Origin of the sequence: Exiguobacterium sp. E4787 (assembly GCF_018618375.1) — a bacterium.
Classification (GTDB): Bacteria; Bacillota; Bacilli; order Exiguobacteriales; family Exiguobacteriaceae; genus Exiguobacterium; species Exiguobacterium chiriqhucha.
Genome location: NZ_JACSLY010000005.1, coordinates 1 through 57671, shown reverse-complemented (window position 1 = coordinate 57671; position 57671 = coordinate 1). Strand labels below are relative to the sequence as shown.

At 54.6% G+C, this 57671-nt stretch carries 57 protein-coding genes, 1 tRNA gene and 1 other RNA gene (1 of these 59 running past the window's edge); 47 read left to right on the top strand and 12 right to left on the bottom strand.

The window, feature by feature from the left end:
* The 5 genes from KNP80_RS07390 to KNP80_RS07370 form a co-directional block, all read right to left on the bottom strand.
* Nucleotides 1-619, bottom strand: the 5' portion of a protein-coding gene (locus KNP80_RS07390; protein ID WP_214832037.1) for a flagellin N-terminal helical domain-containing protein. The gene continues 206 nt to the left of window position 1, outside the view; only the first 619 of its 825 coding nucleotides appear in the window; it begins with the start codon at nucleotides 617-619; its stop codon lies beyond the left edge, outside the window.
* The gene (locus tag KNP80_RS07385) at nucleotides 603-983 is read right to left on the bottom strand and encodes a flagellar export chaperone FliS (RefSeq protein ID WP_214832035.1); all 381 of its coding nucleotides are present in this window, start codon (nucleotides 981-983) and stop codon (nucleotides 603-605) included. Before KNP80_RS07385 ends, KNP80_RS07390 begins: the two co-directional genes overlap by 17 nt.
* The gene (locus KNP80_RS07380; RefSeq protein WP_131472867.1) at nucleotides 980-1270 is read right to left on the bottom strand and encodes an EscU/YscU/HrcU family type III secretion system export apparatus switch protein; all 291 of its coding nucleotides are present in this window, start codon (nucleotides 1268-1270) and stop codon (nucleotides 980-982) included. The genes KNP80_RS07385 and KNP80_RS07380 overlap by 4 nt, the downstream gene beginning before the upstream one ends.
* Before the next feature lie 9 nt (nucleotides 1271-1279).
* Nucleotides 1280-2944, bottom strand: coding sequence for a hypothetical protein (locus KNP80_RS07375; RefSeq protein ID WP_251128819.1), 1665 nt, complete (start codon nucleotides 2942-2944; stop codon nucleotides 1280-1282).
* 90 nt (nucleotides 2945-3034) lie between these two features.
* Nucleotides 3035-3529, bottom strand: coding sequence for a competence protein ComK (locus KNP80_RS07370; RefSeq protein ID WP_214832032.1), 495 nt, complete (start codon nucleotides 3527-3529; stop codon nucleotides 3035-3037).
* 273 nt (nucleotides 3530-3802) lie between these two features.
* On the opposite strand from KNP80_RS07370, the gene cspD reads away from it, so the two are divergent.
* The 11 genes from cspD (at nucleotide 3803) to KNP80_RS07315 (ending at nucleotide 16122) form a co-directional block, all read left to right on the top strand.
* Nucleotides 3803-4000 carry a cold-shock protein CspD gene (gene cspD / locus KNP80_RS07365; RefSeq protein ID WP_021065411.1) on the top strand — a complete coding sequence of 66 codons (198 nt, stop codon included), beginning with the start codon at nucleotides 3803-3805 and terminating at the stop codon, nucleotides 3998-4000.
* A gap of 313 nt (nucleotides 4001-4313) precedes the next feature.
* Complete coding sequence (gene hpf / locus KNP80_RS07360; RefSeq protein WP_021065412.1) at nucleotides 4314-4874, top strand: ribosome hibernation-promoting factor, HPF/YfiA family; 561 nt, start codon at nucleotides 4314-4316, stop codon at nucleotides 4872-4874.
* A gap of 141 nt (nucleotides 4875-5015) precedes the next feature.
* Complete coding sequence (gene secA, locus KNP80_RS07355) at nucleotides 5016-7538, top strand: preprotein translocase subunit SecA (protein WP_214832030.1); 2523 nt, start codon at nucleotides 5016-5018, stop codon at nucleotides 7536-7538.
* A 54-nt stretch (nucleotides 7539-7592) separates the two neighbouring features.
* On the top strand, nucleotides 7593-8693 hold the full coding sequence (prfB, locus tag KNP80_RS07350) for a peptide chain release factor 2 (RefSeq protein ID WP_021065414.1): 1101 nt from the start codon (nucleotides 7593-7595) through the stop codon (nucleotides 8691-8693).
* Nucleotides 8694-8754: 61 nt separating this feature from the next.
* The gene (locus KNP80_RS07345; protein WP_214832028.1) at nucleotides 8755-9612 is read left to right on the top strand and encodes a YitT family protein; all 858 of its coding nucleotides are present in this window, start codon (nucleotides 8755-8757) and stop codon (nucleotides 9610-9612) included.
* Between the two features lie 107 nt (nucleotides 9613-9719).
* A complete protein-coding gene (gene cccB, locus KNP80_RS07340) occupies nucleotides 9720-10052 on the top strand; it encodes a cytochrome c551 (RefSeq protein ID WP_214832025.1) in 333 nt (110 codons plus the stop codon).
* 408 nt (nucleotides 10053-10460) lie between these two features.
* On the top strand, nucleotides 10461-11147 hold the full coding sequence (gene ftsE, locus KNP80_RS07335) for a cell division ATP-binding protein FtsE (protein ID WP_214717772.1): 687 nt from the start codon (nucleotides 10461-10463) through the stop codon (nucleotides 11145-11147).
* Nucleotides 11137-12039, top strand: coding sequence for a permease-like cell division protein FtsX (gene ftsX / locus KNP80_RS07330; RefSeq protein ID WP_058764154.1), 903 nt, complete (start codon nucleotides 11137-11139; stop codon nucleotides 12037-12039). The genes ftsE and ftsX overlap by 11 nt, the downstream gene beginning before the upstream one ends.
* 30 nt (nucleotides 12040-12069) lie before the next feature.
* Nucleotides 12070-13443 (top strand): murein hydrolase activator EnvC family protein, encoded by a 1374-nt coding sequence (locus KNP80_RS07325; protein ID WP_214832023.1) that lies wholly within the window; start codon nucleotides 12070-12072, stop codon nucleotides 13441-13443.
* Nucleotides 13444-13541: 98 nt separating this feature from the next.
* On the top strand, nucleotides 13542-14945 hold the full coding sequence (locus KNP80_RS07320) for a S41 family peptidase (protein ID WP_214832021.1): 1404 nt from the start codon (nucleotides 13542-13544) through the stop codon (nucleotides 14943-14945).
* Between the two features lie 40 nt (nucleotides 14946-14985).
* Complete coding sequence (locus tag KNP80_RS07315) at nucleotides 14986-16122, top strand: PDZ domain-containing protein (RefSeq protein WP_214832020.1); 1137 nt, start codon at nucleotides 14986-14988, stop codon at nucleotides 16120-16122.
* Between the two features lie 41 nt (nucleotides 16123-16163).
* Here KNP80_RS07315 and glpK read toward each other — a convergent pair whose 3' ends face one another.
* The 4 genes from glpK to KNP80_RS15965 form a co-directional block, all read right to left on the bottom strand.
* Nucleotides 16164-17681, bottom strand: a complete 1518-nt coding sequence (gene glpK, locus KNP80_RS07310; RefSeq protein WP_214832018.1) for a glycerol kinase GlpK — start codon at nucleotides 17679-17681, stop codon at nucleotides 16164-16166.
* Between the two features lie 30 nt (nucleotides 17682-17711).
* Nucleotides 17712-18419 carry an MIP/aquaporin family protein gene (locus KNP80_RS07305; protein WP_029334585.1) on the bottom strand — a complete coding sequence of 236 codons (708 nt, stop codon included), beginning with the start codon at nucleotides 18417-18419 and terminating at the stop codon, nucleotides 17712-17714.
* Nucleotides 18420-18520: 101 nt separating this feature from the next.
* Nucleotides 18521-19078, bottom strand: a complete 558-nt coding sequence (locus KNP80_RS07300; protein WP_214832013.1) for a sulfite exporter TauE/SafE family protein — start codon at nucleotides 19076-19078, stop codon at nucleotides 18521-18523.
* A complete protein-coding gene (locus tag KNP80_RS15965) occupies nucleotides 19079-19405 on the bottom strand; it encodes a TSUP family transporter (protein ID WP_214832012.1) in 327 nt (108 codons plus the stop codon).
* Nucleotides 19406-19519: 114 nt separating this feature from the next.
* On the opposite strand from KNP80_RS15965, the gene uvrB reads away from it, so the two are divergent.
* The 4 genes from uvrB to KNP80_RS07275 all read left to right on the top strand — a co-directional run bounded on the left by uvrB (nucleotide 19520) and on the right by KNP80_RS07275 (nucleotide 26038).
* A complete protein-coding gene (uvrB, locus tag KNP80_RS07290) occupies nucleotides 19520-21496 on the top strand; it encodes an excinuclease ABC subunit UvrB (protein WP_251128818.1) in 1977 nt (658 codons plus the stop codon).
* On the top strand, nucleotides 21497-24370 hold the full coding sequence (gene uvrA / locus KNP80_RS07285; protein WP_214832011.1) for an excinuclease ABC subunit UvrA: 2874 nt from the start codon (nucleotides 21497-21499) through the stop codon (nucleotides 24368-24370).
* Between the two features lie 66 nt (nucleotides 24371-24436).
* Nucleotides 24437-25615, top strand: coding sequence for a DUF4097 family beta strand repeat-containing protein (locus KNP80_RS07280; protein WP_214834434.1), 1179 nt, complete (start codon nucleotides 24437-24439; stop codon nucleotides 25613-25615).
* A 63-nt stretch (nucleotides 25616-25678) separates the two neighbouring features.
* The gene (locus KNP80_RS07275) at nucleotides 25679-26038 is read left to right on the top strand and encodes a hypothetical protein (RefSeq protein ID WP_214717748.1); all 360 of its coding nucleotides are present in this window, start codon (nucleotides 25679-25681) and stop codon (nucleotides 26036-26038) included.
* 49 nt (nucleotides 26039-26087) lie between these two features.
* On the opposite strand, the gene KNP80_RS07270 is transcribed toward KNP80_RS07275, so the two are convergent.
* Nucleotides 26088-26444 (bottom strand): hypothetical protein, encoded by a 357-nt coding sequence (locus tag KNP80_RS07270; RefSeq protein ID WP_214717747.1) that lies wholly within the window; start codon nucleotides 26442-26444, stop codon nucleotides 26088-26090.
* Nucleotides 26445-26597: 153 nt separating this feature from the next.
* Between KNP80_RS07270 and hprK the strand changes: the two genes are divergently transcribed.
* The 13 genes from hprK to KNP80_RS07205 all read left to right on the top strand — a co-directional run bounded on the left by hprK (nucleotide 26598) and on the right by KNP80_RS07205 (nucleotide 37442).
* A complete protein-coding gene (hprK, locus tag KNP80_RS07265; RefSeq protein WP_214717746.1) occupies nucleotides 26598-27536 on the top strand; it encodes an HPr(Ser) kinase/phosphatase in 939 nt (312 codons plus the stop codon).
* The gene (gene lgt / locus KNP80_RS07260) at nucleotides 27536-28354 is read left to right on the top strand and encodes a prolipoprotein diacylglyceryl transferase (protein ID WP_214832007.1); all 819 of its coding nucleotides are present in this window, start codon (nucleotides 27536-27538) and stop codon (nucleotides 28352-28354) included. Before hprK ends, lgt begins: the two co-directional genes overlap by 1 nt.
* Entirely contained in the window at nucleotides 28354-29004 is a 651-nt protein-coding gene (gene ppaX, locus KNP80_RS07255) for a pyrophosphatase PpaX (protein WP_214832006.1), read from the top strand. The genes lgt and ppaX overlap by 1 nt, the downstream gene beginning before the upstream one ends.
* Nucleotides 28997-29479, top strand: coding sequence for an acyltransferase (locus KNP80_RS07250; protein WP_214832005.1), 483 nt, complete (start codon nucleotides 28997-28999; stop codon nucleotides 29477-29479). The genes ppaX and KNP80_RS07250 overlap by 8 nt, the downstream gene beginning before the upstream one ends.
* 295 nt (nucleotides 29480-29774) lie before the next feature.
* Nucleotides 29775-31247, top strand: a complete 1473-nt coding sequence (locus KNP80_RS07245; RefSeq protein ID WP_251128817.1) for a tetratricopeptide repeat protein — start codon at nucleotides 29775-29777, stop codon at nucleotides 31245-31247.
* Nucleotides 31248-31315: 68 nt separating this feature from the next.
* Nucleotides 31316-32269 carry a thioredoxin-disulfide reductase gene (trxB, locus tag KNP80_RS07240; protein ID WP_214834432.1) on the top strand — a complete coding sequence of 318 codons (954 nt, stop codon included), beginning with the start codon at nucleotides 31316-31318 and terminating at the stop codon, nucleotides 32267-32269.
* A 125-nt stretch (nucleotides 32270-32394) separates the two neighbouring features.
* Nucleotides 32395-33267 carry an RNase adapter RapZ gene (rapZ, locus tag KNP80_RS07235; RefSeq protein WP_021065436.1) on the top strand — a complete coding sequence of 291 codons (873 nt, stop codon included), beginning with the start codon at nucleotides 32395-32397 and terminating at the stop codon, nucleotides 33265-33267.
* A 1-nt stretch (nucleotide 33268) separates the two neighbouring features.
* The gene (locus KNP80_RS07230) at nucleotides 33269-34264 is read left to right on the top strand and encodes a gluconeogenesis factor YvcK family protein (RefSeq protein ID WP_214717742.1); all 996 of its coding nucleotides are present in this window, start codon (nucleotides 33269-33271) and stop codon (nucleotides 34262-34264) included.
* A 31-nt stretch (nucleotides 34265-34295) separates the two neighbouring features.
* The gene (gene whiA / locus KNP80_RS07225; RefSeq protein WP_021065438.1) at nucleotides 34296-35249 is read left to right on the top strand and encodes a DNA-binding protein WhiA; all 954 of its coding nucleotides are present in this window, start codon (nucleotides 34296-34298) and stop codon (nucleotides 35247-35249) included.
* 87 nt (nucleotides 35250-35336) lie between these two features.
* Nucleotides 35337-35573 (top strand): hypothetical protein, encoded by a 237-nt coding sequence (locus KNP80_RS07220; protein ID WP_021065439.1) that lies wholly within the window; start codon nucleotides 35337-35339, stop codon nucleotides 35571-35573.
* Nucleotides 35574-35668: 95 nt separating this feature from the next.
* Nucleotides 35669-36184 carry a DUF2179 domain-containing protein gene (locus KNP80_RS07215; RefSeq protein ID WP_021065440.1) on the top strand — a complete coding sequence of 172 codons (516 nt, stop codon included), beginning with the start codon at nucleotides 35669-35671 and terminating at the stop codon, nucleotides 36182-36184.
* Nucleotides 36185-36247: 63 nt separating this feature from the next.
* Complete coding sequence (locus KNP80_RS07210) at nucleotides 36248-36688, top strand: hypothetical protein (protein ID WP_214832004.1); 441 nt, start codon at nucleotides 36248-36250, stop codon at nucleotides 36686-36688.
* Between the two features lie 58 nt (nucleotides 36689-36746).
* On the top strand, nucleotides 36747-37442 hold the full coding sequence (locus KNP80_RS07205; protein ID WP_214832003.1) for a MerR family transcriptional regulator: 696 nt from the start codon (nucleotides 36747-36749) through the stop codon (nucleotides 37440-37442).
* Nucleotides 37443-37484: 42 nt separating this feature from the next.
* Here KNP80_RS07205 and clpP read toward each other — a convergent pair whose 3' ends face one another.
* Nucleotides 37485-38060, bottom strand: coding sequence for an ATP-dependent Clp endopeptidase proteolytic subunit ClpP (gene clpP / locus KNP80_RS07200; protein WP_021065442.1), 576 nt, complete (start codon nucleotides 38058-38060; stop codon nucleotides 37485-37487).
* 151 nt (nucleotides 38061-38211) lie between these two features.
* Nucleotides 38212-38284: transfer RNA gene (locus KNP80_RS07195), tRNA-Arg, on the bottom strand.
* A gap of 123 nt (nucleotides 38285-38407) precedes the next feature.
* On the opposite strand from KNP80_RS07195, the gene KNP80_RS07190 reads away from it, so the two are divergent.
* The 19 genes from KNP80_RS07190 to KNP80_RS07100 all read left to right on the top strand — a co-directional run bounded on the left by KNP80_RS07190 (nucleotide 38408) and on the right by KNP80_RS07100 (nucleotide 57538).
* The gene (locus KNP80_RS07190; protein WP_214832002.1) at nucleotides 38408-39550 is read left to right on the top strand and encodes an RNA polymerase factor sigma-54; all 1143 of its coding nucleotides are present in this window, start codon (nucleotides 38408-38410) and stop codon (nucleotides 39548-39550) included.
* A gap of 1 nt (nucleotide 39551) precedes the next feature.
* A complete protein-coding gene (locus KNP80_RS07185; RefSeq protein ID WP_021065444.1) occupies nucleotides 39552-39809 on the top strand; it encodes a glutaredoxin family protein in 258 nt (85 codons plus the stop codon).
* A gap of 109 nt (nucleotides 39810-39918) precedes the next feature.
* The gene (locus KNP80_RS07180) at nucleotides 39919-40947 is read left to right on the top strand and encodes a sugar-binding transcriptional regulator (protein ID WP_021065445.1); all 1029 of its coding nucleotides are present in this window, start codon (nucleotides 39919-39921) and stop codon (nucleotides 40945-40947) included.
* Between the two features lie 59 nt (nucleotides 40948-41006).
* Nucleotides 41007-42014: a type I glyceraldehyde-3-phosphate dehydrogenase gene (gene gap, locus KNP80_RS07175; RefSeq protein ID WP_021065446.1), complete on the top strand. Its 1008-nt coding sequence runs from the start codon at nucleotides 41007-41009 to the stop codon at nucleotides 42012-42014.
* A 98-nt stretch (nucleotides 42015-42112) separates the two neighbouring features.
* Entirely contained in the window at nucleotides 42113-43297 is a 1185-nt protein-coding gene (locus tag KNP80_RS07170) for a phosphoglycerate kinase (protein WP_214832001.1), read from the top strand.
* An 18-nt stretch (nucleotides 43298-43315) separates the two neighbouring features.
* Nucleotides 43316-44068, top strand: coding sequence for a triose-phosphate isomerase (gene tpiA, locus KNP80_RS07165; protein ID WP_131437841.1), 753 nt, complete (start codon nucleotides 43316-43318; stop codon nucleotides 44066-44068).
* Nucleotides 44069-45607 (top strand): 2,3-bisphosphoglycerate-independent phosphoglycerate mutase, encoded by a 1539-nt coding sequence (gene gpmI / locus KNP80_RS07160; RefSeq protein WP_214832000.1) that lies wholly within the window; start codon nucleotides 44069-44071, stop codon nucleotides 45605-45607.
* Nucleotides 45608-45646: 39 nt separating this feature from the next.
* Nucleotides 45647-46939, top strand: a complete 1293-nt coding sequence (gene eno, locus KNP80_RS07155; RefSeq protein WP_021065450.1) for a phosphopyruvate hydratase — start codon at nucleotides 45647-45649, stop codon at nucleotides 46937-46939.
* A gap of 383 nt (nucleotides 46940-47322) precedes the next feature.
* A complete protein-coding gene (locus KNP80_RS07150; RefSeq protein ID WP_214831999.1) occupies nucleotides 47323-48120 on the top strand; it encodes a phosphotransferase in 798 nt (265 codons plus the stop codon).
* A gap of 256 nt (nucleotides 48121-48376) precedes the next feature.
* Entirely contained in the window at nucleotides 48377-49258 is an 882-nt protein-coding gene (gene galU / locus KNP80_RS07145; RefSeq protein WP_214831998.1) for a UTP--glucose-1-phosphate uridylyltransferase GalU, read from the top strand.
* Between the two features lie 21 nt (nucleotides 49259-49279).
* Nucleotides 49280-50488: a glycosyltransferase family 4 protein gene (locus KNP80_RS07140; RefSeq protein WP_251128859.1), complete on the top strand. Its 1209-nt coding sequence runs from the start codon at nucleotides 49280-49282 to the stop codon at nucleotides 50486-50488.
* The gene (locus KNP80_RS07135; protein WP_214717719.1) at nucleotides 50485-51825 is read left to right on the top strand and encodes a glycosyltransferase; all 1341 of its coding nucleotides are present in this window, start codon (nucleotides 50485-50487) and stop codon (nucleotides 51823-51825) included. Before KNP80_RS07140 ends, KNP80_RS07135 begins: the two co-directional genes overlap by 4 nt.
* 55 nt (nucleotides 51826-51880) lie before the next feature.
* Nucleotides 51881-52768, top strand: a complete 888-nt coding sequence (locus KNP80_RS07130) for a YitT family protein (RefSeq protein WP_251128816.1) — start codon at nucleotides 51881-51883, stop codon at nucleotides 52766-52768.
* 73 nt (nucleotides 52769-52841) lie between these two features.
* Entirely contained in the window at nucleotides 52842-53066 is a 225-nt protein-coding gene (gene secG, locus KNP80_RS07125; RefSeq protein ID WP_012726902.1) for a preprotein translocase subunit SecG, read from the top strand.
* Nucleotides 53067-53168: 102 nt separating this feature from the next.
* A complete protein-coding gene (locus KNP80_RS07120; protein WP_214831995.1) occupies nucleotides 53169-53909 on the top strand; it encodes an alpha/beta hydrolase in 741 nt (246 codons plus the stop codon).
* A gap of 15 nt (nucleotides 53910-53924) precedes the next feature.
* On the top strand, nucleotides 53925-56330 hold the full coding sequence (gene rnr / locus KNP80_RS07115) for a ribonuclease R (protein WP_214831993.1): 2406 nt from the start codon (nucleotides 53925-53927) through the stop codon (nucleotides 56328-56330).
* 49 nt (nucleotides 56331-56379) lie between these two features.
* A complete protein-coding gene (smpB, locus tag KNP80_RS07110; protein ID WP_029595066.1) occupies nucleotides 56380-56850 on the top strand; it encodes an SsrA-binding protein SmpB in 471 nt (156 codons plus the stop codon).
* Nucleotides 56851-56899: 49 nt separating this feature from the next.
* Nucleotides 56900-57255, top strand: a transfer-messenger RNA (tmRNA) gene (ssrA, locus tag KNP80_RS07105).
* A gap of 127 nt (nucleotides 57256-57382) precedes the next feature.
* On the top strand, nucleotides 57383-57538 hold the full coding sequence (locus KNP80_RS07100) for an alcohol dehydrogenase (RefSeq protein ID WP_214831991.1): 156 nt from the start codon (nucleotides 57383-57385) through the stop codon (nucleotides 57536-57538).
* The last annotated feature ends 133 nt before the right edge of the window (nucleotides 57539-57671 follow it).

Below are 57671 nucleotides of genomic sequence, written 5' to 3'. Positions count from 1 at the left end.
CACCGAGCTTCGAGCGTTCGAGCGAGACCTTTTGAATCGCGGCGTCGAACTTGGCGATGGCGTCATTGGCGCCACCTTGCGTCGTCACATCCAGTCCGTCGATTCCGAGTGCGCCGGCGCGCATGTCGTCGACGTTCAAGACGACACCTTCGCCGCTGCCGGCCCCGAGTTGGAAGAAGAGGGTCTCATTGCCGGCGATAAAGTCACCGTTCATGATTTTCTTCGAGTTGAACTCGGTCGTCTCGGCGATCCGGGTCACTTCAGCCGTGAGGGCCGTGATCTCGTCTTGGATCGCTTTGGCGTCATCACCGCTCAGCGTCCCGTTCGACGCTTGGACCGACAGCTCGCGCATCCGTTGCAGGAGGGCGTGCGTCTCGCTCATCCCGCCTTCGAGCGTCTGTGTGAGCGAGATGCCGTCGAGCGTGTTGCGTTCGGCCATCGACAGCGAGTCGAGGCGGATACGCATCTTCTCTGATATGGCGAGCCCGGCCGCGTCGTCGGACGCCTTGTTGATGCGGACACCGCTCGAGAGGCGGTCCATCGTCTTCTTCATCGTCGCCTGGTTGACCGTGAGCGACGAGTACGCTTTGAGTGCTTGCACGTTATTGGTAATTTTCATAACGGTTTCCTCCTGAAGGTACGGGTTGAAGTCGGGCATTCTCAATCGCCTCGCCCCATGTCTGGTCGAGCTCGGTCGCGAGACCATGAAGCTCCTCGATTTTGTCCATGTCTTGTTCAATCAACGCCTCAAGGCTCGATTTCGCCATATAGAGGTAAAGCTCATCGAGTTGGGCCGAGATGATGCCGCCACCGTCATGGAGTCCTTGATGGAGCTTCGCGAGCAGTTCACGCGCTTGGCGCAAGTGGCGGTTGCGTTCGGCGATCGTCGCCGTCCTGGCTTGTTCATAGTGGTAGACGAGCGCGTGGAGCATCGCTTGGGTCAGCTCTTCCGGGCTCATTTCGTATAGTCGGTTCGAATTCATGATGGGTCTCCTTTGATGGTGTCGAGTTCTTCAATCAGTAATAGCACTTCGGCCATGACGTCATACAGTTGGGGCGGAATCGCGTCCCCGAGGTCGAGGTCGAGCAGGTGGCCAAGGAGCGAATGGTCATGCTCGATGGCGACGCCGCGTGATCTCGCCTCATCTAAGATTTTATCGGCGACGGCGCCCGTTCCGCGGGCGACAACGACCGGAGCGCGGTCAATCGTCTCATCATAGCGGACGACGGCGGCCGTCTTGCGTTTCGTCAAATCCATGCGTTGATACATAACAGCCTCCTAGATGCGGAAATCATAGCCGGTCGTCTCGAGCGTAGGACGCTCGGTCTCCGGTCGGTCCGCCTTCGTCAATGGGCGGAACTGGGTTGTGACACTGCGATAACCGATCGCCTCGAGCGTTGTCTCGATCTTGCCGAGTAGGGGACGCGCGAGTGCTTCGACGGTCGGGTCATCGTGTTCAAGCGTGAGCCGGAGATTCCGGTCGATCGCTTCGAGCTTGACGCCAATCTCTCCGAGTCGCGGTGTCTCGAGTCGGATATAGAGCACGCTGTTCTCCCAGTCGACGACATCCCCGGTCTCACGGTTTTGGATATGGACGTGAATGCCGGTGTCGATCTCTTGGACTTTCGCCGGCAAGGCGAGGATGAGCTGCTGGAGCTGCCCGCCGTCGAGCCGGTTCAATGTCTGCTGGACTTGGAAGAACGAGGCGAGCCGTTGCGCCTCGGGTGTCGCCGCGTCGGCTTTCAATGACAACGTCGATGCCTGGACGCGCTGCGCCGTCTCTTGGATGACGCGGCCCGATAGGTTCGGGTCGACTTTGAACGGCGTGACGCGTGGCAATTCACCTGCGCGGGTCGCCTGTTGCGGAATATATTCGAGACGAACGTGATTCGGCACGTAACGGAACTCGTTCAGGCTGGCGCGTACTTCTTTGATGAGCGCGGCGCTCTCGGCCGGTTTCGTCGAAAGCAGGCCGAGGGCGACGTCGAGCTTCGCCGTCATTGCGACGAGCGCCTTCTCATGGGTCGCACTCGTATGTAACAAGGCGTCCGTCTTTTGAATGAGCTGCGTCAAGCGGGTCGATACCGTCTCGAGTGCGGGACGTGCCTGATGCGGGTTCGTCTCGACGAGGGCGGCGACTTGGCCGAGCTGTTTCGTCACTGTCACTTGTTCGCTTCGGAACGTGTTCGTTACGGTCGCGAGATGCGTCGTCACTTCCTTGACGAGCACCGGACGTCCGAGGACGGGCGGTAACGCCTCACGTGGTTCGATTCGTGTCGGGTGCGGCTCCGGCAACTCGTTGATGAGCCGATCGACCGTCTCCGGTGTCGGCGTCATGCGCTCGCTGACGGGGCGTGACAGATTGACGTGCTCGATGAACCGTTCTTTCTGCGGGTACGGCGCGTCAGGTGGCGGTGGTTTCATTTGTTGTCTCGCTTCATCTAATGACGCGACGGCGAGGTCGCGCGCGACATCACGCGGTAGCGTCGGCGCCTCGACCGTCTTCAGCCAGAGGACGGCATCGCGCAAGTCGCCTTTGAAGACGGTCTCGAGCAGACGCACCGTGTCCTCGTTCATCGGCAACCGTCCCGATTGGAGCAAACGGCTGACGGCGCTCCGGACCTCGGGCGGGAGCGATGCGAGCAACGCCTGAATCTTCGTATCGAGTTTCACCGGTTGGCCGCTCGGTATATCCGGCGTCTCCGGTTCGGGCTTGACGACGATTGTCGCGATGAGCTGGCCATCTTGTTCGGCGAGCGTCAGTTGGAACGGGTTCGTCTTCGGGAGCCCGCCCTCGAACGTGACCTCGACGTGCTCGCCGTTGATTTTGACGATCCCGGAGTCGGGTCCGGTCTGTTTGACGAGCTCGGCTTTATAGATGCGATTCGTCTGGATGCCGGCTGTGACCGCGACGGCCGCGGTCATGGGAGCTTGGATTTGCATAGTTGTCACCTCGATCAATATATCGACCTCTTTTTCAAAAAGTGAAGCGAAACCGACAGAAAAAAACCTCCCGTCGAATCGACGGAAGGATCAAGAGTGGAGCGTTGTGCTTTGGTTTAATTGTTGGAACCGGGCGACGAGTTCGCCCGTCGCTTTCAATTGATTGCGGAGGACGTATGAGGTCGCATTCGTGGCGATTCGGTGACCGTTCTGGGTGACGACCAAGCCTTTCGACTCGATCGGGTCACTCGTGATGTCACGGACGTGCGACCAGGCGTACCATTCACATTCAGGACGCTTCGGGGACATCGTCGGGAAGAAGACGAGCCCGGACGTCGGTTCGATGACGACAGGCACTTTGCCTTTGATTCCGGCGACGCGCTTGGCGACGAAGATGCGCTCCTCAATCGAACTGCTGTATTGGCGGCAGGAGAGCTGCAAGAGCTGGTAGGGCCGGAGCGGGGTCTTGATCTCGGAGCCGTCCTCGAGAATGACTCGTGATTCCCAGGCTGTCTCGTAGCAAGGCATAATGGCGACCGTTCGCTTCGTAATACGGTACTTTTCTTCGGAGTGGTAGGGGCGCATATGGCTGCACCGTCCTTTTCGTATTGGATTTTCAGGCTCGGGTCGCCCACATGGCGTACAAACCTAAATCATCCACACTATGATATATCACAAAATATGTAAATTCAATATGTCGATATGAAAAGTAGGGAAATATAATTCCAATGTAAGCCAAAAGACGATTCATTTACAAAAAAACGAGAAAGTGTTTGTCACGCTTCCAAGAAGGTGGTAAGATTACCGATAGAGGGAAAGCCTCTGTATTCTTCAATGGTGAAAGGAATGGATTTACACATGGTAGGTAAAGTAAAATGGTTTAACTCAGAAAAAGGTTTTGGATTCATCGAAGTAGAAGGCGGCAAAGACGTATTCGTACACTTCTCTGCAATCCAAACTGACGGCTACAAATCACTTGACGAAGGTCAAGAGGTAGAATTTGAAATCGTTGATGGCGAGCGTGGCCCACAAGCGGCTAACGTTACAAAATTATAATTTCAAGCCGTAAGCCGGTTCCCTCGTGGAGCCGGCTTTTTATTTTTCTTACATAGCGTCCTTCGAATCAAAATCGCGTTTAAGAACGGGCAGAACGGGTAGTTTCTTTTTATACCGCCGATTCAACTTGAAGACGACGCAATCGGAACAAAATTGTCATTATTTTCTGATGATAACGTTTTCAAAAGATTTGAATTCGGGGTATACTATAAATGAGCCACCTGGTTCCACTTTCTTTTCAGAAATGAAGCAGGAGATTCGGTCCAAATCGACGAATCATTGGGTCAAGCGGTTATTTTAAGGAGGAGTTCAGATGATTTATAACATTCGCGGCGAAAACATTGAAGTCACACCAGCTATTCAAGACTATGTCGAGAAAAAGTTGGACAAATTGACTCGGTATTTCACAACTCCTACGGATGCACAGACGGCTTACGTCAACTTGAAAGTGTACAATGAGAAGCAAAAGGTGGAAGTGACGATCCCGATGCCGAACTTGTTGCTCCGTGCTGAGGAAACAAACCTCGACATGTACGCGGCAATCGACCTCGTCGTCGATAAATTGGAACGTCAAATCCGTAAGCACAAAACGAAACTCAACCGTAAATCACGTGCCAAAGATGGCGGTATCGGCGAGTACTTCAAGTCACTCGAAGGTCCTGAGGACGTGGTCGTCTACGACGAGGACGAGGCAGAACTCGAACTCGTGCGGACGAAGCGTTTCACGCTCAAACCGATGGATACGGAAGAAGCGATTCTTCAGATGGACATGCTCGGCCACAGCTTCTTCGTCTTCTCAGACGCAGAAACGGGCAACACGAACGTCGTCTATCGTCGTAAAGACGGGAAATACGGCTTGATCGAACCAGAATAATTTAACCTTGAAACCACACGGCCCTCCAACTCGGAGGGCCGTTTCGTTTGGCCTTTCCTTGAAAGCGAGGGTCACTTCGGTTAAACTGTACATTAGGGAAAAAACATGCATTTTTCAGTGAATGCAGAGGAGATAAAGCGTATGGCGAACTTTTTGAAAGATTTATTTGCTCCACAGAAACGAGTATTGAAAAAAGCAGAAAAAGCGGCCGACCTCGTCGAGTCGTTCGCCGAACCGATTAAGGCATTGTCTGACGAAGCACTTCAGGCGAAGTCGATTGAGTTCCGGGAGCGTTTGGACAAGGGCGAGACGCTTGATGATATCTTGCCAGAAGCGTTCGCGGTCTGTCGCGAGGCGTCTGAGCGTGTGCTCGGCATGCGCCACTACCGTGTCCAGCTCATCGGGGGCTACGTGCTCCATAACGGTGACATCGCTGAGATGAAGACCGGGGAAGGGAAGACGCTTGTCGCGACCCTTCCGGTATATTTGAACGCGCTCACGGGCCGCGGCGTCCACGTCGTGACGGTTAACGAATATTTGGCTCGCCGTGACAAAGAACTCATGGAACCGCTCTACTTCGCACTCGGTCTTTCGGTCGGCCTCAACGTGTCGAACATGGACCGTGTCGAGAAGCAGGCGGCGTATAACTGTGACATCACCTACTCGACGAACAACGAGCTCGGTTTCGACTACTTGCGTGACAACATGGTCCTTTATAAAGAAGACCGTGTCCAACGCGAGCTCTACTTCACAATCGTCGATGAAGTCGACTCGATTCTCGTCGATGAGGCGCGGACCCCGCTCATCATCTCGGGTTCGGCCCAAAAATCGACAGAGCTTTACACACGGGCCGATGCCTTCGTCCGCACGCTCAAAATCGAGGACGACTACACGGTCGACGTGAAGACGAAGTCGGTTCTCCTCACGGACAAAGGGGTCGACCTCGCCGAGAAGTTCTTCGGTATCGACAACTTGTTCGCGATCGAGCACGTCTCGGTCAACCACCACGTCGGGCTCGCCCTTCGTGCCAACGCCGTCATGCATCATGACGTCGACTACATGGTCCGCGACGGCCAAGTCATGATCATCGACCAGTTCACCGGTCGGGTCATGGACGGACGCCGCTACTCGGAAGGGTTGCACCAGGCGATCGAAGCGAAAGAAGGCGTCGAGATTCAGCGTGAATCGATGACGCTCGCGACGATCACGTACCAGAACTACTTCCGTATGTATGAGAAGCTGGCCGGGATGACCGGAACGGCGAAGACAGAGGAAGAAGAATTCCGTAACATTTACAACATGCAGGTCGTGACGATCCCGACGAACAAACCGATCCTTCGGGAAGACCGTTCGGATCTCATCTTCAAATCGATGGATGGCAAGTTCAAAGCCGTAGTCGAAGAAATTATGGCAGCCCACGCGACGGGACAACCGGTCCTCGTCGGGACGGTCGCCGTCGAGACGTCGGAGCATTTGAGTAAGCTTCTCTCGAAGAAGAAGATCAAACACGAAGTTTTGAACGCGAAGAACCACGCCCGTGAGGCCGAGATCGTCGAGAACGCCGGTCAAAAAGGCGCGGTCACGATCGCGACGAACATGGCCGGACGCGGAACCGACATCAAGCTCGGCGAAGGCGTCATCGAGCTCGGCGGATTATACATCGTCGGGACCGAGCGCCACGAGTCGCGCCGGATCGACAACCAGCTCCGTGGACGGGCCGGCCGTCAAGGAGACCCGGGTAAATCCCAGTTCTACTTGTCACTCGAAGATGAGCTCATGCGTCGCTTCGGGACGGACAGCCTCCAGAACATGATGGAGCGCCTCGGCATGGACGACACGCAACCGATCGAGAGCCGCATGGTCTCGAAAGCGGTCGAGTCGGCCCAGAAGCGTGTCGAAGGGAACAACTACGACGCTCGGAAACAGCTCCTCGGTTACGATAACGTCATGGCCGACCAACGGAAAGTCATGTACAAAGACCGGGCTAGCATCCTCGAGAACGAGTCGGTCACGGACATCGTCCGTTCGATGATTCAAGAGACGGTCGAGACGGGCGTGGCGCAATATACGCCGCTCGAGCTCGTGCCGGAAGAGTGGAACATCGACGAGCTCGCGCACTGGGCCAACCAGACGCTCGCCCTCGAGCAGCCGGTCGAAGGTAAGGACTTCTACGGCAAAGAGCGCGAAGAGATCATCGAGCTCTTGAGCGAACGCACGACCGCGCAGTATGAGGCGAAACGGCAACTCGCGCCGCCGGAACGCTTCAACGAGTTCGAGAAGATCATCGTGCTCCGTGCCGTTGACTCACACTGGATGGCACACATCGACCACATGGACCAACTCCGTCAAGGGATTCACTTGCGTGCCTACGGACAGAACGACCCGCTCCGCGAGTATCAGGCGGAAGGCGTCAACATGTTCGACGCGATGAACGTGGCCATCTCCGAAGAAGTGACCGGCTTCGTGCTTCGTGCCGAAGTCGGCGACAATCTCCGACGCGAGAAAGTCGTCGAGGAGGAAGTGGCGGTGTCTGGCAAGGACGACACCCCGCTCAAGAAAAAGCCGGTCCGTCGCACGGAAGACCAACGGCTCGGGCGCAACGACCCGTGCTGGTGTGGTTCAGGCAAGAAGTTCAAAAACTGCCACGGCAAACAACAGGCTTAATTTTGAAAGAGGCGAGTCCGCTCGCCTCTTTCCTACGGAAAGGTGACCTACACTATGGAAATTTCAGATATTCGCAATGAACTCGAGGCGATGGCGAAACGCCTCGAAAATTATCGTCAATCGCTCAACCTGACAGAGAAGCAGGCCCGCATCGCCGAGCTCGAGAACGAGATGACGTACCCAGACTTCTGGGACAGCCAAGAGAAGGCGCAGAAAGTCATCGACGAGTCGAACGCGCTCAAAGCGATGGTCGACAAATACCAAGAGCTCGCCGATGGGCATGAAGACGGCGAAGTCACGCTCGAACTGATCAAAGAAGAGCCGGACGCCGAGATGCAAGGTGAGTTGGGAGAGATGGTCACGGCGCTCAAGGCCGATTTCGACGCGTTCGAACTCGAAATCCTCTTGAACGGACCTTACGACGCCAACAACGCCATCCTCGAGCTTCACCCAGGAGCGGGCGGTACCGAATCACAAGACTGGGCCTCGCTTCTGCTCCGGATGTACCAACGCTTCGCGGACAAGCAAGGCTGGAAAGTCGAGACGGTCGACTATCTGCCGGGCGAAGAAGCTGGCGTCAAGTCGGTCACGCTCCGTATCGTTGGGCATAACGCCTACGGCTACTTGAAGGCGGAGAAAGGGATTCACCGTCTCGTCCGCATCTCGCCGTTCGATTCGTCGGGCCGCCGCCATACGTCATTCGTTTCGTGCGACGTCATGCCGGAATTCAATGACGACATCGAAATCGAAGTGAAGACCGAAGACCTCCGGATCGATACGTACCGCGCGTCAGGCGCCGGCGGTCAGCACATCAACACGACCGACTCGGCCGTCCGGATCACGCACGTGCCGACGGGCGTCGTCGTCTCGTGTCAAGCCGAGCGTTCGCAAATCAAGAACCGTGAAGCAGCGATGAAAATGCTCAAGGCGAAACTGTATCAACGCGAACTCGATGAGCAGCAACGCAAGCTCGATGAGATCCGCGGCGAGAAGACAGACATCGGTTGGGGCAGCCAAATCCGTTCGTACGTCTTCCACCCGTACGCGATGGTCAAGGACCACCGCACGAGTTATGAAGTCGGGAACACGAGTGGCGTCATGGATGGTGACATCATGGGCTTCATCGATGCTTACCTCCGCAAGACAAATATGTGATGCAAGTGGCTCAAGGACTGACGTCTTTGGGCCACGTTGTATGTAGAGGAGAAAACCTTTAATGAAGCAAATCGTCAAAGACTATATCTATTTACTGACCGGGTCCGTCTTCGTCGCTTCGGCGTTCAGCTTGTTCCTATTGCCGAACAACCTCGCCTCGGGCGGCGTCAGCGGGATCTCGATCATCACGTACGAGCTGTTCAACATCTCGCCAGGGGCGTTCCAGCTCGTGTCGAACGTGTTGCTCCTCCTCGTCGGCTGGATGATTCTCGGACTAGGCTTCGGCGTGAAGTCACTCGTCGGGTCGATTTTTTTACCGGGCGTGATCTTATTTTATGAAGCGATTGACGCGGGTGCGGCCGTCAATGACACACTGCTCGCGGCCATCTTCGGCGGGGCAGGCGTCGGCATCGGTCTCGGGCTCATCTTCCGGGGACGGGCCTCGACCGGGGGAATGGATTTGCTCGCGCAGATTTTACATAAGTTCACCCACATCCCGCTCTATCTCTGTATCGCCATTCTCGACGGGGCGGTCGTCCTCGTCGCTGCTGTCACGTTCTCGTTCACGACGGGGCTGTATGCACTTATCGCCTTGTTCATCACGATCAAGATGATCGACTTTGTCCAGCTCGGCTTCACACAGGACAAGATGGCGTACGTCATCTCGGAGAAACGGGACGTCATCACGCGCGCCGTCTTCGATGAGCTCGATCGGGGCGCGACAGAGATTCAAGCGATTGGGGCATACTCGCGCATCGAGCGTCCGATGTTGCTCGTCGTCGTCCGCCAGAACGAAGTGAGCCGGCTGAAAGAAATCATTCGCCGCATCGATCCTGATGCGTTCCTCATCTTCAGCGAGGCGCACGAGGTGATGGGGCAAGGGTTCACGTCAGACAAACGCTATATCAACGTTCCCTAAGTTGTGGAATCTTTGTGTATTTTTCGTGAGTTAGGTTAGAAAGCGGTTCATAACGGCTATAATGGTAAAAGTAGGTTATTTCTACAACTTAGGAGGGGAACCCTATTATGAAGAAATGGATGATGGCGATTGGACTTGGCGCCATGCTCACGCTCGGTGCGTGCGGCGGTGGCAATGAAGAAGAGTCGACGAGCAACGGGGACGGCGCCAACACGGCGTCGGTCGACGCAGAAGCGGTCTACGCGCAAAACTGTGCGGCATGTCATGGCGCGAACTTAGAAGGGATGAGCGGTCCGAAACTCTCGGATGTCGGTTCACGTCTATCTGCCAGTGAAATTGAAGAAGTCATCAAAAACGGGAAAGGCGCTATGCCTGCGAATGTGATTGAAGACGAAGAAGAAATCACGGCTGTCGCCGCTTGGCTCGCCGAGAAAAAATAATCATGGGGAACCACGAGACGACTCGTGGTTTTTTTGTTTCATTCTCAACCGAATTCGGGTCATCGTAGACGCGGATGCCTTTTGAATGTACGTTTCATCATCTGTGTCTAGGTCGTGAAATCTATCTTCAAAGCGACAATTTCACACCGAACTCAATCCAACTGAAACATTCCTGTAATGGTTATTTAAAAGTTCAATTGCTATAATTGTAGGCGCTTGAACTATATCGCCTGCCGCATTTTTCGGACAGGTGGACACGAACAAGGTCCCTTGACAGGACCAGTGCTTATCGTGTAGAACAGAGGCTAGACGAAAATATTCACTTAACTAACTAATCAAGTCTTCGTCATAGATGCATGAAACGTGATAGATGCATGAAAAATATATAAAAAGGGTAGGGAATACGTTATGATCTCGATGCAAAAAGTCAGTAAAGTATATCCAAACGGCGTCGTCGCCGTCGATGACCTCGAGTTAGAGATTCAAGACGGCGAGTTCTTATACGTCGTCGGACCATCCGGCGCCGGGAAATCGACGTTTATGAAAATGATTTATCGAGAGGAGAAACCGTCGAGCGGTCTTCTCATGATTGATGGGATTGACGTCGGCAAATTGAAAAACCGCCACGTCCCGAAATTACGCCGTCAACTCGGCGTCATCTTCCAAGATTATAAGTTGTTGCCGTCACTCACGGTCTACGAGAACGTCGCGTTCGCTCTTGAGGTCGTCCAGGCCGACACGAACACGATGCGCAAGCAGGTCATGGACGTGTTGAACCTTGTCGGACTGAAGCACAAGGCGCGCAACTATCCGGATGAACTTTCGGGTGGGGAGCAACAGCGTGTGTCAATCGCTCGGGCCATCGTCAATAAGCCAAAGCTCATCATCGCCGATGAGCCGACGGGTAACTTAGACCCGGACACGGCTTGGGGCATCATGGAAGTGTTCCAAGAGATTCACCGCCGGGGGGCGACCATCGTCATGGCGACCCACAACCGTGATATCGTAGACAAGATCCGCCATCGCGTCATCGCGATCGAGAACGGGAAAGTCGTACGCGATGAAGAGAAAGGAGCTTATGGCTATGATATTTAAAAGTGGATTCCGTCATCTGCGCGAAGGGTTCAAGGGAACACTTCGCAACGGTTGGATGACGTTCGCGGCCATCAGTGCTGTTACCATCACCTTGTTACTCGTCGGGGTATTTGCCCTCGTCATGTTCAACGTCAATGAGATTTCAGAGAACGTCGAGAACGACGTCGAGATTCAAGTATTCGTCACCCGGACCGCGGAGGAAGCGAACGTCGAGAAGCTCGGCGAGAACTTAGAACAGATTCCAGGCGTCGAATCGGTCACGTTCAGCTCGAAAGAGGATGAATTAGAGAATTTCCGTAACCAGCTTGGTGAAGATGCGAACGCCTACGGAACGGTCGAGAAGGACAACCCGCTCCACGACCGCTATATCGTCAAGGCGTCAGACCCGCTCAATACGGAGAAGGTCGCTAATTCGGTGCAGTCACTTGATAACGTCGATAAGGTCACATATGGACAGGACTATATCGACAAGATGTTCGCCTTCTTCAACGGGATTCGCATCGGCGGACTTGCGTTGATCGTCGGTCTCACGCTCATGGCGATGTTCCTCATCTCGAACACGATCAAGATGACGATCTTCTCACGCCGTCGCGAAATCGAGATCATGCGTCTCGTCGGAGCGAAAAACAGCTTCATTCGCTGGCCGTTCTTCATCGAAGGGCTTCTCCTCGGTGTATTCGGTGCGCTCATCCCGATTGCCGTCATCTACTTCGGTTATGACGTCGCATATAGTGCTTTACAACCATCGCTAGATCAACTGAATAGTGATATATTTAAATTGATTGATCCATCGATTTTGACGACGCAAGTGTCACTCGTCCTTTTAGCGCTCGGTGCCTTCATCGGGATCTGGGGTTCGACGACATCGCTCGGTCGATTCTTGAAAGTCTGATTTAATTTAAATATGAGGAGGAGTTGGCGGATGAAACGTTCGCTTGCGCTTGGATTAAGTTTGACGCTACTTGCCTCGCCTGTATGGGCGACGGAGAAAGACACGCTGAAAGCACGACAAGATCGTTTATCCAATCAATTGGAGGAATCCAAGAAAGCGCAAGACGAGACGGACGCCGAGCTCGAAGTCACCGAGGCGGAACGTGACGCGGTAACGACAGAAATCCGCGCCGTCAATGAACGTCTCGAAGGCTTAAGTGAACAGATCGCCGTCCAACAGGAAGAAGCGGACGCGGCGCGCACCGAGCTCGAGGAAACCCGTGATCAACTCACTGCCCAAGGGCAGTACCTCGAAAGCCAGAAGGCGCTCCTTAGTGAGCGTCTTCGTGTGCTTCAAGTACATGAGGACCAGTCCTATTTTCAAGTCGTCTTCGAGTCCCGTTCATTCGGAGACTTCGTGACACGGTTATTGACCGCGCAGACGATCGCCGATCAGGATCGGGACCTCATACATAGCTACATGAGTGAAGTCGAGCGGCTCGAAGCGCTCGAAGCACGGCAGCGGACCCAGCTTTCGTTCCTTAAACAGAAAGAGCGGGAACTAGTCGTGACGAAACAAGCGCTCGACGTCGCCGCCGAACAAAAGCGGGATTTGTTGTCAGAACTGAACGAACAAGTCGAACTGCTCGAGCTCGAGAAGATGAGCCGTGAAGAAGAACAGGCGCTCATGAGTGAGCAGAGCCGCATCATCGCCGGTCAACTCGATGCGATCGCCCAAGCGGAGCGGGAAGCCGCCGCCCGCGCCGAGGCCGAAGCGAAGGCCAAGGCACAAGCAGAAGCGCAGGCAAAAGCCGAGGCAGAGGCGAGAGCACGGGCTGATGCCAAAGCGGAAGCGGACAAGCGGGCAGACGACAAAGCGCCAGCTGCCCCAGCGCCTGCTCCAACAACACCACCACCTGCGGAAACCCCGACGAACGTGACGGGACCGACGACCTCGTTCGTGCGGCCGGTCTCCGGCTACGTGTCGAGCCCGTTCGGCCCTCGTCAAAACCCGCTCACGGGCGTGGCGGAGTCGCACCGTGGCATCGATCTCGTCAATGCGACCGGGACACCGATTGTCGCGTCGGCACCAGGCATCGTCATCAAGGCGGCCCCGGCGACCGGTTACGGCAACGTCGTCTTCGTGTCCCATATCGTCGGCGGGGAAGTATGGACGACCGTCTATGCCCATCTCGACGCGATTACGGTCACGTCAGGGCAAACGGTCGGAGCCGGACAGACCGTCGGTACGCTCGGCAGCACGGGCTGGTCGACAGGCCCGCATCTCCACTTCGAATTACATCGCGGACAATGGGCGCCAGGGCAACCGAATGCGGTCGACCCGGGTCCATACATCGGTTACTGATGAGACGGACGTGTTCCAAATTTCTGGAACACGTCCGTTTTTCTGAACTTTTTGCTATACTGGATGAAAGACTGACAAAGAGAAATGAGGGACTACCCGTGAAAAATACAACCGCAGGATTACTAGCCGGTGCCACGTTCGTCGCCGGTGCCGGTGCTGGGCTCGCGACGATGGCGTTCACCGATACAGCGTTACCGCTTCAACCGAAAGCGGAAGGCTGGGACAAAGTCGACCAAGTCCGACAATTGATTGAGACGCATTCGTTAAAGGATATCTCGGAAGAAGACTTGTTGACCGGTGCCCTCGACGGGATGACGGGAGCGCTCGACGACCCGTACTCGGACTTCCTCGACGCCGAAGAGACGTCACAGTTCACTGACTCGATCGAGTCGAGCTTTGAAGGAATCGGCGCGACTTTGGAGAAGAAAGGAGAAGACATCTTAATTGTCGCTCCAATCAAAGGCGCACCAGCCGAAGAGGCGGGTCTTCGGGCCGGAGACGTCATCACGTCGGTCGACGGGGAATCGATTGAAGGGATGGCCGTCGAAGAGGCGGTCCAACTCATCCGTGGCGAGAAAGGGACCGTCGTCACGCTCACCATCCGTCGCGGCGGCCAAGAGGCCGACTATGAGATTACACGCGATACGATTCCGATCGAGACCGTCTATTCAGAAGTGAAAGAACAGGACGGCAAGAAAATCGGCTATATCGAGGTGACCCAGTTCTCTGAGCCGACGGCCGATGAGTTTTTGGAGCAGCTTGAGACGCTCGAGTCAGAAGACATCGATAGCCTTATCATCGACGTGCGCGGGAACCCGGGTGGCTTGCTTCCGGCCGTCATCGAGATGACCGAAGGGTTCGTGCCGACGAATAAACCGGTCGTCCAAATTGAGAACGCGGACGGGGAACGCGAGTCGCAGAGAGGCCGCGCCCGAGAAGTGAAGCCGTACGACTTGTTCGTCTTGACGGACGAAGGATCGGCGTCGGCATCTGAGATTTTGGCCGGTGCGCTAAAAGAAGGGGCCGGTGCCACGATTATCGGCAACAAGACGTTCGGAAAAGGGGTCGTCCAGACGGCGTTCGATTTAGAGGACGGCAGCAACTTGAAGCTGACGACGAGCAAATGGCTCACGCCGGACGGCAATTGGATTAACGAGAAAGGCATCGAGCCGGACGTCGAGGTCAATCAACCGGATTACTTCGGGGTGAACCGCATCCTCGCCGACACGGACTCGCTCAAAGTCGGCGACTACGGCGAGGCGGTGTCGAACCTGCACACGGTCTTGTCGGGCATCGGCTATGAGCCGGGCGGACAGCCAGGATATTACGGCGACACGATGGCCCGCGCCGTCAGCGACTTCCAAGCCGACAACAATTTGCCGGAAGACGGGGTCGTCAATGAGGCGACGGCGTCGGCGCTCGAGTCACGCTTGCTCGAGGTGATTCAAGATGAGGCGAACGATGCCCAATTGAACCGTGCGCTCGAAGAAGCTGCAAAATAAGGATTAGGGAAAGGATTGGACAAGTGTGGACGTTCTACGAATGAGTTTTACTGCTTTGTTGACCTTGATTGGTAGTCCGCTACTCTGGGCGACGCTCGTCGCCCTCGCTTACATATCAATGACGCGCATCAAACGGGAACGGGGCATGTTCCGCTCACGGCGACGTTCGCCGAAGTCGGACTGGCGCCATTTTGTATGGCCGAGCCTGTTGCTCGCCGTCATCGGTTCAGCCGCATTGATTTTGCTCGAGACGACCGTCAACTGGGAATGGCTCGTGACGTTCAGCGTGCTGTATGCGCTCATCGTCTTGACGATGCACCCACGCTTCAGCAGCCCGGCGTTCCCATTCCTCCTCATGCTGACGGCGGTCACGTTGCGTGACGTCGTTGACTACGGCGCCGTCTCGGGCTGGATGGACCGGCTATCCGAGGTCGAGTGGCCGGTCTATGCGCTCGTGTTCGGAGTCGTCACATTGGCGGAAGCGATTCTCTTGCGTTGGAAAGGGTCGATTGAGACATCACCGACGCTCATCTTGTCCAAACGAGGTCAGTTCATCGGCGGACACGTCGTCAAACGGCTTTGGTTTTTCCCGCTCGTCGTCTTTTTGCCACCGTCGTTCGGTCTCGACATGCCGGTGCCGGTCATCTTGCCGATTCCAATCGGGGTCAGCCTGTTATCGACCGGAGCCTTGCCAGGGACGCTCCTCGGTCGCCTGAGCCTGTATCGCGGCTTGCTCGCGCTTGTCGCCCTCGGTTTGTTCGGGGCGTCGTACGTCACCGACGTGCCGTATGCGGCCTATGGATTGCTCGTCGTGTTCGTCTTGTATGAGCTAGCGCTTCAAATGATCAAGCGGGAGAACCGCGGGACGACACCGGTGTTCATCAACGGCAACCGGGGCGCGGTCATCATCGACACGCTCCCAGGCTCGCCGGGTGAATCGATGCAACTCATCCCGGGCGAGTCGATTTATAAAGTGAACGGGACGGTCATCACGGGCGGGAGCAGCTTCTATGAGGCGCTCCAGCTCCATAAGCCATACATCAAGCTCGAAGTGCTCAATTTGAACGGAGACATCCGATTCGTGCAACGGGCGATGTATGAGACCGACCCGCACGAGCTCGGCATCTTGTTCGTCGCGGAGCCGGCGAGTCCGCGTCTGCGGTTAAGGAAATTATAAAAGGGAGCATCCTTGGCGGATGCTCCCTTTCGTGCGTTCGATTAAAGTTCAAGTTTCGACGGTTTAAAGCCCATCGTCGCTTCGACGGCGTGTTGCCAGCCTTTATACAGATTTTCGCGGTGTGCCTCGTCCATGTTCGATTCGAACTGGTGGTCGAGTTTCCACTGCTGTTTAATCTCAGCTTGGTCTTTCCAGAACCCGACGGCGAGTCCAGCGAGGTAGGCGGCACCGAGGGCCGTCGTCTCGCTCACTTCCGGACGTTCGACCGGCACGTTCAAGATGTCCGCTTGGAACTGCATGAGGAAGTTGTTGTTGACCGCACCACCATCGACGCGGAGTGTCTTCAACTCGATGCCAGAATCTTGTTCCATCGCCGTCAAGACGTCGCGCGTCTGATAAGCGAGTGACTCGAGCGTCGCCCGGACGAAGTGTTCTTTCTCCGTACCGCGTGTGAGGCCGAAGATGGCACCGCGGACGTCCGAGTTCCAATACGGCGCACCGAGACCGACGAAGGCAGGGACGACGTAGACGCCGTCAGTCGTTTCGACACGGTTAGCGTACTGTTCCGTATCTTTCGCCGACTTGAGCATGCGGAGTCCGTCACGAAGCCATTGGATGGCTGAACCAGCGACGAAGATTGATCCTTCGAGCGCGTATTCGACTTTGCCGCCGTAACCCCAAGCGATTGTCGTGAGCAACCCGTGGTCCGATTTAACGGCTTCTTCGCCCGTGTTCATGAGCATGAAGCAACCTGTCCCGTACGTATTTTTCCCTTCGCCAGACTCGAAGCAAGCTTGACCGAAGAGGGCAGCCTGTTGGTCACCGGCCGCACCGGCAATTGGTACTTCGAATCCGAAGAAGTGGTACGGGATTGTGTTGGCATATACTTCACTCGACGGTTTGACTTCTGGGAGCATCGATTTTGGTACTGTCAAAATCTCGAGGAGCTCATCGTCCCACTTCTGTTCATAGATGTTGTACATGAGCGTCCGTGAGGCGTTCGAGTAATCCGTGACGTGGGCGTGACCGCCTGACAGTTTCCAGATGAGCCATGTGTCGATTGTCCCGAAGAGGAGGTCGCCGGCTTCCGCTTTCTCGCGCGCACCTTCGACGTTGTCGAGAATCCATTTGACTTTCGTTCCTGAGAAGTAGGCGTCAATCAAGAGGCCTGTCTTGTCGCGGAATAAGTCACCGTGTCCGGCCGCGTTCAGCTCGTCACAGATGCCAGCCGTTTGCCGCGATTGCCAGACGACCGCGTTATAGACTGGGCGTCCTGTCGACTTCTCCCAGACGACGGCCGTTTCCCGTTGGTTAGTGATTCCGATGGCCGCGATCTCTTTTGGATCGATATCAGCCGACCCGAACGCCTCGGCCATGACGGCGAGGACAGAACCCCAAATCTCGTTGGCGTTATGCTCGACCCAGCCCGGTTTCGGGAAGTATTGTTTGAACTCACGTTGCGCGACTGTGACGATTTTCCCGTCATGGTCGAAGATGATGGCCCGTGAGCTTGTCGTTCCTTGGTCAAGTGCTAAGATATAACGTTTTTCTTTCTCCATATGAGAGTGCCTCCTTAGAAATTAGAAAGATTATGGGACAAGAATGCCGTAAACCAATGCGGCGATGACCGCCCCGATGATTGGTCCGACGACCGGAATCCATGAATAGCCCCAGTCCGACGTCCCTTTGCCTTTGATTGGAAGAATCGCATGCGCAATCCGCGGCCCGAGGTCACGTGCCGGGTTGATGGCATATCCCGTTGTACCACCAAGTGAGAGACCGATTGAGACGACGAGGAAACCGACGATGAGCGGATTCAAGCCGTCCGTGAACGTGTTGGCCCCGAATGACAAAATTCCGAAGACGAGAACGAACGTACCAATGATTTCCCCGATCAAGTTGAACGGCGTGCTACGAATCCCTGGTGCGGTCGAGAAGGTGGCCAGTTTGGCACCCGGATCGTCGGTCACATCATAGTGCGGTTTGTAGTGCACGAACACGAGGACGGCCCCGATGAACGCCCCGATAAACTGTGCCAAGATGTAGGCTGGCACATCAGCCCAAGGGAATGAGCCTGCTGTCGCGAGCCCGACCGTGACGGCAGGGTTCAAGTGCGCCCCTCCATAAATTCCGGCTGCGTATACCCCGATCATAACGGCGAAGCCCCAACCGAACGTGATGACGACCCAACCTGCGTTCTCCGCTTTCGAATGACGGAGGACGACGCCGGCGACGACACCGTTACCGAGCAAGATGAGTAGCATTGTACCAATAATTTCGCTGACGAATGCTGACATGTGATACTCCCTTCCTTCCATATTAAATTTGGCTTACCACTTCATTATATGCCCCAAATGTAAGCGTTTCAAAACCGAATATGCAAAAAAAGCCACTTTTCTTATGAAAAGTGGTTTTGATTGACAATACGCCGTCTGAAGTCGAGTCCAATCCCGACAAGAAAAGCGAGCAGGATCGCCAAACTGACGTATGCAAGCGGCGCGTAGAGGGCGGCACCGAGGTCGAGCGCGATCGAGACGATGACGGCCACATACAACCAGGCGAGCCGGGTGGAAATCTCTTTATCGTGATAACGATTCGTGAGCGAAGCGCCGAGTGGGGCCCCGATGAACGCCCCGACGACCAACGCGAGCGGTGTCATATAGTCGAGCGACAGCGACGGGAGATAGCCGACGAGTCCGCCAAGCGAGATGAACAGGACGGCGGCCAGGCTCGTCCCGACCCCGCGATGCGTCGAGAAGTCGAGCCAACTGACGAGGAGCGGGACGATGATGAAGCCGCCACCGATGCCGAGCAGAGCCGACAACAGTCCGGCCATCATCCCGATGACGAGGGCGGCAAGCAGCGATGATTTTTTCGGCTTCTGCGGTTTCGATGTTTTCTTTAATAGCGTAACGGCAAAATAAGATAGGATAGCCAGATAAAATAGGTTAAGCAATCAGTCGTATGTCCCCGAGATCGAGAGGACAAGCCGGCTCGACAGTTGCGCCGTGACGGCACCGGCCAAACCGACCGTGATGCCTGTCGACCAGGACACGTTGCCGAGCGATGTATGTTTCTTGGCGCCGGACAGGCTCGTCCCGACGACGAACAAGAGCGACGTAGCGACGGCCTCGGCCGCCGAGTATCCACTAAAGAGCAGCACCGGGACGATGATGACACCGCCGCCGATGCCGAAAAATCCGGACAAGGCGCCGACAATGGCACCGAGCGGGATAAAGAGAAGCGACCACATGACGACCAACTCGTTTCTGTTTAGATTCACTCTCCATGATAACGAAAAGCGGAACGATTTGGGAAGCATGTCAGAAGCGAATATTTGTTCGTGTATGTGATATAATCAAGGTACTATGCAAGGTACAGAAAGCGAGGAATATACATGGATAAGATTAGCGTTCCGTTTGACTTACAATCAGAATATAAGCCGGCCGGCGACCAACCGGAAGCGATTCGTCAGCTCGTCGAAGGAATCAATCGCGGCGACCGATATCAGACGTTGCTCGGGGCGACCGGTACAGGGAAGACGTTCACCGTATCAAACGTCATCCAAGAAGTGAAGAAGCCGACGCTCGTCTTGGCCCACAACAAGACGCTCGCCGGACAGCTCTACTCCGAGTTCAAAGAGTTCTTCCCGAACAATGCCGTCGAATACTTCGTCAGTTATTATGACTACTATCAGCCGGAGGCGTACGTGCCGTCGACCGACACGTTCATCGAGAAAGACGCCTCGATTAACGATGAAATCGATAAACTCCGCCACTCGGCGACATCGGCCTTGTTCGAGCGCGACGACGTCATCATCGTCGCTTCCGTCTCCTGTATTTACGGTCTCGGTAACCCGGAAGAATATAACAGTCTCGTCATAAGTCTCCGTGTCGGGAAAGAGATGGGGCGCGACCAGATGCTTCGCAAACTGATCGACATCCAATATGAACGGAACGATATCGATTTCCAGCGCGGCCGTTTCCGTGTCCGAGGTGACGTCGTCGAGATTTTCCCGGCGTCACGCGACGAACAATGCTTGCGCGTCGAGTTCTTCGGAGACGAAATCGATCGCATCCGCGAGATGGACCCGCTCACCGGCGAGATTATCGCCGACCGCGAGCACGTCTCAATCTTCCCGGCGTCCCACTTCGTCACCCGCGACGAGAAGCTGCAAAAAGCGATCGTCAACATCGAGGCCGAGCTCGAACAACAGCTCGCGAAGTTCCGCGAGGAAGGCAAACTGCTTGAAGCCCAGCGTCTCGAACAGCGAACGAACTATGACCTCGAGATGATGCGTGAGATGGGCTACTGTTCAGGCATCGAAAACTATTCGCGTCATTTGAACTTGACCGAGGCAGGGGCGACGCCGTACACGCTCATCGACTACTTCCCGAAAGACTTCCTACTCGTCGCCGATGAGTCGCACGTGACGCTCCCGCAAGTACGCGGCATGTATAACGGTGACCAGGCCCGGAAGCAAGTGCTCGTCGACCACGGGTTCCGCCTGCCTTCAGCTAAAGATAACCGTCCGCTCAAGTTCGACGAGTTCGAGAAGAAGTTGTCGCAAGCGATCTTTATCTCGGCGACACCAGGTCCGTTCGAGCTCGAGCATACCCCGCACATGATCGAACAGATCATCCGGCCGACAGGGCTGCTCGACCCGACGATCGAGATTCATCCGATCAAAGGACAAATCGACTACTTGATGGACCAAATTCGCGACCGCATCAAACAGGACGAACGCGTCCTCGTGACGACGCTCACGAAAAAGATGGCCGAGGATTTATCGGACTATCTGCGTGAAGCGGGCATCAAGGTCAACTATATGCACTCTGAAATCAAGACGCTCGAGCGGATTGAGATCATCCGTGACCTGCGTCTCGGAAAATACGACGTCCTCGTCGGAATTAACTTACTGCGGGAAGGACTAGACATCCCGGAAGTGAGTCTCGTCACGATTCTAGACGCCGACAAGGAAGGGTTCCTCCGTTCGGACCGATCGCTCATTCAGACGATTGGGCGGGCGGCGCGGAACTCGAACGGGCACGTCATCTTGTTCGCTGATAAGATGACCGACTCGATGACGCGCGCGATTGAAGAGACCGATCGTCGTCGCTCGATTCAACAAGCCTATAATGAAGAACACGGCATCACGCCGCAGACGATCCGTAAAGAAGTACGCGGCGTCATCCGCGCGACGGTCGACGCCGAGGAGGATGTGCTCGAATCACTCAGCTCGATGAAGCCGGCTGAACGTGAGGAAGCCATCGCCAAGCTAGAAGAAGAAATGAAACAAGCGGCCCGCGACCTCCAGTTCGAACGGGCGGCCGAATTGCGTGACTTAATCTTGGAGTTGAAGGTAGGGAATTAAATGGCTGAAAAGAAAAATGCGATCGTCATCAAAGGGGCGCGCGTCAACAACTTGAAAAACATTGATATCGATATTCCACGGGACCAGCTCGTCGTCTTGACGGGCTTGTCCGGTTCCGGTAAATCGTCACTCGCGTTCGACACCATCTACGCCGAGGGGCAGCGCCGTTACGTCGAGAGTCTATCGGCCTACGCCCGTCAATTCCTCGGACAGATGGACAAACCGGACGTCGATACGATTGAAGGGCTGAGCCCGGCCATCTCGATCGACCAGAAGACGACGAGCCGTAACCCGCGCTCGACCGTCGGAACGGTGACGGAAATCTATGACTACTTACGTCTTTTGTTCGCTCGCATCGGGAAACCGGTCTGTCCGCGTCACGGTATCGAAATCTCGAGCCAGACCATCTCACAGATGGTCGACCAAGTGATGGAACTGCCGGAGAAGACGCGCCTGCAAATCCTGGCGCCAATCGTCTCGGGCCGCAAAGGGACGCACGTCAAAGTGTTCGACTCGCTCAAAAAGGAAGGGTTCGTCCGCGTTCGTGTCAATGGCGAGACAATCGAACTGACCGATGAGATCGAGCTCGATAAGAACAAGAAACATTCCATCGAGGTCGTCGTCGATCGCCTCGTCGTCCGCCCTGACGTCGAAGGCCGTCTTGCTGATTCACTTGAGACGGCGCTTCGCCTCGCCGACGGCCGAGCCATCATCGACAAGATGGACGGCACCGAGCTCCTGTTCAGCGAACATCACGCTTGTCCGATTTGTGGCTTCTCCATTGGCGAACTCGAGCCGCGTATGTTCTCGTTCAACTCGCCGTTCGGTGCCTGTCCGACGTGTGACGGGCTCGGTACGAAGCTTGATGTCGACCCGGAACTCGTTATCCCGGACCCGTCGAAGACGCTGAAGGAAGGCGCCGTCGTCGCCTGGCAGCCGACAAGCTCGCAATATTATCCGCAACTGCTCGCCTCGATGTGCAAACACTTTGACATCGACATGGACGTGCCGTTCGAACGTCTGTCGAAGCGTGACCAAGACCTCGTCTTGCACGGGACGGACGAAGAGTCGTTCTTGTTCCGTTACGAGAACGATTTCGGACAAGTCCGGACGAACACGATCTTCTTCGAAGGGGTGCTCCGCAACATCGAGCGCCGCTATAAAGAGACGACGTCCGATTATATCCGTGAACAGATGGAGACGTACATGGCGACACACGCTTGTCCGACATGTAGCGGTTATCGGTTGAAAGAAGAGACGCTCGCCGTCAAAATCACGGGCCACCATATCGGGCAAGTGACCTCACTGTCCGTCGTCAACGCCATCAAGTTGTTCGACTCAATCATGACAGAGTTGAGCGAGAAAGATATCGCCATCGCCCGTCTCATCTTGCAAGAGATTTGCGAACGGCTCAGCTTCCTCAACAACGTCGGTCTCGACTATTTGACGTTGTCACGCGCCGCCGGGACGCTCTCGGGTGGAGAAGCGCAGCGGATTCGTCTCGCGACGCAAATCGGCTCACGGCTCACGGGCGTCCTATACGTCCTCGATGAACCGTCGATTGGATTGCATCAGCGTGACAACGACCGCTTGATCGCGACGCTCAAACAGATGCGTGACATCGGTAACACGCTCATCGTCGTCGAGCACGACGAGGACACGATGATGGCAGCCGATTATTTGATCGACATCGGACCGGGTGCCGGCGAACACGGCGGAGAAGTCATCGCCGCCGGGACGCCGAAACAGCTCATGAAGAACAGAAAATCGCTAACAGGCCAATACTTGTCTGGTAAGAAGTTCATCCCGCTCCCGGCCGAACGGAAAGTGCCGGACGAGCGTTTCTTGAAGATTTTGAAGGCGGAAGAGAACAACTTGAAAGGGGTCGACGTCTCGATTCCGCTCGGTATGTTCATCGCCGTCACCGGCGTCTCCGGTTCCGGGAAATCGACGCTCATCAACGAGATTCTGTATAAATCGCTCGCTCATCACATCAACCGGGCCAAGGCGAAACCAGGGAAGCATAAGAAGATTGAAGGACTCGACCATATCGACAAAGTCATCGATATCGACCAGTCACCGATCGGACGGACGCCGCGGTCGAACCCGGCGACATATACCGGTGTATTCGATGATATCCGTGACGTGTTCGCGTCGACGAACGAGGCGAAGATGCGCGGCTATAAGAAAGGGCGCTTCAGTTTCAACGTCAAGGGCGGACGCTGTGAGGCGTGCCGCGGGGACGGGATCATCAAGATCGAGATGCACTTCTTGCCGGACGTCTACGTCCCGTGTGAAGTGTGTCACGGGAAACGCTATAACCGTGAGACGCTCGAAGTGAAGTACAAAGGTAAGACGATCGCCGACGTGCTCGATATGACGATTGAGGAAGGGCTCGACTTCTTTGACAAGATTCCGAAAATCAAGCGCAAGATCCAGACGATCTTTGACGTCGGTCTCGGTTATATGAAACTCGGACAACCGGCGACGGAACTGTCCGGTGGGGAAGCGCAGCGCGTCAAGCTCGCCTCCGAGCTCCATAAACGTTCGACCGGGAAGACGATTTACATCTTGGACGAGCCGACGACGGGTCTTCACGTCGACGACATCGCTCGTCTGTTGAAAGTGCTGCAACGCCTCGTCGAGAACGGGGACACGGTGCTCGTCATCGAGCATAACCTCGACGTCATCAAATCGGCCGACTACTTGATTGACCTCGGACCTGAGGGCGGCGACGGTGGCGGTACAATCGTCGCGACCGGGACTCCGGAAGAAGTCGCTGAAGTGGCAGCCTCGTATACGGGCAAGTATTTGAAGCCGGTGTTAGAACGGGATTCGGCCCGAGCGAAACCAAAAGCAGGAAAACGGAAGTAAGGTATAGAAATGATGAGAAACGGGAACATGATTGACGTGTAACCAAATCGAAGGGGGAAACGAACAGTGAAACAAGAAATGCGTGAACTGATTCTCCAGCAAGTGAAAGATGGAGAGCTGACGATTGAAGAGGGCATGACCCAACTCGAACGACTGGAACGGCTCGAACCTGAGCGCGTCCAAGCGCTCGAGGAACGTCAAGAGACGGAGAAAGTCGATGCGTATTCGGTCGAGTCGCTCACGACGAAACTGACGTCGGCCGTCGAAGGACTCGTGACGAAACTTCGTGACAGCGACTTCACGTTCAGCTCGAACTTCGGACCGGAAGTGACATATTCGAAATCGTTCCCGTTTACCGGGAAAGACATCTCGCTCGACTTGTTCAATGCCTCGGCGACAATCGTCTCGTCCGACAACGACGAGTGCGAACTGATCGTCACCGGCCGTCCGCTCCGTCAACAAGACGCGGACAAGGCACTCGAACAGCTCCAATCGGCGGTCAAACACTCGGTCATCGGCGACCGTCTCGTCGTGTCGCTCCGTGATAAGCTCGTCCGGGCCCACGTCGAACTGTACGTCCCGCATCATCATTTCGATCACCTGCACGTGCAGACGCTCAACGGGGAAGTCCGCGCGGACGGCCTCGACGTCGAGAGCGTTCGCATCCAGACGGCGAACGGCCGGGTCGTGCTCCATGATGTGCACGCCTCAGAGCTGCTCCTTAATACGGGGAACGGCACGGTCGAGGTCGAAGCGGTCGAGTCAGAACTCGTCCACGTCCGGACCGGCAACGGTGCCGTCATCGTGAACGGGAAATATGACAAGGCATCGCTCAAGACCGGCAACGGGAATATCCGGGCCGAACTCGCGACGGCCCGCCCGGCCAAGTTCGAGCTCGTCTCGCTCGCCGGCAACATCCGCCTCGTCTTGCCGCACGGCGTCGAGGTGGAAGGGGAACTCGAGACGAACTTCGGTGGTCTCCACTGTAACTTGGACGAGCTCGAGTTGATCCGTGACCGGAAAGACGTCGCCCAGCGTCGTCTTGAATTCTTGTCGGGACGCGGTCAGACCCCGCGCATCGAAGTCGAGGCCGGAACACGTACCGGTACGATTGACCTCGAGCACGGCTCGCTCCACACGCCGTCGACGTTCCTCGAAGAGGACAAGCATGAACCGGTGGAACCGATCGACCCGGTCGACCCGGTCAATCCGGCCGACTTGAACAACCCGTTCCATCAGCAATGACCAACTACCCGAAGGCCTCTCGCCTTCGGGTTTGTTTCAACTTGATAGATGAGGAGGGACGGGATGAGGCGATTCGTGTCCTCGTACGGATGGATGATGATTGCGGTACTGTTGCTCAGCGGATGTGACGACGAACAGCGCATCGTCAATGGGAATGAGCCGGTTGACGATGAGGCAATCGTCGTCGCCTGGGCATATGTTACCGCGCGCAACTGGCAAGAACCTGCACTCGATGCGGGAGCAAGTGCCGAGGTGGACCGTGTCACGGTCGATGACGGCTATGAATTGTTGGACGATGTGTATGCGGGCACCGAAGCGCTCGCCGTCTCGTTCGAAGCGGACCCGAACAGCAGCGTCGGTGTCCCGACAATTTTAGTCGCACCGGAGTCGGATACCGTGATCGGCTATTTGCCGGGCGAATGATAAATCCAATCGAAAACCCGAAGGCGATTGCCTCCGGGTTTTTGTCATGTCATAGATTCATTTGATACTCCATCTGTTCCCAATCCATCATTTGACCGTCATACAGCGTGAATGAGCCGATGATGAACAAGATAAAAAGGACCGGTCCGGCGATGAGCAAGAAAATCCCGAGGTTCCGCATCGACTTCGACCGGTTCCAATAGAAGATGATGGCGACGATCATCGATAGGAGCGACCCGGACAAGAACAAGCCGACGATGTTCAAGATGAACAAGAGCAGCACCGTCTCGTTCTTTGTCGCGGCATACTCGCGCCACATGTCAAACAGTGACTTGACCAAGTAGACGAGCGCCGCGATCCCGACGATAAAAATAAAGACAATGGCAATCCAAAATAGTGAATTCATTTCATTTCACCTCCCTATTCGTCTATACCCGTTCTACGGATTTGCCACAATTTAGTTTCACCCCATTTTTTCGACACGCTTCGGCTCACTTTCGTTGACGCTTCTGAAGAAGAGCTATGATACAATAATGAGCGTGAAAGGGGCAGATTACTCATGCAAAATATCGTACGCACGGCTCAACTCGTTGAGCGCTTCAAACTTCAAGTCATCGCCGGGGAAGAGGGACTTCACCGTCCCGTCGCCACACCGGACCTCAGTCGACCGGGACTCGTCCTTGCCGGCTACTATACCCACTATGCGAAAAATCGGCTTCAAGTGCTCGGGAAGACGGAGCTCACGTTTTATGCGAGCTTGTCGGAAGAGAGCCGCCGCGAGCGGGCGAAGATTTTATGCACGGAATTGACACCGGGCATCCTCATCACGCGCGGCTTCGACATCCCGAAAGAGATTGAACAGGAAGCCGAGGCGGCGAACGTACCGCTCATGCGCACGAACGCGATGACGACGTCGATCGAGTCGCAAATCACGAACTTCCTCGAGATGGAACTTGCACCGATGACGGCGATGCACGGCGTGCTCGTCGATATCTACGGTGTCGGTGTCCTTATCAAAGGGCAGAGCGGCGTCGGGAAATCCGAGACAGCCCTCGAACTCGTCAAGCGAGGCCACCGCCTCGTCGCCGACGACTCGGTCGAGATTCGCCAGACTGGGGACCAATTGCTCGTCGGTTCAGCGCCGAAGCTGATTCGCCATTTGCTCGAGATTCGCGGAATCGGTATCATCGACGTCATGACGTTGTTCGGCGCCGGCGCCGTCCGTTCCCACAAGAAAATCAGCTTGATCATCAACCTCGAGAACTGGGATGCGGGCAAAGTGTATGACCGCGTCGGGCTCGATCACAACACGATGAAAATCATCGACAGTGAAGTGCCGATTTTGACGATTCCGGTCCGTCCGGGACGTAACTTGGCCGTCATCGTCGAAGTCGCGGCGATGAACTACCGCCTGCAGAACATGGGCATCAACACGGCCGAAGAGTTCGCGGAACGGCTCGCGAACGCTATCCATGACAACGAAGGGGACGTGGAATAATGGTAGAGCCAACATTTGACCGCGTCGCGTTTGAAATCGGGTCGCTCCCGATTTATTGGTACGGCATGATTATCGCCTTCGGGGCGATGCTCGGCCTCGTTCTCGCCTTGTTCGAAGCGAAACGACTCAATTACGATTCAGAACGGGTCGTCGACGTCATCATCTGGTCGATTCCGATCAGTATCGTCTTTGCCCGGATTTACTATGTCACCTTCCAATGGGACTACTATAGTCAGAACCTCGGTCAAATCATCGACATCCGTCAAGGCGGCATCGCCATTCACGGGGCCATCTTCGGGGCGCTGCTCGTCGTCGTCATCTATTGCATGCGCAAGTCGATGTCGTTCTGGAAAATCACGGACATCCTCGCACCGTCGCTTCTCCTCGGACAGGCGGTCGGACGCTGGGGCAACTTCATGAACCAAGAGGCGCACGGGGCCGAGACGACGAGCCGTGTCTTGAAAGAGACGCTGTTCCTCCCGGACTGGATCGTCAACCAGATGTATATCGACGGAGCCTACTATTTACCGACGTTCCTGTTCGAGAGCGTCTGGAACATCATCGGCGTCATCTTGCTCGTCGTATGGCGTATGGTCGGTAACCCGCCGCGCGGCTATATCTTCTTGTCGTATCTCGTCTGGTACTCGATCGGTCGCTTCTATATCGAAGGACTGCGGACCGATAGCTTGATGGCCGGCGACCTGCGGACGGCACAACTCGTCTCGATCGCGATGATCGTGTTCGGTGTCGTCATGATGGTCGTCCGCCGCAAAGCGAAACGATACGACGACCCTTCAGAGAAAGGACTGTTTGATTGATGGATACACTTCTATTCGATTTGGATGGTACGTTGCTCGATACGAACCCGCTCATCATCGCGAGCTTCCGTCACACGCTCGGGTATTACTTCCCGGACGAGACGTATCGCGACGAGGACATCTTCCCGTTCATCGGACCGACGCTCGAGAAGTCGTTCAAAGCGCTCAATGAGCCGGAATGGAAAGAGATGCAGGCGTTCTATCGCAGCTTCAACATCGCGATGCACGACCAGCTCGTCGCCGAATATCCGGGTGTGATCGAAGGGCTGTACCGCCTTCACGCCAAAGGCTTCAAGATGGGCGTCGTCACGTCGAAAGGCCGTCCCGTCGTCGAGCAAGGATTGCGCTTGTTCAACATCGACCACTTGTTCGACGTCGTCATCACGGCCGACGATGTCATTCATGAGAAACCGCACGCCGAACCGGTCGAGCGGGCGCTCCACGCGCTCGGGTCGACGGCGGACCGCGCCGTCATGGTCGGAGACAACGACACGGACATCTTCAGCGGCAAAAACGCCGGCACGAAGACAGTCGCCGTCGGATGGGCGCTCAAAGGCCGTGCGTTCTTAGAAGCGCTCGAGCCGGACGTCATCATCGACTCGATGGAACATTTCGAGGCGTGGCTCGACGAGGTCACGATCCATGCGTAAGACGGAACGGTTTCGTCTCGACGGGCCGAACCCGCTCTGGCAGATGTATCGGACGATCCGCTTCCTGCGCGTCTTCAAGAACACGACCGTCGTCTTGATCGGCCGCTACTCCCCATCCGTCAAAGCGAAACGCTGGTTGTACCGGACGTTCCTCGGCATGGAAATCGGCGAGTATAGCGCGCTCGCCCTCATGGTGACACCGGACGTCATGTTCCCGGAGCGAATCTCGATCGGCCGTAATACGGTCATCGGGTTCAATTCGACGATTCTCTGTCACGAGTACCTCGTGGACGAGTACCGGATCGGGGATGTCCGCATTGGGGACGAGGTGTTGATCGGGGCGAACGTGACGATCCTTCCTGGCGTCACGATTGGCGACCGGGCCGTCATCGGTGCCGGTGCCGTCGTGCATCGCGACGTCCTGCCCGGAGAGCGCGTCGTTGGCGCAAAGCTCCAAACCGTCGACACAAAATAGACACAATTTAGCGCGAAATCATTTTGAGATCAAGACATGTCCGTCCTCATAAAATTACTAGAGCGGTATCACTTTTTTTAAAGGGGATGCCGCTTTTTTGTGTCTGTGGGCGCTGACACAAAACCCTCATATTTTTGTCAAAAAGCATTTAGTGGACCTAGCAAAATATATTCATTATAGAAGGAATATAGTCCCGATTTTTTTTAAGTTTTTCAGTTGCCCTCACTGAATGAGTGCGGTATTCTTAACCCTGCAACTAAAAAAAGATTTAGAGATGATGTGGAGGATTTAGAATATGGAAGCGAACTATGAAGCAGTAATGACGCTACCCGAACCAGAATCTCCGCTCGCCGCGGAGCTCCACTACTATAGAGGTCGTCGTGCGTTACGTGAAGGTCGCCTAGATGAAGCGACTTTTTTCATGGCTGAAGCCACTGCCGCTGCAGCCCACCGCGTCGACTATCACAAACAGTACGCTGAACTGTTATTTGAAGTAGGGGAGATCTACCACGCCAATGACGTGTGGAAACGGGTGCTTGAACTCGATGAAACGTCAACAGAGGCCTTATATCACCTTGCGAGCAACTGCGCCTATATCTCTTTATATGAAGAAGCAGCGATGTATGCAAACCGCTACCTCGAAGTCGAGGCACACGGACGCTACGCGGACTCGGTCCAATCCCTGTTAGAACTGATTGAACTCGAACAAGAACTCGAGGATGACGAGGAAGACGAGCTGATCACGTGGCACACCGAGGCCCAACAGCATATCGACAAAGGCCGCCTGTTCGCAGCCAAGTCGACGCTCGAACGGTTAATCGATCGCTATCCGCGCTTTTGGCCGGCGTTCAACAACTTGGCCGTCGTCAATTTTTATCTCGGCAACGATGAAGCGGCGTTCGAGACGCTCGAGTACGTGCTCGATGAGAACCCGGGCAACTTGCATGCGCTCTTGAACACGATTCTGTTGCTGCATGAAGCCGGACAATCGGACGCGGCGCTCCAACTGTCGGTCCCGCTGACACGTGTCCGTCCGCTCCAGTTCGATTTACGCTACAAACTCGCCACGACGCTCGCGCTCGTCGGTCAATATGACCGCGCGTACGAAGAACTCCGCCTGTTGAAGGAACGCGGATTCCGTGGGGATTCACTGTTCGGGCATTGGCTCAGCGTATCCGCCTACAAGACCGGGCGTCTTGAAGAAGCGGCTACCTATTTGAACAGTGACGAGTTGAAACGATTCGAAGAGAAGAGCCCGTACGACATCCGCGACAATCTCGAGTTCCGTTCGGCGCTCGTTCAAGGATTGCGCCAAGAAGAAGACGCGGCTCGAATCGAGATTATCCGAATCATCTCGAAGCTCGCCGATGACGAGGCGTTCGAAGCGCTCGCATTGACGAGCGGCATCACCGACAACGAGACGGTAATCGCGTTCGCCGAGAAGTGCCGCGCCGAGATTTGCCAGGCCCCGTTCACAGGCGACGTCCGCATCGCTCGGGCGTATGACGCGCTCCTGCTCGCCGAGACGGAAGTGTCGGAAGCAGAACAGATGAGCCTCGACGGCGACTTTTATGAACGGTTCGCGCTCTTGCTGCTCGCCGGTGCATCATTCGAGGACACAACGGCATCGGCCGCTGCCCTCGTCTGGATGTTCTATGCGAAACGGGACGCTCTCGTCCTCGACGACTGTGCCGACGCGTTCGGTATCGATGTCGCGACGCTCACGGAGACGATCCGTTCGTTCAAACAGACACTCGAACAAGCATAAAGATAGACGATACCTCCCTAGGTTTCTTATACTGAAGTCAATCAATTTCATGCAGAGGTGGAATCATTATGACAGAAGAAAAAATCTATGACGTCATTATCATCGGGGCCGGCCCAGCCGGAATGACGGCGGCACTCTACGCGTCGCGTGCCAACTTATCGACACTTATGATCGAACGCGGCATCCCAGGTGGACAGATGGCGAACACGGAAGATATCGAAAACTATCCGGGCTATGACAGCATCCTTGGCCCAGACTTGTCTCAAAAAATGTTCGACCACTCGAAAGTGTTCGGTGCGGAGTACGCCTATGGCGACGTCCAAAGCATCTCGGACGAGACAGAGTATAAAGTCGTCCACGCCCACAACCGCGACTATAAAGCGCGGGCGATCATTCTCGCCTCAGGCGCGCAATACAAGAAAATCGGTGTCCCGGGCGAAGAAGAGCTCGGCGGCCGCGGTGTCTCGTACTGTGCGGTCTGTGACGGAGCGTTCTTCAAAGGCAAGAACTTGTTCGTCATCGGTGGCGGTGACTCGGCAGTCGAAGAAGGCGTGTTCTTGACGCGCTTCGCTGACAAAGTCACGATCGTCCACCGTCGCGACGAGCTTCGCGCGCAAAAGATTCTTCAAAAACGGGCGTTCGACAACCCGAAAATCGACTTCATCTGGAACCACACGCTCAAAGAGATCGTGGAAGCAGATGGAAAAGTCGGTGGGGCGCGTCTCGTCAGCACGGTCGACGGGACCGAGTCGGACCATGAGATCGACGGCGTGTTCATCTATATCGGCATGAACCCGATCACTGGTTTCGTCAAAGACCTCGGCATCACGAACGAGCAAGGCTATATCGTCACGAACGAAGCGATGGAGACGACAATCCCTGGGATTTTCGCAGCCGGAGACGTTCGCGACAAGACGCTCCGTCAAGTCGTCACCGCGACGAACGACGGATCGATCGCTGCTCAAAACGCGCAACATTATATCGAGGGACTCCTCGAGGCGTTGCACGAACAAAACGCGTGACTAGAGACAGAAGGGATTGCGGGCGACCGCAATCCCTTCTCTTTTTTTCAGGCGTTCGTTATACTAAAGACAGAAGAGAGCTACACACACGGCTCGGTTGTCAATTTTAAGGGGGCGTCAGTGACATGGAAGACTTTAAAGGATTAGAAGAATTGATTATCATCAGCGGGATGAGCGGGGCCGGGAAATCGGTCGCGATGAACAGCTTTGAGGACCTCGGCTATTTTTGTGTCGATAACTTGCCGCCGGTGCTATTGCCGCAATTGATTGACGTCATCAGCTCGGTCCGACCGAAAATCGCCGTCGCCATCGATACGCGCACGCGTGACTTCATCGACAGCCTGTTCATCGTCATCGACGATTTGGAACAGAAGAACGTGCATCCGCACTTGCTCTACCTCGACACACGGGACGAAGTGCTCGTACGTCGCTATAAAGAGACGCGCCGGTCGCATCCGCTCGCCCCGGAAGACGCGCCGCTCGTCGGCATCGGTCTCGAGCGCTCGTTGCTCGAAGGATTCCGGGACCGCGCCCATACGCTCTATGATACGACCGACTTGAAGCCGCAGATGCTCAAAGACCGCATCTTGCTCCAATTCAACGAGGAACGGATCCCGTTCACGGTCAACTTCATGTCGTTCGGGTTCAAGCACGGCGTCCCGCTCGATATCGATTTGTTGTTCGACGTCCGTTTCATCACGAACCCGTTCTATATCCCGGAGCTCCGTCCGCTCACCGGGCAGACGGAAGAAGTCCAGAATTACGTCATGTCGCACCCCGAGGCGCGGGCGTTCTATAAGAAACTGATCGACATGCTCGAATTCCTGTTGCCGCAGTATAAGCGCGAAGGGAAGACACAAGTCGTCGTCGCCTTCGGCTGTACAGGCGGTAAGCACCGTTCGATCACGTTCGCCGAGAAAGTGTCGGCCCATTTCGCGGAGCGCTATAACGTCAAGACCGTCCATCGCGACCTCGCGCATGCGACGAAGGAGAAATAAGATGAGACGCGACAGAAAAGTTACGGCCATCGGTGGCGGTACGGGCCTCTCAACGCTCGTACGAGGCTTGAAACACTATCCGCTCGATATTACGGCCATCGTCACGGTCGGGGACGACGGGGGCAGCTCGGGACGCCTCCGGGATGAGTTCCACATGTTACCGCCGGGCGATATCCGGAACGTCATCCTCGCCTTGTCCGAGGTCGAACCGCTCATGGACAAGATTCTGCAATATCGGTTCGACAGCGGCTTTGGGCTCGAAGGCCACTCGCTCGGCAACCTCATGCTGACGGCGGCGACGCACATCTGTGAAGGCTCGTTCGTCAAGGCGGTCGACGTCTTGTCGCAGCTGTTGAACGCCCAGGGCAAGGTGCTCCCGGTGACGGAGACGCTCATGACGCTCGCGGCCGAGTTCGAGGACGGGACGATCGTCAAAGGCGAATCGAAAATCCCGCTCGTCGAAAAACCGATTAAACGCCTATTCTTGCTCGAAGAGGGCATCAAGCCGGCGGCAGGTGTCGTCGAGGCGATTGAGGACGCGGATTTGATCGTGCTCGGACCAGGGAGCTTATATACGAGTATCATCCCGAACCTGTTGATTCCGGAAGTGCGCGACGCCATCGTCCGCTCCGGGAAGCCGGTCGTCTATATTTGCAACGTCATGACGCAGCCGGGCGAGACGAAAGGGTACGACGCGATGAAGCATTTGAAATCGATTGAGGCGTATCTCGGCAAGTCGACGGTCGACACGATTGTCGTCAATAACGAGCCAATCGAGGACATCTACTTGGAGCGTTACCTCGAGGACGGCTCGGAAGAGGTCCGTTTCGATCGCAAGAAGCTTCGGAACTATGGCACGAACGTGCTCGCCGGTGACATCGTCGACTATAACCGCGATTACATCCGCCACGACTCGGACGCCATCGCCGGCCTCGTCATGCAGCGCGTGTTGCGCATCAAGAAACCACGCTCGTTCCAAGAGCTCGAGCTGAAATAAGTTGTGATTGAACAGAAAGGAGGGGACTGACATGAGCTTTGCCTCTGACGTCAAAAAAGAACTGACGCAACTCGTTGTGACCGATGCCGAGGCGAAAGCGGAACTGTCCGCGCTCGTCCGGATGAACGGGGTCATCTCGCTCGCCTTAGGGCGGGGGATGACGCTCGACGTCTCGACCGAGAACGCCGCCATCGCACGCCGAATCTATTCCCTCATGAAACGGCTGTACGACCATCATCTCGATTTGTTCGTACGGAAGAAAATGCGGTTGAAGAAGAACAACGTCTATATCGTCCGGGTCGCCCAGCGCGCCGAGACGATGTTGAAGGACCTCGAGATTCTCGGGGAGAACTACGAGATGATTCGGACGCTCAACTCGGATATGACGCGCGACGAGAATCTGGCCCGGGCGTATTTGCGCGGGGCGTTCCTCGCCGGCGGGTCGATTAACCATCCGAAGACGTCATCGTATCACCTCGAGGTGTACAGCCTGTACGAGAACCATAACCAGGCGCTCCGCGACCTCGCCAACCGCTTCGGCTTGAACGCGAAGACGCTCGAGCGGAAGAAAGGACATATCCTCTACATCAAAGAGAGCGAGAAAATCTCGGACTTCCTGAAACTCGTCGGCGCAACGCGCGGCATGCTCGACTTCGAGGATGCACGCATCATCAAGGACATGCGCAACTCGGTCAACCGGCTCGTCAACTGTGAGACGGCGAACTTGAATAAGACGGTCGGGGCGGCACTCCGCCAAGTCGAGAACATCAAGTTCCTCGAGCGCACGGTCGGACTCGAAATCTTACCGGTCAAACTCCGGGAAATCGCCGAACTCCGAGTCACTCATCAAGACGTCTCGCTCCAAGAACTCGGCGAGATGCTTGAAACGGGACCGATTTCGAAGTCAGGAATCAACCACCGGCTCCGTAAAATCGACCAGATCGCGGACAAGGTGCGCAACGGTGAAGAAATCAGCTCATCGTGACGTTGGTTGCGCCAAAACCATTCTTCCTATATAATTAGCAATTGTGTATAGGACTTTAGAAATGTAACTTAAAGGAGCTTCATGATTATGTCGAATGCAAAGAAAAGAATCTCGCTCACGATTGACGCTGACTTAGACCAGGTCATCACGGAGCGTGCGAAACAAATCGGAATCCCGAAAAGCGCCCTCGTCACATTCGCGACAAGCCTCTTCCTCAACCAATTGCGGGCCGAAGAAGTATTGTCAGGCGACACGAATGCCATCTATCAGGTCATCCGTAAAGACTATGAACTGCTCACGAGCGTTGATAACTTAGACAAATAATCGCGAAAGGCTGACTCCGGTCAGCCTTTTTTGGTTGCATCCCGCCCTGAAATTTGGAATAGTGGTTATATTGAATTCGAATGGAGGTCGTTCCAATGGGGCAAATCTTGCTCATCCTAGTATTACAACTCGTCTATGTACCGGTGCTGACGCTTCGTACCATCATGCTCGTCAAAGGAAAAACGATGATTGCGGGGCTGTTCGGTACGCTTGAGACGCTTATCTATATCTTCGCGCTCGGCATCGTGTTCCAAGATTTGACGACGCTCGGGATGATCGTCTATGCGGTCGGCTTCGGGCTTGGGATTCTCGTCGGCGGTTACGTCGAGCGGAAGCTTGCGATCGGCTACAACATGATTCAAGTGCATACGCAAGAGTTCCCGGCCGAGCTCATCCAGAAGATGCGTGACAGCGGCTACGGGGTGACGCACTACCAAGGTCAGGGACGTGACGGCATCCGCTATCGTCTCGATGTCTTGGCAGCGCGGACACGGATGAAAGATTTGCGCCAAATGGTCGAGGAGTATGAACCGAAAGCGTTTCTCGTTGCTTTCGATCCAATCGACTTCAAAGGCGGCTATATGATGAAAGGGCTCCGACGCCCGAAATGAACGGGACGACTCGCGGAAGTGGGTCGTTTTTTTCGTGGAACGGGGAATAGACGTACAAAGGGGATGAGCGGGTTGAGACGAAAAGTATTATGGATTGTCGTGATTGGGTTGCTCGTGGTCGGCGGGATTTTATACGCCACCTCGTTTTGGAAGTCGGGGACGTCGGTCAAACCACCGCTCCCGACGGTCCGGGTCGGAACCGTGACCGCGGAAGTGAAACAGTCGACGTACTGTTGGTCGGATGGGGGCGAGGCGGTATGCGAGGACCACGGTTTGCCGGAGGCGGATGACCTGCAGCTCGTGCCGGTCGAAGCGGGTGCCGAGATTGATGTCGAGTTCCACGCCGAGCCGTCGAACGCCTCGTTCCATCAACTCGTCGATGGGGAACTTGTCCCGGCTGAACCGGTCGTGCCAGACGAGCCGGGCGTTTATGTATTCGAGACGGGCGGGGATTGGCCGCAAGGCGATAGCCGCTATGTATTCGGGGTCGAGGTCAAAGAATAAAGATGTTGACCTGTCCGCTACGGCCGGCTTTATGATAAACGAGAAGGGGGGAACGCCAATGATTCAAATCGGAAAAGTGGTCCATCTAACGGGGTTGTCCACTAAAGCAATCAAATGGTATGAAGCAAAAGGACTTGTCCAACCGACTCGTTTAGAGAATCAGTATCGGTTATACGGGATGGAAGAAATAAGGCGCCTGAACGAAATCAAGTTACTACGTCAAATGGGCATCTCGCTCGAACAAATTCAAGCGGCAGAAAGTGTGAGCGGGTTACTCGACAGCAGACTTGATGAGGTTCAACGTGAGATCGAGGCGTTGCGACAAGTCGAGCAACAAATTAAATGGATGCAAACAGGGGGAGATTCAATGAAAGTACGTTATGAGAAGTGGGACCAACCGAAAATCGTAAACGGCTATGTATCCGAACTCACCAAAATCCCATTCGTTTGGGAAAAACTGCAACCAGAGCTGACAACAGACGAATCATATGGCATCTGTTTAGCGAAAGAAGAAGCCTATTTAGCAGGGATGACTAATCCTGTGACAGGTAAAGACGGAAGACAGGTTGAACTGTCGGCAGGACGGTATCTTGTCGCCACGGTCGAAGGGGGAATTCCAGCTATCCCTACGACATATAATCAACTTCTAGCATTGCCGGATGTAACGTTGCGAGATGCACTCGATTTTGAGCGCTATATTCATGGACAAGACGGAGCCGACGACTTGATTGAAATTTGGTTGCCCGTCCAATAACAAAGAAGTGCCTTTCCCGAAGTCGGGAAAGGCACTTTTGGATTAACGCGTCATGACTTTGTCGATGAGACCGTAGTCTTTCGCTTGTTCAGCTGACATGAAGTAGTCGCGCTCTGTGTCGCGCTCGATGACTTCAAGCGGCTGGCCTGTGTTATCAGCCATGATTTGGTTCAATTTCTCACGCATCTTGATGATGCGCTCGGCATGGATTTTGATATCCGATGCTTGACCTTGCGTACCGCCGAGCGGTTGGTGAATCATGATCTCCGCGTTTGGAAGCGCGAAGCGTTTGCCTTGTTCACCGGCTTGGAGCAAGAAGGCACCCATCGATGCGGCCATTCCGATACAAATCGTCGACACGTTCGGCTTGATGAAGTTCATCGTGTCATAAATCGCCATTCCGGAAGTGATCGAACCACCCGGGCTGTTGATGTAAAGTGAGATGTCCTTATCTGGGTCCTCGGCTGCAAGGAAGAGAAGCTGGGCGACAATCGAGTTGGCGACGTTGTCGTCGATTGCACTTCCGAGCAAGATGATGCGGTCCTTGAGCAAGCGTGAGTAAATATCGTACGCGCGTTCCCCGCGACCTGTTTGTTCGATAACTGTTGGAATTAACATTGAATCTGCCTCCTTTATGTAGGTTGTAAACATATCATACCGCTATAGTCAATGTTGGTCAAACGATAGTCATCGTTTTTGACCTATTCCACGGTTTGACGATTCTAAAACGACAAAAGAGGCCAGGCATATGCCTGACCTCTTGCTGTGATACACCCGGAGAGATTCGAACTCCCGACACCTGGCACCGGAAACCAGTGCTCTATCCCCTGAGCTACGGGTGCATGTTCTCTGACACGATTTATTATACATTTGTTTTTTTAAAAAAGCAATCCTGTTCGGCTCACTTTTTTTTGAGCGCGATTTCCCGCTGTTCGATACAATAGGAAGCGAGAGGGGTGTGACCGATGCAACGGCAAGAACAACAACAACTTCAAACACAACAGCTGACCCAGGACATGGTTCGGCGGCTGCCGATTCTCGAGGCGGACCGGACCGCGATCGCCTTTCAGCTCGGCCGATTGGCTCGACGCAATCCATGCATCGCCACGGGGAGCGGTGCGGTCGAATGGGTGGCCGATACGGCTAGTGGGTTCGAGGAGCGATTGTTCGAGCAAATCGAGGAAGGGAGCGGGACCGAGTCCCAGCGTTCGCTCCAGAAACGGCTCGTCCTCGCGCTCGACCATCGCGGTCTACTACCGGAGAGCGACTTCGTGCTCGCCCATCGTTTCGAGGTCGATGTGGCGGACATTGAGGCGGCGCGCCAGGCGCTCTTGTTTCTAGAACCGACAGGGATCGGGGCAAAGAATGAGCACGACTGCCAATATCGGCATGCGATTGAACATGACGATCCACTCGTCTTGGACGTGTTCGAGGCGCTCGACGCGCACCTTGACGACATCCCGGGACGACTCGACATCTCGGATGCCGAGTACGAACGGGTGACGCGTATCGTAGCGACACTCCCGAAGACGCCATTATTATATGAAGGAACCGAACACGTCGTTCCGGAACTTGAAGTCGTCCGTCGTGACGGTGAGCTCGTGACGACATGGTTCAGCCCGACGCTCGATGCGGCTCGGGTCGGGGACGATCGCGAGGCAAAATGGTGGCATGAGACGCTCGAGATGCGGAACGCGACGCTTCGATTGGTATGGGCCGTCATCGCCGAACGCCAACGCGATTGGTTGGACGGGAAGCTCATCTTGCACCCGTTGACGCGAAAAGAAGTCGCCGAACAAATCGGCAAGCACGAGTCGACCGTCGGCCGGGCGATTCAAGGCAAGTACGTGACGACCGAAGGCGGCGTGATGGCGTGGCGTCACTTTTTCGTCCGGGCGACGCATGGGCAATCGCCGTTCATGGTGAAGAAGGCACTCGCCAAACTGATTCAACAAGAGACGTCGCCGCTGAGCGATGCCGCACTCATGCGCGAGCTGGCAAGGCTCGGCTATACGGTGACACGACGGACCGTGGCGAACTATCGGGAGGCGCTCGGTTTTGGAAACTCGCGAGAGCGGGAACGACAACTATGGAAAGGAGGGGACTGACATGGTCCTGACGTTATACCGCCGTGCTAACTGTTCGCTCTGCGAGGAGGCGCTCGTCATGCTCGAATGGCTCATGGAAGACTATCCGTTCGAGCTCGAGCAGATCGACATCACCGGCAACGAAGAACTTGAAGCGAAGTACTTGTTTGAGATCCCTGTCGTCTTACACGAGGGGCGTGTCATTAGTCAAGGTCGATACGATGACAGTAAAGTTGAAGATTTTGTTAAGTATACGCTTACATCGAAAAAAAACGTTTGAAGGGGTTGCAAGACGGAAAGGTGATTGATAAGATGAAGTCGTAGCGGTGGGACGCAAATATAAAAGTGGGACAAAAATTGTCCATGCTTTAAGTCGAGGGGGAATGAGTATGATCCAGCAGCTGATTCAAGTTCAGAAGCAAATCGTTCCCGACATGCTCGATACGCTCCGACATCGTTACGATATCTTACATTATGTCCGTTTGATGCAGCCGATCGGCCGCAGGACATTGGCCACAAGCCTCGGGCTGACGGAACGAATCCTAAGACGAGAAGTCGACTTCTTGAAAGACCAAGGTCTATTGATGGTCGCTACTCAAGGTATTTCCCTTACGGAATCGGGCCGAAACGTTCTCCGGGACTTGCACGAGGTCATGGGAGAGATCCTAGGCATCTCGGAAGTTGCACGAGAACTCGAGCGCAAACTAGGCGTTCGCCAAGTCGTCATCGTACCGGGTGATTCCGACGAGACGTTCTGGGTCCAGCGAGATATCGGTCGGGCCGCCGTCACGCAACTGAAAGCGAGACTGGCACCGGACGACAATATCATCGCGGTCACAGGCGGGACGACGATGGCATCGGTTGCGGCCATGATGTCGCCCGATAAAAAAGAACGGCCGATGCATTTCGTGCCGGCACGCGGTGGACTCGGAGAGACGCTCGAGTTACAGGCGAACACCGTCTGTTCTCGGATGGCCGACCGCGCCCATGCCGACTATCATTTACTCCACATTCCGGACGAGGTTTCGCAAGAGACATTCGAGCGGATGGTGGAGGAACCTAGCATTAAAAATGTACTGGAAATGATTAGAGCGGCGCGAATTGTGGTACATGGAATTGGTGAGGCGGAAACGATGGCGAAACGCCGTCACGCGTCACCAGAGCATTTGCGGATGATCGAACGGCACGATGCCGTCGCCGAAGCGTTCGGATATTATTTCAACGCGGAAGGTGAAATCGTGCACCGGGTCAAGACGGTCGGGATCCAATTGGAGGAGCTCGACGACATGGACACCGTCATCGCTGTCGCCGGAGGAAAGTCGAAAGCACAGGCGATCGCCGCATATGCGAAACACACGCCGAACATCATCCTCGTCACAGACGAAGGTGCGGCAACAGAATTATTAACTCGTTATTAAAGAGTTGACCCCCGTTGGCTCTTCAATAAATAGCTTCTACCCTAAGGAGGAAATTAACTATGGCAGTAAAAGTTGGTATTAACGGATTTGGACGTATTGGTCGTTTGGCATTCCGCGAGATCATCAAAAACGAAGGAATCGAAGTTGTTGCAATCAACGACTTGACTGACACGAAGATGCTTGCTCACCTTCTCAAGTACGACACGACTCAAGGTCGTTTCGACGGAGACGTTGAAGTACACGACGATCACTTCCTCGTAAACGGCGAGAAAGTCATCACACTTGCTAACCGTAACCCAGAAGAACTTCCATGGGGCGAGCTCGGTGTTGACATCGTACTCGAATGTACTGGATTCTTCACAGACAAAGAAAAAGCGGAGCTTCACTTGAAAGCTGGCGCGAAAAAAGTTGTCATCTCGGCTCCAGCTACAGGTGATATGAAGACTGTCGTTTATAACACAAACCACGACATCCTCGATGGTACAGAGACAGTAATCTCTGGTGCTTCATGTACGACAAACTGCTTGGCGCCAATGGCTAAAGTTCTCCAAGACCAGTTCGGAATCATCGAAGGTCTTATGACAACAATCCACGCTTACACAGGCGACCAAAACACGCTTGACGCTCCACACCCGAAAGGCGACTTCCGTCGTGCGCGTGCGGCAGCAGCTAACATCGTACCGAACACAACTGGTGCGGCTAAAGCAATCGGCCTCGTTATCCCAGAACTTCAAGGTAAACTTGACGGTGCGGCACAACGTGTACCAGTTGCTACAGGTTCACTCACAGAGCTCGTAACAGTTCTTGAGAAAACTGTATCTGTTGACGAAATCAACGCAGCAATGAAAGCAGCAGCGAACGAGTCTTACGGTTACACTGAAGACGAAATCGTATCTTCTGACATCGTCGGAATCACTTACGGTTCACTCTTCGATGCAACACAAACTAAAGTAATGACAGTTGGCGACAAGCAACTCGTTAAGACAGTTTCTTGGTACGACAACGAAATGTCTTACACTGCACAATTGGTTCGCACACTCAAGCACTTCGCTGAAATCGCGAAGTAAGTTCGTGAACTAAATAGAATCAAATAGGAGCGGAAACAAGAGATTGTTCTCCGCTCTATTTATGAAATTGACACGCACGACATATGGAGGCGAAGGTTATGAACAAACAGTCTATTCGTGACATCGATGTAAAAGGGAAACGCGTCTTTTGCCGCGTTGACTTCAACGTTCCACTCAAAGATGGCGTCATTCAAGATGAAACGCGGATTCAAGCGGCACTTCCAACGATCAAGCACTTGATCGACGGCGGCGCGAAAGTCATTTTGGCGAGCCACCTCGGCCGTCCAAAAGGCGAGAAGAACCTCGAGTTCTCACTCGCACCGGTCGCTACACGTCTCGCTGAACTTCTCGGCAAAGAAGTACCCCTCGTCGAAGAGGCGTACGGTCCAGTCGCAGAAGAAGCCGTTTCAAAACTTGGTGAAGGTGACGTCGTCGTTCTCGAGAACGTCCGTTTCTACCCTGGTGAAACGAAAAACGATCCAGAACTCGCGAAAGGTTTCGCGGCACTCGCTGATATCTTCGTCAACGACGCGTTCGGTGCGGCTCACCGTGCCCACGCTTCGACAGAAGGCATCGCGCAAAACGTGGACCACGCGGTGGCTGGTCTCTTGATGGAGAAAGAACTTGAAGTCCTCGGCAAGGCACTCTCGAATCCAGACCGTCCGTTCACGGCGATTATCGGCGGATCGAAAGTTGCTGACAAGATTGGGGTCATCGACCACCTTCTTGACATCGTTGACACACTCATCATCGGTGGCGGTCTCTCGTACACGTTCTCGAAAGCACTCGGGCACGAAGTCGGAACGTCACTCCTTGAAGAAGACAAGCTCGACCTCGCTCGTCAGTTCATGAAAAAAGCAGAAGACAAAGGCGTGAAGTTCTTGATGCCGGTCGACTGTGTCATTGCGAAAGAATTCGGCGAAGAGACATACGTCGGACCAGTCGATATCGACTCGATCCCTGCGGATCACATGGGTCTTGATATCGGACCGAAGACAGTCGAAATTTACGCAGAAGCGATTCGCGAATCGAAACTTGTCGTTTGGAACGGACCGATGGGCGTATTCGAACTCGATAAGTACGCCAACGGAACGAAAGGTGTCGCTCAAGCACTCGCAGACAGCGACGCATACTCAATCATCGGTGGTGGTGACTCAGCCGCGGCAGCAGCCAAGTTCGGCCTTGCTGACCAAATGAGCCACATCTCGACTGGTGGCGGCGCTTCACTCGAATTCATGGAAGGCAAGAAACTTCCAGGCGTCGAAGCGTTGAACGACAAGTAAAACAGAGGAGGGTTATCGATGCGTAAACCGATTATTGCAGGTAACTGGAAAATGAACAAAACACTCTCGGAAGCCGTCGCTTTCGTAGAGGAAGTTAAAAACAATATCCCGTCAACGGACAAAGTTGACGCGGCGATTGGTGCACCAGCAGTATTCTTGGCCCCAATGGTAGAAGCGGCTAAAGGATCGAACTTGAAACTCAGTGCACAAAACATGTACGACAAAGACAGCGGGGCATACACAGGCGAAATCAGCCCGGCCATGGTCGCTGACCTCGGCGTGACATATGTCATCCTTGGACACTCAGAGCGTCGCGAATACTTCGGCGAATCAGATGCATTCATCAACAGCAAAACGAAAAAAGCGTTCGAACACGGTCTTACGCCAATCGTTTGTGTCGGTGAGACATTGGAAGAGCGCGAAGGCGGCAAGTTCGAAGACGTCATCAAGACGCAAGTCGAAGGTGGCCTCGCGGACCTCTCAGCTGACCAAGTCAAACAACTCGTCATCGCGTATGAGCCAGTTTGGGCAATCGGCACTGGTAAATCAGCGGACGAAGCAGATGCGCAAAGCTCATGCAAATATGTTCGTGACGTGGTAAAAGGTCTTTACGGTGAAGACGTGGCGGCTGCGGTTCGCATCCAATACGGCGGTTCTGTAAAACCTGAGAACATCAAGGAGTATATGGCACAAGAAGACATCGACGGCGCACTCGTCGGCGGTGCTTCACTTGAAGCTGCTTCGTTCCTCAAGTTGTTGGAGGCGATTTAAATGGCAAGACCAGTCGCCCTCATCATCTTGGATGGTTTTGGAATGCGGAACGAGACGTTCGGTAATGCGGTCGCTGCGGCGAACAAACCGAACTTCGACCGCTTCTGGGAGCAGTATCCACATACGCTCTTGAACGCGAAAGGCGAGTACGTCGGCCTTCCGGAAGGTCAGATGGGGAACTCGGAAGTCGGTCACTTGAACATCGGTGCCGGCCGGGTCGTCTATCAGTCACTTTCACGCGTCAACAACGCCATCAAAGACCGTTCACTCTTCGACCGCCAAGCGATGAATCACTTGGCCGGACATGTGAAAAAGTATGATTCGAGCCTCCACATCATGGGCCTCGTCTCAGACGGTGGGATTCACTCTCACATCAACCACATGTACGCCATCGTCGAGTTCGCAAAACTCCACGGCATTGAAAAAGTTTACATTCACGCTTTCACGGACGGCCGTGACTGTGATCCGAAATCAGGCGCTGGCTTCCTCGAACAGACGGAAGCGAAGCTCGCTGAACTCGGACTCGGTCAAGTCGCTAGCGTGTCTGGACGTTACTATGCCATGGACCGCGACAACCGTTGGGAACGCGTCGAGAAAGTATACGACGTGCTCGTCAACGCGAAAGGCGAAGTCGGCACGAATGCAGTCGACGTTCTTAAACAGTCGTATGCAGACGGCTTGACGGATGAATTCGTCTTACCGACGGTCATCGAAAAAGACGGTCAGCCGATTGCGACGATCAAAGACAACGACGCAATCATGTTCTTCAACTTCCGTCCGGACCGGGCGATCGAACTTGCGAAAGTGTTCAAAGAGAAGACCGGCTTCAAAGGCTTCGAACTTTCGAGCGCACATCCAGAGAACATCTTGCTCGTCTCGATGACGAAATTCTCGGATGCAATCGACTCGGACATCGTCTTCCCACCAGAAGATTTGAAAAACACGCTCGGTGAGACTCTCGCCGCGCAAGGGTACAAACAGCTCCGCGCTGCGGAAACTGAGAAATACCCGCACGTCACGTTCTTCTTGAACGGACAACAAGAAACACCGTTCGAAGGTGAAGATCGTTTCCTCGTACCGTCACCAAAAGTGGCGACGTACGACTTGAAGCCGGAAATGAGCGCATACGAACTCACGGAAGGTCTTCTCGAACGCATCGAATCGGACACGTATGACACGTATATCATCAACTACGCGAACCCGGACATGGTCGGCCATTCCGGTATGCTCGAACCGACGAAGAAAGCTGTCGAAGTCGTCGACGAATGCCTCGGTAAAGTAGTGGACGCACTCATTGCCAAAGGCGGCGCGGCGATCATCACGGCGGACCACGGGAACGCTGACCTTGTCACGAACCCGGACGGCTCACCGATGACGGCCCACACGACGGAACCAGTACCATGTATCGTCACGAAAGAAGGGGTGGAACTGAAACCAGTTCTAGAAGGCGCTTTGTGCGACCTCGCCCCGACGCTCCTTCACCTTCTCGGTGGAGAGCAACCGGCTGAAATGACCGGCACATCAATCGTCACGAAGTAACTCAAAAAAAACTTTCCAAACAAAAAGGAGCGAATTTTCATGTCAATGATTACAGAAATTTACGCACGCGAGATTTTGGATTCACGCGGTAACCCAACAATCGAAGTAGAAGTCTTCACAGAAGACGGCGGTTTCGGCCGTGCCCTCGTCCCTTCAGGCGCATCTACTGGTGAGCACGAAGCAGTTGAACTCCGTGATGGCGACAAGTCACGTTACCTTGGTAAAGGCGTACTCAAAGCCGTTGCTAACGTAAACGACACAATCGCACCAGAACTCATCGGCTACGATGTATTCGACCAAAACGCACTCGACAAGAAAATGATCGAGCTCGACGGTACGAAAAACAAAGGTAAACTCGGCGCAAACGCGATCCTTGGTGTCTCTATGGCAGCAGCACACGCAGCAGCAGACGAGCTCGGCCTTCCACTTTACACGTACCTCGGTGGATTCAACGCGAAGACGCTTCCAACTCCAATGATGAACATCATCAACGGTGGTTCGCACGCTGACAACAACGTTGACTTCCAAGAGTTCATGATCATGCCTGTTGGCGCGCCAACGTTCCGCGAAGCGCTCCGCATGGGTGCAGAAGTATTCCACGCCCTCAAATCAGTTCTTTCTGGTATGGGTCTTAACACAGCTGTCGGTGACGAAGGTGGTTTCGCACCAAACCTTAAGTCTAACGAAGAAGCGATCACAGTTATCCTTGAAGCGATCGAAAAAGCTGGTTACAAAGCTGGCGAAGACATCTACCTCGCAATGGACGTTGCGTCTTCTGAGTTCTACGACAAGTCGACTGGCAAGTACGAACTCGCTGGCGAAGGCAAGTCAATGACAACTGCTGAGCTCGTAGACTTCTACGCTGAGCTCGTAAGCAAGTACCCAATCATCTCAATCGAAGACGGTTGCGACGAAAACGACTGGGACGGCTTCAAATTGCTCACTGACAAAATCGGTGACAAAGTTCAGCTCGTTGGGGATGACCTCTTCGTAACGAACACTGAGAAATTGGCTGAAGGTATCGAAAAAGGAATCTCGAACTCGATCCTCATCAAAGTTAACCAAATCGGTACGCTCACAGAAACATTCGACGCAATCGAAATGGCTAAAAAAGCTGGTTACACAGCTGTTATCTCACACCGTTCTGGTGAAACAGAAGATGCGACGATCGCGGACATCGCTGTTGCGACAAACGCTGGTCAAATCAAAACTGGTTCGCTTTCGCGTACAGACCGTATCGCGAAGTACAACCAACTTCTCCGCATCGAAGACATGCTCGGCGATGTAGCGAAATACGACGGGATCAAGTCGTTCTACAACCTCAAAAAATAATTGATTGTTTCAGGTCCGCCTCGTGCGGGCCTGTTTTTTTTGTTGGTGGATCAGACGTTCATCAGACGGTGGGACGCTTTCCTGGGGTGATGCGGATGCCTCCGCAGCGCATGCGCGCTTTACGGGGTCATCCTTGCATCACTCTCCCCAAGGAGTCGCCCACCGTCTGATTCAGTCGCGCGCCAATCTATCGTCTTGCAGGATTCGACAATGGGTGTATGTATATTCCGAGATTCGCCTGTCCGCGCGGCAGCGATGCTTTCTGCAGGGAATCTACAGTGCCGCTTGGACGGGGCGCGAACGCTCCGTGTCGAGGCTCATGGTCATCGGTACCCCTTGTTGCGGTATACTGAACGTGACTGATGAAGAGTAGGGGGGATTAGATGGACCGATCAAATGAGCAAGAGGAGAGATTGCATGGCGGGAACGTGTCGACCGTCTATAAAAAAGGGAATCATGTCTATCGTACATTGAAAGACGGCAGTGAACACATCCATCGATTGTTAACGCACTTAGAGGCGAAGGGGATATCGGGCGTGCCGCGATTTGTCGGAGTGGATGAACAGGGCCGAGAGGTGTTGACGTATCTCGAAGGCGAGACGGCCGATTATCCGTTGAAAGCCTACATGTGGTCAGATGAGGCGATTCAAGACGCCGCTCGATTGATGCGCCGGCTGCATGACGCGACAGCGGGTGTCGCGTGGCCATCGGATTGGCAACCGCTCGACCATACGCCACAACCGTTTGACGTGATTTGCCACAACGACTTCGCCGTCTACAATACGATTTTCCATGACAGGAAAGTGGCAGGGATCATCGACTTTGATTTGGCGGCGCCCGGACCACGTGCCTGGGATATCGTCTATGCGCTCTATACGTTCGTCCCGCTCAGCCGGCGTCATCAAGCCGAGTCGGGAGACGTCGTCCACTATGAGGCGGAGCGCGATGATGTGAGATACAAACGACGAGTCGCGTTCTTCTTAAAAGCTTACGGCTGGGAAGGGGCGACAGCGGGGTTGTTGGACATACTGCTGTTGCGGATTGAGGCGCTCTATCGATTAATCGAACGGAAAGCGGCAGAAGGGGACATCGCTTTCCAAACGATGCTGGATGAAGGACACCACACGCACTATCAAGCAGAATATCGTTTCATCGAGGCGAACGGCAAGAAGTGGTTTTGAGAAAGGATGGAAGTCGAGCGCTTGCCGACCATTCATTCCGGGAATAAATTAGTGTAGGTGAAAGGAGGCGTTCGTCATGATGATCAGCGGTTTTCTCCTTCTTCTCATCGCGCTCGGTGTCGGTGGTTGGTTCCTGTATAAGTATATGGACGACCGGAAATGGTCGTGACGTGCGTCACGGCCGTTTTTTTGTGTGCGTGAACGCTAGGAAATTGGGTATAATCATCAGATACAGCATAAAAAAGGAGAGACGTCCATGACACGCGTACGGAAAGCCATCATCCCGGCCGCCGGGCTCGGCACCCGCTTCTTGCCGGCGACGAAGGCGATGCCAAAAGAGATGCTCCCCATCGTCAACAAACCGACGATTCAATTCATCGTGGAAGAAGCCGTCGCTTCCGGCATCGAGGACATCATCATCGTGACCGGGAAGAACAAGCGCGCCATCGAGGACCATTTCGACCGGGCCATCGAGCTCGAACAGAATCTCGAGTCAAAAGGCAAGACCGAGCTCCTCGAGTCGGTGCGGCACTCGTCGAACCTCGCCAACATCCATTACATACGGCAACAGGAGCCGAAAGGGCTCGGCCACGCGATTTGGTGTGCCCGCAAGTTCATTGGCGACGAACCGTTCGCCGTCCTACTCGGGGACGACATCATCGAGGCGGACGTGCCGGCGACGAAGCAGTTGATCGACCAATACGAGCAGTATGAGCGTTCGATTATCGGGGTGCAGCGCGTCCCGTATGAAATGACGAATCGATATGGTATAATTGACCCGCTTGCCGTCGAAGGGAAGCTGATTCCGGTCCGGACGTTCGTTGAGAAGCCGGCCGTCGGAGAGGCCCCATCGAACCTTGCCATCCTCGGCCGTTACATTTTGACGCCGGACGTCTTCGAGACGTTGTCGGCGCAAGAAATCGGGACGGGAGGCGAGATTCAACTGACGGACGCCATCGCCCGCTTGAACGAGGGGGAGACCGTCTTCGCCTATGAATTTGACGGGCGCCGCTATGACGTCGGGGAACCGATCGGCTTCATCGAAGCGACGATCGCCCACGCACTCTGCGACCCAGATTTAAAAGCCAACGTCCACACGCTGTTGAAGCGCTTCGTGGACGAACTCGAACAACAGTAAGGTGTGTTACTTTTGAAAACAATGTTAATGGTCTGTCAAAACTATTATCCGGAGATCGGCAGTGCCGGGAACCGGATGCAAAATATTACGCATCTCATGAAAGAACGTGGCTACGAGGTGGAGGTCATCACGGCCGCCCCGTCGTATCCGAACTTCAACTTGTATAAAGACGACCGCTTCTGGAACGACAAGGAGCTGAACAAGCAACCGTTCATCAAGCGTCTCATCACGAAGAAGCGCAAGCATACGTCGAACATGGTGAGTCGGCTCGCCTTGTTTTTGGAACAGATGATTAAAGGCGTCGCCGCCGTCCAAAAGCTCGACTCGAAACCGGATGTCGTCTTTGCGACGACCCCGTCTTTTTTTATGGCGTTCGTCGGTGTGTATGCGAAACGCAAATACGGCGTCCCGTTCATCTTGGACGTCCGTGACCTCTGGCCGGAGTCGGTGAAAGGCGTCGGCGTGTTCAAACACGATTGGATGCTCGCCCCGGCGTTTTGGTTTGAGAAGCGGCTATATAAGGCGGCCGATGAAATCATCATCAACTCGGAAGGGTTCCGCAGCTATCTGCGCCAACGTGGCGTCGACAACGACATGATTCACTATATGCCGAACTCGATTCGAGAGAGCGAGCGCAACCTCGAGCGGACCGTCCCCGAGGACGACCGGATGGAGATTCTGTACGCCGGGAACATGGGTCTCGCCCAAGACGTATCGCTCTTGCTCGAACTTGCGGAGCGGTTCCGTGACGAGCCGCGCGTCCATTTCAAATTGATTGGCTACGGATACCGGAAGAACGAGTTGAAAGACATGATTAAAGCCCGCGGTTTCAAGAACTTCCTCTTCCTCGAGGCGATGCCTCGGACGGAGGCGTTCCAAGCCATCAAGAACGCGGATGTCGCGTTCGTCAGCCTGATCGAGCAAGAAGTGTTCGATACGGTCATCCCGGGCAAACTGATCGATTATATGGCGGTCGGCAAACCGATCGTCGCGGCGGTGTCAGGCCATGCGGCGAATGTCATCGAAGCGGCCGAGGTCGGTTACGTGTCACGGAAGCGTGACATCAACGAAATCGAGCTCATGCTCCGGAAACTGCTCGAACGTCCCGAGTTGCGTGAGAAGTACGGCGTGAACGGGATCCGTTATGTGAAAGACAATCTGTGTTGGGAAAACAACATACACGTCCTCGAAGACGTGATAGAAAAAGTAACGATGGAGGAAACACGATGAAGTCAGTATGTATGTTTGTATGGAACCATTTTACGAATGATGCGCGCGTCTTGCGCGAATGCTCGGCGCTCGCCGAGGCGGGCTATGAAGTCGATTTGATCGCGCTCCAAGACCCGAAAAATCCGTCGCTCCCGAAAGAGGAGATGCGTCCGGAAGGATTCCGCGTCATCCGCGTCAAACGGCAGCCGTCGATTCTCGCCAACGGGATGAAGGCGCTCAAATCGGTCCGCACATGGGTCAGCGCGAAGAAAACGCGTCAACTCGGTGCCGGACTCGTCGGCGCGGGACTGCTCGTCCTCGCACCACTGACGATGCTCGGACTCGGTGCGGCAGCGGGTGCGATTTTGTTCCCACCGGTGCGTAAAAACATCGTCAACGCGAGCGCGATGCTCGAGATGGTGTTCACTTCGACGAAGAAGTCGTACGATTTCTATCACGCCAACGACTTGAACACGCTCCCGCAGGCATTGATCGCCGGGAAACTCGTCAACAAAGGTAAAATCGTCTACGATTCGCACGAAGTCCAGACGGACCGGACCGGTTACGGTTATATCCAAAGTAACCTCGAAGGCTGGCTGTTGCCATACGTCGACTCGATGATGGTCGAGAACCACACGCGCGCGGCGCACAACGAGGAGCTCTACGGCTTCTATCCGTACGTGCTCCACAACTATCCGTTCTATCGTCCGCTCGACTTCACGCTCCGCAAAGACTTGCATGCGCTCCTCGACTTGCCGAAAGATGAAAAGATACTCTTGTACCAAGGCGGCATTCAAGCCGGCCGCGGACTCGAGCAACTCATCCTCGCCGTCAAGGACTTCAAGGAAGGCACGCTCGTCATGATCGGGGACGGGAAACTGAAGCCGGTGATTAAACAGATGATCGAGGACGAAGGCGTCAGCGACCGCGTCAAGATGATTGACAAAGTACCGGTCGAGGCGTTACCGTACTATACGATGAACGCGTATCTCGGTTTCCAAGTGTTGAACAACGTCTGCTTCAACCACTACTCGGCGTCATCGAACAAGCTGTTCGAATATTTGATGGCCGAAGTACCGGTCGTCTCATGTGACTTCCCGGAAATCGAACGTGTCGTCGCCGGCAACGACGTCGGTGTCGTCGTCGATTCGCACGACCCACAATCGATCGCCGAAGGCGTCAACCGCCTGCTCGACGATCAAGCACTCTACGCCCGTGTCAAAGAGAACACGAAGACGGCGCGTGAGCAATATAACTGGGATTTGGAAAAAGAGGCACTCTTGAACGTCTACACGAACGTCGTGGACCGCAAGTTGCCGATTATGAAAGACGGTGCGCCAAAGCCAGTTCAACAGTAAGACTTAGACTGCGGCTTTGTGCCGCGGTCTTTTTTATATGGAAGGGGGACAACCAATGAAACGTCAACAACAACATCTATTGCGTCAACAAGTCTGGAAGAAGCTCCAATCGATTTCCTTGAAGGATATCGCCTGGATCGTCGCCGGCTCATTCATTCTCGCGTTCGGGGTGAACTACTTCACCGTGCCGAACGATTTCTCGGAAGGCGGCCTGCTCGGGGTCACCATCATCCTGTACTACATGTTCGGCTGGGACCTCGGGGTCACGTCGATTATCGGGAACGGGATTTTATTCATCGTCGGCTATAAGCTGCTCGACCGCCGGACGATGGTCTATTCGGTCGTCGCCGTCATCGCGACGTCATTCTTCCTCAGCTTGACCCATGACTGGGGCAGCCCGGCCGAGGACAAACTGCTCGCGGCCGTCTACGCCGGAATCATGATCGGTGTCGGCATCGGCATGGTGCTCCGTGTCGGCGGGACGACCGGGGGCGGGGTCATCATCGCCCGCCTCATGGAGCGGTATTTGCATATGAGCGTCGCCGTGTCGATGTTCATCATCGATGCCATCGTCGTCGGGGCGTCGGGCTTCATCCTCGGGGAACAGATCGTGCTCTATACGTTGATCGCCATCATCATCGGCTCGTGGGTCATCGACCTCGTCGCCGAAGGGCTCAATATCCGTAAGGCTGTCACGATCATCAGCGACAAGCAAGAAGAGCTTGCTGTCGTATTGACGGAGACGCTTGGCCGCTCGGCGACGATTATCCACGGTCACGGCTACTATACGAAGCAGGATAAGAACATGCTGTATATGATCGTCGACAAGCGCCAGGTCGGTCCACTCAAGAAAATCGTCGAAGTGACAGACCCACGTGCCTTCGTCGTCATCCACCAAGTGAAAGAGGTCATCGGGGAAGGGTTTAGCTACCCGTCCCGATAATTTGAAAGCTGGTGTTTTGACGCCAACTTCTATATAATAAGAAGCGTGTAAAAAGAAGGAGGAACTGACTACTATGCAAACGATCGCTACAATCAGCCTACTCGTCGTGGCTGTTTTATTGATTGTCGTCGTACTGCTCATGTCAGGTCGGTCGCAAGGTCTTGGGGCGATTGCAGGTGGCGCGGAGCAGTTGTTCGGCCGCCAGAAAGCGCGCGGCTTCGACGCTGTTTTGAACCGAACTGCAGCTGTACTAGGCACATTGTTTTTCATTTTAGGATTACTAGTCGCATCACTATGATGAAAGGCTGATCGTTCTCGATTTTCACGTGAGGCGGTCGGCTTTTGTTTTTTTCAATTATTTTTTGGGAATAATGGATTGTATGAGGAGATGACGTTAGCAATGAAGATTACAGCACCGAAACCGTTCTTCTTTGAAAGCGGACCACGTGCCGTGTTGATGTTACATGGCTTTACCGGATCGAGCGCGGATGTCCGCATGCTCGGTCGTTTCCTGCAAAAAGAAGGCTATACGTGTATGGGTCCCCAGTACCGGGGCCATGCCGTCCCGCCGGAAGAATTGCTTCAGTACGGACCGGCGGACTGGTGGGAGGACGTCTTGAACGCCTACCAGTCGTTGAAAGAGAAAGGCTATGAGGAGATTGCCGTCTGTGGCCTCTCGCTCGGCGGCGTCATGTCGCTACGCCTCGCTTCCCAGGAGAACGTCAAAGGCGTCATCCCGATGTGCGCCCCGACCGGAATCGATGCCGAGGACCGGTTATACAAAGGAGTCAAAGCCTACGCTCGAGAATATAAATCTCGAGAAGAAAAATCACCTGAACAGATCGAACAGGAGATGGCGGACTTCAAACCGATGCCGACGCTCAAAGACCTCCGTGCCTTCGTCCGTGACACGACGACAAAACTGGAAGATATTTTCGTCCCGGCGCTCGTCGTCCAAGGGGCGAAAGATCAAATGGTCGATCCTGAATCTGCACACGAAATTTACGAGGCGATTAACGCGTTCCAAAAAGAACTGCTCATTTACGAGGAGTCGGGACACGTGATCACGCTCGATAAAGAAAAAGAGAAACTGCACCAGGACGTGCTCGATTTTCTCGAAACGTTAGACTGGTCAGTCTAAAAAGGAGGTGTCACGTTGAATTTACGTGACCAACTACTAGAAATCATCCAAGCCAGTGATAAAGCACTGACAGTGGACCAATTGACCGAGCGTCTTGCGCTCGAGTCGACGGATGCCTTTAAAGAGCTCATCCGCACCTTGAACACCCTCGAAGAAGAGGGCTTAATCGGCCGCACACGGACGAACCGTTACGGGACGCTCGCCGTGCTCGGCCAAGCAGCGGGAATCATCTCGATTCACCAACGCGGCTTCGGCTTCTTATCGGTCGAAGGGGAGACGGAGGACGTGTTCCTTCCGCCCGACCAATTGAAAGACGTCTACCACGGGGACACGATCCTCGTCAAAAAACGCGAGGACAACCGAGGCAAGACCGAGGGCGTGCTCCTCAAAGTCTTGAAGCGCGGCTTGTCGGAGTTCGTCGGGACGTATACGCTCCCGAGCGGACGCCTCGACCAGTTCGCCTTCATCGAGCCGGACGACAAGCGCATCAACTTCTGGCCGGTCGTCAACCCGGACAAATCGCTCGGTGCCGTCGATGGCCATAAAGTCGTCGTCCGCATCACGAAATATCCGGACGGACGTTTCGCCGGAGCGTGTGACGTCGTCCGCATCATCGGACACAAGAACGACCCAGGCGTCGACATCTTATCAATCGTCTATAAGCATGGCATCCCGACGGAGTTCCCGGAAGATGTCATCGACCAGGCGAATGCCGTACCGGACGAGGCCGACGAGAAAGACTTCATGGGCCGTGTCGACCTTCGTAACGAGACGATCTTCACGATTGACGGCGAAGACGCGAAAGACTTGGACGATGCCGTCCACGTCAAAAAACTCGACAACGGTAACTATGAGCTCGGCGTCCATATCGCCGACGTGTCACACTACGTGACGGAAGGGTCACCGCTCGACGTCGAGGCGTTCGAACGGGGGACGAGTGTGTATCTCGTCGACCGCGTCATCCCGATGCTGCCGCACCGTCTCTCGAACGGAATCTGTTCGCTCAACCCGCACGTCAACCGGTTGACGCTCAGCTGCGTCATGGAGATCTCCCCGCAAAACGGGAAGGTCGTCAATCATGAGCTGTTCCCGAGTGTCATCAAGACGACGGAGCGGATGACGTATACGAACGTCCGTGAAATCATCGAACGCGATGACGAAGCGACGCTCGAACGGTACGAGCCGTACATCCCGTTGTTCGACCTCATGGCCGAACTCGCGGAAGTGCTCCGTACGCGCCGTAACTCGCGCGGTGCCATCAATTTCGATTTTGCCGAGGCGAAAGTCGTCGTCGACGAAGAAGGCAAACCGGCCGACATCGTCTTGCGTCCGCGCTCGGTCGCCGAGAAGTTGATCGAAGAGTTCATGCTCGCGGCCAACGAGACGGTCGCCGAACACTTCCATAAGATGGACGTGCCGTTCATCTATCGTGTCCATGATAACCCGAAACCGGACAAGCTCGATTTCTTCTTCGACTTCGTCGCGAACTTCGGTGTGCACATCGAGCGCTTCAAAGGACAGAAGGTCGAACCGAAGACGCTTCAGAAGATTTTGAAGGCAATCTCGGGTGAACCGGAAGAGCCGGTCATCAGCACGATCATGCTCCGTTCGATGCAACAGGCGAAGTACGATGACGTCTCGCTCGGCCACTTCGGCCTCGCGACCGACTTCTATACGCACTTCACGTCACCGATCCGCCGCTATCCGGACTTGATTGTCCACCGTCTCATGCGCACGTATGCTTTCAACGGCGACGTGTCAGAGAAGACGATCGCCAAGTACGAGGACCGTCTCGGTTCGATCGCCGAACAGGCATCGAAACGCGAGCGTCGTTCGGTCGATGCCGAACGTGAGACGCAAGCCTTGAAGAAAGCCGAGTACATGGAATCACGTCTCGGTGAAGAGTTCGACGGCGTCGTCAGCGGTGTCACGAACTTTGGGATGTTCATCGAGCTTCCGAACACGATCGAAGGACTCGTTCGTCTCCAGTCGATGGATGACTACTACCACTTCGACGAGTCGCAGCTCATGTTGCTCGGCGAGCGGACGAAACGTCAGTTCCGCATCGGTGACGCGGTGCGCGTCAAGGTCGACGCCGTCAACTTGGACGAGCGCACGATCGACTTCACCGTCGTCGGCATGCCGAAGCGGGAACAGTCGCGCCGTCGCCAACCGACGACGATTAAAGCGACGGAAGGTCGTCCGAAGAAAGACGACAAGCGCGGGGGACGCGGTCGCGATGACAAACGTCCGAAGCGCGGCAAGCCGGGCAAACCAGGGAAACCTGGTCAGGCCGGGAAACCGTCTAAACCAGGTGAGAAGCCGAAGTCGTCGCAAGGACGTTCGGCACTCGACTTGAAGAAGAAAGACGGTCAAAAACGAACAGGCGACGCCAAACGCGGAGCGAAAAAGCGTCGCTGACGGGAGGGGGCGACCCCTCCTCTATATTGAAGTAAAGGATTGAATGTCTATGGCCAAGAAGAAAGATTCGAACGCGCTCGCACAAAACCGAAAAGCGTCCTTCGATTATGCGATCGAAGATACGATTGAAGCCGGCATGGTGTTGACGGGGACCGAAATTAAATCGGTGCGCCAGTCGAAAATCAACATCGCCGACGCGTATGTCCGCTTTGACGGTGGCGAGGCGACGCTTCACAACTGTCATATCAGCCCGTTCGAGCAAGGGAACCGGTTCAACCATGAGCCGCTCCGTGTCCGAAAGCTATTGTTGCATAAGAAGCAAATCAATCAGCTCATCGGCGCGCAAGGCCGTGACGGGTATACGATCATCCCGCTCAAAGTGTATCTTAAGAACGGCTTCGCCAAATGTCTACTCGGCATCGGGCGCGGGAAGAAGAAGTATGACAAGCGCGACGACTTGAAGAAGAAAGATGCGAAGCGCGATGTCGACCGGGCACTCCGGGACCGGCAAAAATACTGACAGCGAGACCTGATTGTGGTATAGTCGTTGTAGTACCAATTACCACCTCGGGGACGTTATGGATTCGACGGGGGTAGGTCGGTCGTATGTGGCGTGTCGAGGGGTCGGCCTCGTTAAAACGCAAACGCCTATAACTGGCAAAACTAACACACAACTCGCAGCAGCCTAAGTGCCCTGCGGATCCTGACATCCATCGCTTGTGTGGATGATTATCAGGGTCTCAAACTAAGCAAGCTACGCTTCAACCTCGCCGTCTGAGGGCGCGAAGAAGAGATGAATCAGACTGGATGCGACAACGCCTGTTTATCGGCAGTGTCACATTGAGATTCAATAGATAAACTACACACGTAGAAGCATACGTTACGATGCCTTCGGACGCGGGTTCGACTCCCGCCGTCTCCATTTTTAAGCAGTCTGCAACGACTGCAATCAATGATTTTTAATGAAGACCTTCTAATTTCATTGAGATTAGAAGGTTTTTTGATTTTTATGGTGCAACTCAATCACAATGAAATGAAAGCAGGTGAACCGAATGGGGAAATATCAATTAGATACGAAAAGTAAAGTGGCTGCCGCCAAGTATCAAGATGGGAAAAAACCAGCTGTTTCGAATAAAAAAGATAAAATCAATCAGCTTCGAGAAGCATATTTACAGAAGAAAAATGAGAAGAAACAATCTGGTAAGTGACCATACTGTATTTTGCAATACAAATGTGCACAATAATGCAACGAAAAGTACAGAACTTTGCCAGCTAGGTTTTAGTGTTTCGACAACGCATGCGTGACGCGATAACTGTCACCTGTGAAATTTAGTATGTGAG

What these genes read in the sequence shown, in the direction of transcription:
- KNP80_RS07385 (WP_214832035.1), bottom strand. Translation starts at nt 983, where the DNA reads ATGAATTCGAACCGACTATACGAAATGAGCCCGGAAGAGCTGACCCAA.
- KNP80_RS07380 (WP_131472867.1), bottom strand. Translation starts at nt 1,270, where the DNA reads ATGTATCAACGCATGGATTTGACGAAACGCAAGACGGCCGCCGTCGTC.
- KNP80_RS07375 (WP_251128819.1), bottom strand. Translation starts at nt 2,944, where the DNA reads ATGCAAATCCAAGCTCCCATGACCGCGGCCGTCGCGGTCACAGCCGGC.
- KNP80_RS07370 (WP_214832032.1), bottom strand. Translation starts at nt 3,529, where the DNA reads ATGCGCCCCTACCACTCCGAAGAAAAGTACCGTATTACGAAGCGAACG.
- cspD (WP_021065411.1), top strand. Translation starts at nt 3,803, where the DNA reads ATGGTAGGTAAAGTAAAATGGTTTAACTCAGAAAAAGGTTTTGGATTC.
- hpf (WP_021065412.1), top strand. Translation starts at nt 4,314, where the DNA reads ATGATTTATAACATTCGCGGCGAAAACATTGAAGTCACACCAGCTATT.
- secA (WP_214832030.1), top strand. Translation starts at nt 5,016, where the DNA reads ATGGCGAACTTTTTGAAAGATTTATTTGCTCCACAGAAACGAGTATTG.
- prfB (WP_021065414.1), top strand. Translation starts at nt 7,593, where the DNA reads ATGGAAATTTCAGATATTCGCAATGAACTCGAGGCGATGGCGAAACGC.
- KNP80_RS07345 (WP_214832028.1), top strand. Translation starts at nt 8,755, where the DNA reads ATGAAGCAAATCGTCAAAGACTATATCTATTTACTGACCGGGTCCGTC.
- cccB (WP_214832025.1), top strand. Translation starts at nt 9,720, where the DNA reads ATGAAGAAATGGATGATGGCGATTGGACTTGGCGCCATGCTCACGCTC.
- ftsE (WP_214717772.1), top strand. Translation starts at nt 10,461, where the DNA reads ATGATCTCGATGCAAAAAGTCAGTAAAGTATATCCAAACGGCGTCGTC.
- ftsX (WP_058764154.1), top strand. Translation starts at nt 11,137, where the DNA reads ATGATATTTAAAAGTGGATTCCGTCATCTGCGCGAAGGGTTCAAGGGA.
- KNP80_RS07325 (WP_214832023.1), top strand. Translation starts at nt 12,070, where the DNA reads ATGAAACGTTCGCTTGCGCTTGGATTAAGTTTGACGCTACTTGCCTCG.
- KNP80_RS07315 (WP_214832020.1), top strand. Translation starts at nt 14,986, where the DNA reads ATGAGTTTTACTGCTTTGTTGACCTTGATTGGTAGTCCGCTACTCTGG.
- glpK (WP_214832018.1), bottom strand. Translation starts at nt 17,681, where the DNA reads ATGGAGAAAGAAAAACGTTATATCTTAGCACTTGACCAAGGAACGACA.
- KNP80_RS07305 (WP_029334585.1), bottom strand. Translation starts at nt 18,419, where the DNA reads ATGTCAGCATTCGTCAGCGAAATTATTGGTACAATGCTACTCATCTTG.
- uvrB (WP_251128818.1), top strand. Translation starts at nt 19,520, where the DNA reads ATGGATAAGATTAGCGTTCCGTTTGACTTACAATCAGAATATAAGCCG.
- uvrA (WP_214832011.1), top strand. Translation starts at nt 21,497, where the DNA reads ATGGCTGAAAAGAAAAATGCGATCGTCATCAAAGGGGCGCGCGTCAAC.
- KNP80_RS07275 (WP_214717748.1), top strand. Translation starts at nt 25,679, where the DNA reads ATGAGGCGATTCGTGTCCTCGTACGGATGGATGATGATTGCGGTACTG.
- KNP80_RS07270 (WP_214717747.1), bottom strand. Translation starts at nt 26,444, where the DNA reads ATGAATTCACTATTTTGGATTGCCATTGTCTTTATTTTTATCGTCGGG.
- hprK (WP_214717746.1), top strand. Translation starts at nt 26,598, where the DNA reads ATGCAAAATATCGTACGCACGGCTCAACTCGTTGAGCGCTTCAAACTT.
- lgt (WP_214832007.1), top strand. Translation starts at nt 27,536, where the DNA reads ATGGTAGAGCCAACATTTGACCGCGTCGCGTTTGAAATCGGGTCGCTC.
- ppaX (WP_214832006.1), top strand. Translation starts at nt 28,354, where the DNA reads ATGGATACACTTCTATTCGATTTGGATGGTACGTTGCTCGATACGAAC.
- KNP80_RS07250 (WP_214832005.1), top strand. Translation starts at nt 28,997, where the DNA reads ATGCGTAAGACGGAACGGTTTCGTCTCGACGGGCCGAACCCGCTCTGG.
- KNP80_RS07245 (WP_251128817.1), top strand. Translation starts at nt 29,775, where the DNA reads ATGGAAGCGAACTATGAAGCAGTAATGACGCTACCCGAACCAGAATCT.
- trxB (WP_214834432.1), top strand. Translation starts at nt 31,316, where the DNA reads ATGACAGAAGAAAAAATCTATGACGTCATTATCATCGGGGCCGGCCCA.
- rapZ (WP_021065436.1), top strand. Translation starts at nt 32,395, where the DNA reads ATGGAAGACTTTAAAGGATTAGAAGAATTGATTATCATCAGCGGGATG.
- KNP80_RS07230 (WP_214717742.1), top strand. Translation starts at nt 33,269, where the DNA reads ATGAGACGCGACAGAAAAGTTACGGCCATCGGTGGCGGTACGGGCCTC.
- whiA (WP_021065438.1), top strand. Translation starts at nt 34,296, where the DNA reads ATGAGCTTTGCCTCTGACGTCAAAAAAGAACTGACGCAACTCGTTGTG.
- KNP80_RS07220 (WP_021065439.1), top strand. Translation starts at nt 35,337, where the DNA reads ATGTCGAATGCAAAGAAAAGAATCTCGCTCACGATTGACGCTGACTTA.
- KNP80_RS07215 (WP_021065440.1), top strand. Translation starts at nt 35,669, where the DNA reads ATGGGGCAAATCTTGCTCATCCTAGTATTACAACTCGTCTATGTACCG.
- KNP80_RS07210 (WP_214832004.1), top strand. Translation starts at nt 36,248, where the DNA reads ATGAGCGGGTTGAGACGAAAAGTATTATGGATTGTCGTGATTGGGTTG.
- KNP80_RS07205 (WP_214832003.1), top strand. Translation starts at nt 36,747, where the DNA reads ATGATTCAAATCGGAAAAGTGGTCCATCTAACGGGGTTGTCCACTAAA.
- clpP (WP_021065442.1), bottom strand. Translation starts at nt 38,060, where the DNA reads ATGTTAATTCCAACAGTTATCGAACAAACAGGTCGCGGGGAACGCGCG.
- KNP80_RS07190 (WP_214832002.1), top strand. Translation starts at nt 38,408, where the DNA reads ATGCAACGGCAAGAACAACAACAACTTCAAACACAACAGCTGACCCAG.
- KNP80_RS07185 (WP_021065444.1), top strand. Translation starts at nt 39,552, where the DNA reads ATGGTCCTGACGTTATACCGCCGTGCTAACTGTTCGCTCTGCGAGGAG.
- KNP80_RS07180 (WP_021065445.1), top strand. Translation starts at nt 39,919, where the DNA reads ATGATCCAGCAGCTGATTCAAGTTCAGAAGCAAATCGTTCCCGACATG.
- gap (WP_021065446.1), top strand. Translation starts at nt 41,007, where the DNA reads ATGGCAGTAAAAGTTGGTATTAACGGATTTGGACGTATTGGTCGTTTG.
- KNP80_RS07170 (WP_214832001.1), top strand. Translation starts at nt 42,113, where the DNA reads ATGAACAAACAGTCTATTCGTGACATCGATGTAAAAGGGAAACGCGTC.
- tpiA (WP_131437841.1), top strand. Translation starts at nt 43,316, where the DNA reads ATGCGTAAACCGATTATTGCAGGTAACTGGAAAATGAACAAAACACTC.
- gpmI (WP_214832000.1), top strand. Translation starts at nt 44,069, where the DNA reads ATGGCAAGACCAGTCGCCCTCATCATCTTGGATGGTTTTGGAATGCGG.
- eno (WP_021065450.1), top strand. Translation starts at nt 45,647, where the DNA reads ATGTCAATGATTACAGAAATTTACGCACGCGAGATTTTGGATTCACGC.
- KNP80_RS07150 (WP_214831999.1), top strand. Translation starts at nt 47,323, where the DNA reads ATGGACCGATCAAATGAGCAAGAGGAGAGATTGCATGGCGGGAACGTG.
- galU (WP_214831998.1), top strand. Translation starts at nt 48,377, where the DNA reads ATGACACGCGTACGGAAAGCCATCATCCCGGCCGCCGGGCTCGGCACC.
- KNP80_RS07140 (WP_251128859.1), top strand. Translation starts at nt 49,280, where the DNA reads ATGTTAATGGTCTGTCAAAACTATTATCCGGAGATCGGCAGTGCCGGG.
- KNP80_RS07135 (WP_214717719.1), top strand. Translation starts at nt 50,485, where the DNA reads ATGAAGTCAGTATGTATGTTTGTATGGAACCATTTTACGAATGATGCG.
- KNP80_RS07130 (WP_251128816.1), top strand. Translation starts at nt 51,881, where the DNA reads ATGAAACGTCAACAACAACATCTATTGCGTCAACAAGTCTGGAAGAAG.
- secG (WP_012726902.1), top strand. Translation starts at nt 52,842, where the DNA reads ATGCAAACGATCGCTACAATCAGCCTACTCGTCGTGGCTGTTTTATTG.
- KNP80_RS07120 (WP_214831995.1), top strand. Translation starts at nt 53,169, where the DNA reads ATGAAGATTACAGCACCGAAACCGTTCTTCTTTGAAAGCGGACCACGT.
- smpB (WP_029595066.1), top strand. Translation starts at nt 56,380, where the DNA reads ATGGCCAAGAAGAAAGATTCGAACGCGCTCGCACAAAACCGAAAAGCG.
- KNP80_RS07100 (WP_214831991.1), top strand. Translation starts at nt 57,383, where the DNA reads ATGGGGAAATATCAATTAGATACGAAAAGTAAAGTGGCTGCCGCCAAG.